General features: G+C 52.2%; 52 protein-coding genes (2 of these 52 running past the window's edge). 19 read left to right on the top strand and 33 right to left on the bottom strand.

The features are described 5' to 3' along the window. Window positions 1-664, bottom strand: the start of a protein-coding gene (locus ACFVYJ_RS05245) for a 2-isopropylmalate synthase (RefSeq protein WP_419413991.1). It extends 878 nt beyond the left edge of the window; only the first 664 of its 1542 coding nucleotides appear in the window; the start codon lies at window positions 662-664; its stop codon lies beyond the left edge, outside the window. Window positions 665-966: 302 nt separating this feature from the next. On the opposite strand from ACFVYJ_RS05245, the gene ACFVYJ_RS05240 reads away from it, so the two are divergent. Beyond that, window positions 967-2118 (top strand): MalY/PatB family protein, encoded by a 1152-nt coding sequence (locus tag ACFVYJ_RS05240; protein WP_419413990.1) that lies wholly within the window; start codon window positions 967-969, stop codon window positions 2116-2118. Here ACFVYJ_RS05240 and ACFVYJ_RS05235 read toward each other — a convergent pair. The 3 genes from ACFVYJ_RS05235 to efp form a co-directional block, all read right to left on the bottom strand. After that, window positions 2115-2519 (bottom strand): hypothetical protein, encoded by a 405-nt coding sequence (locus ACFVYJ_RS05235; protein ID WP_419413989.1) that lies wholly within the window; start codon window positions 2517-2519, stop codon window positions 2115-2117. The genes ACFVYJ_RS05240 and ACFVYJ_RS05235 overlap by 4 nt on opposite strands. A gap of 94 nt (window positions 2520-2613) precedes the next feature. Continuing rightward, complete coding sequence (gene epmA / locus ACFVYJ_RS05230; protein WP_419413988.1) at window positions 2614-3579, bottom strand: EF-P lysine aminoacylase EpmA; 966 nt, start codon at window positions 3577-3579, stop codon at window positions 2614-2616. 60 nt (window positions 3580-3639) lie between these two features. Next, window positions 3640-4203: an elongation factor P gene (gene efp, locus ACFVYJ_RS05225; protein WP_419413987.1), complete on the bottom strand. Its 564-nt coding sequence runs from the start codon at window positions 4201-4203 to the stop codon at window positions 3640-3642. Between the two features lie 123 nt (window positions 4204-4326). On the opposite strand from efp, the gene epmB reads away from it, so the two are divergent. Both epmB and ACFVYJ_RS05215 read left to right on the top strand, forming a co-directional pair. Continuing rightward, a complete protein-coding gene (gene epmB / locus ACFVYJ_RS05220) occupies window positions 4327-5346 on the top strand; it encodes an EF-P beta-lysylation protein EpmB (protein WP_419413986.1) in 1020 nt (339 codons plus the stop codon). Between the two features lie 250 nt (window positions 5347-5596). Next, window positions 5597-6040, top strand: a complete 444-nt coding sequence (locus ACFVYJ_RS05215; protein WP_419413985.1) for a DsrE family protein — start codon at window positions 5597-5599, stop codon at window positions 6038-6040. A gap of 188 nt (window positions 6041-6228) precedes the next feature. On the opposite strand, the gene ACFVYJ_RS05210 is transcribed toward ACFVYJ_RS05215, so the two are convergent. Next, on the bottom strand, window positions 6229-6546 hold the full coding sequence (locus tag ACFVYJ_RS05210; RefSeq protein WP_419413984.1) for a DUF1820 family protein: 318 nt from the start codon (window positions 6544-6546) through the stop codon (window positions 6229-6231). 231 nt (window positions 6547-6777) lie between these two features. On the opposite strand from ACFVYJ_RS05210, the gene miaB reads away from it, so the two are divergent. Genes miaB through lnt form a run of 5 tightly spaced genes read left to right on the top strand, consistent with a single transcriptional unit; the run spans window position 6778 to window position 11923 of the window. Continuing rightward, window positions 6778-8142 (top strand): tRNA (N6-isopentenyl adenosine(37)-C2)-methylthiotransferase MiaB, encoded by a 1365-nt coding sequence (gene miaB, locus ACFVYJ_RS05205; RefSeq protein ID WP_419413983.1) that lies wholly within the window; start codon window positions 6778-6780, stop codon window positions 8140-8142. A gap of 3 nt (window positions 8143-8145) precedes the next feature. Further along, on the top strand, window positions 8146-9126 hold the full coding sequence (locus tag ACFVYJ_RS05200; RefSeq protein WP_419413982.1) for a PhoH family protein: 981 nt from the start codon (window positions 8146-8148) through the stop codon (window positions 9124-9126). Further along, window positions 9123-9572 (top strand): rRNA maturation RNase YbeY, encoded by a 450-nt coding sequence (gene ybeY, locus ACFVYJ_RS05195; protein WP_419413981.1) that lies wholly within the window; start codon window positions 9123-9125, stop codon window positions 9570-9572. The genes ACFVYJ_RS05200 and ybeY overlap by 4 nt, the downstream gene beginning before the upstream one ends. 34 nt (window positions 9573-9606) lie before the next feature. Continuing rightward, window positions 9607-10443: an HlyC/CorC family transporter gene (locus ACFVYJ_RS05190; protein ID WP_419413980.1), complete on the top strand. Its 837-nt coding sequence runs from the start codon at window positions 9607-9609 to the stop codon at window positions 10441-10443. A 7-nt stretch (window positions 10444-10450) separates the two neighbouring features. Next, entirely contained in the window at window positions 10451-11923 is a 1473-nt protein-coding gene (gene lnt / locus ACFVYJ_RS05185; RefSeq protein ID WP_419413979.1) for an apolipoprotein N-acyltransferase, read from the top strand. On the opposite strand, the gene ACFVYJ_RS05180 is transcribed toward lnt, so the two are convergent. Next, entirely contained in the window at window positions 11904-12425 is a 522-nt protein-coding gene (locus tag ACFVYJ_RS05180) for a zinc ribbon-containing protein (protein WP_419413978.1), read from the bottom strand. The two genes, lnt and ACFVYJ_RS05180, sit on opposite strands and share 20 nt — an antisense overlap. Window positions 12426-12560: 135 nt before the next feature. Between ACFVYJ_RS05180 and leuS the strand changes: the two genes are divergently transcribed. The 4 genes from leuS (at window position 12561) to ACFVYJ_RS05160 (ending at window position 17103) form a co-directional block, all read left to right on the top strand. Next, window positions 12561-15155 carry a leucine--tRNA ligase gene (gene leuS, locus ACFVYJ_RS05175; protein WP_419413977.1) on the top strand — a complete coding sequence of 865 codons (2595 nt, stop codon included), beginning with the start codon at window positions 12561-12563 and terminating at the stop codon, window positions 15153-15155. A gap of 10 nt (window positions 15156-15165) precedes the next feature. Further along, entirely contained in the window at window positions 15166-15672 is a 507-nt protein-coding gene (locus ACFVYJ_RS05170; protein ID WP_419413976.1) for an LPS-assembly lipoprotein LptE, read from the top strand. 5 nt (window positions 15673-15677) lie between these two features. After that, window positions 15678-16706, top strand: coding sequence for a DNA polymerase III subunit delta (gene holA / locus ACFVYJ_RS05165; RefSeq protein WP_419413975.1), 1029 nt, complete (start codon window positions 15678-15680; stop codon window positions 16704-16706). A gap of 61 nt (window positions 16707-16767) precedes the next feature. Next, window positions 16768-17103: a c-type cytochrome gene (locus ACFVYJ_RS05160; RefSeq protein ID WP_419413974.1), complete on the top strand. Its 336-nt coding sequence runs from the start codon at window positions 16768-16770 to the stop codon at window positions 17101-17103. 81 nt (window positions 17104-17184) lie between these two features. Here ACFVYJ_RS05160 and ACFVYJ_RS05155 read toward each other — a convergent pair whose 3' ends face one another. From ACFVYJ_RS05155 to ACFVYJ_RS05085, 15 genes are all read right to left on the bottom strand, one after another. After that, a complete protein-coding gene (locus ACFVYJ_RS05155) occupies window positions 17185-17622 on the bottom strand; it encodes an OsmC family protein (RefSeq protein WP_419413973.1) in 438 nt (145 codons plus the stop codon). 154 nt (window positions 17623-17776) lie between these two features. Next, window positions 17777-20653: an HD domain-containing phosphohydrolase gene (locus ACFVYJ_RS05150; protein WP_419413972.1), complete on the bottom strand. Its 2877-nt coding sequence runs from the start codon at window positions 20651-20653 to the stop codon at window positions 17777-17779. 89 nt (window positions 20654-20742) lie between these two features. After that, window positions 20743-21735 (bottom strand): lipoyl synthase, encoded by a 993-nt coding sequence (lipA, locus tag ACFVYJ_RS05145; RefSeq protein WP_419413971.1) that lies wholly within the window; start codon window positions 21733-21735, stop codon window positions 20743-20745. Window positions 21736-21741: 6 nt separating this feature from the next. Then, complete coding sequence (lipB, locus tag ACFVYJ_RS05140; protein ID WP_419413970.1) at window positions 21742-22389, bottom strand: lipoyl(octanoyl) transferase LipB; 648 nt, start codon at window positions 22387-22389, stop codon at window positions 21742-21744. Further along, entirely contained in the window at window positions 22389-22667 is a 279-nt protein-coding gene (locus tag ACFVYJ_RS05135) for a YbeD family protein (RefSeq protein WP_419413969.1), read from the bottom strand. The genes lipB and ACFVYJ_RS05135 overlap by 1 nt, the downstream gene beginning before the upstream one ends. Before the next feature lie 3 nt (window positions 22668-22670). After that, window positions 22671-23543: a D-amino acid aminotransferase gene (locus ACFVYJ_RS05130; RefSeq protein ID WP_419413968.1), complete on the bottom strand. Its 873-nt coding sequence runs from the start codon at window positions 23541-23543 to the stop codon at window positions 22671-22673. 73 nt (window positions 23544-23616) lie between these two features. Next, on the bottom strand, window positions 23617-24765 hold the full coding sequence (locus ACFVYJ_RS05125; RefSeq protein WP_419413967.1) for a D-alanyl-D-alanine carboxypeptidase family protein: 1149 nt from the start codon (window positions 24763-24765) through the stop codon (window positions 23617-23619). Between the two features lie 79 nt (window positions 24766-24844). Beyond that, window positions 24845-25606, bottom strand: a complete 762-nt coding sequence (locus ACFVYJ_RS05120) for a septal ring lytic transglycosylase RlpA family protein (RefSeq protein ID WP_419413966.1) — start codon at window positions 25604-25606, stop codon at window positions 24845-24847. 100 nt (window positions 25607-25706) lie between these two features. Continuing rightward, on the bottom strand, window positions 25707-26732 hold the full coding sequence (gene mltB, locus ACFVYJ_RS05115; RefSeq protein WP_419413965.1) for a lytic murein transglycosylase B: 1026 nt from the start codon (window positions 26730-26732) through the stop codon (window positions 25707-25709). A 42-nt stretch (window positions 26733-26774) separates the two neighbouring features. Continuing rightward, complete coding sequence (rodA, locus tag ACFVYJ_RS05110; protein ID WP_419414116.1) at window positions 26775-27917, bottom strand: rod shape-determining protein RodA; 1143 nt, start codon at window positions 27915-27917, stop codon at window positions 26775-26777. After that, the gene (gene mrdA / locus ACFVYJ_RS05105) at window positions 27917-29806 is read right to left on the bottom strand and encodes a penicillin-binding protein 2 (protein ID WP_419413964.1); all 1890 of its coding nucleotides are present in this window, start codon (window positions 29804-29806) and stop codon (window positions 27917-27919) included. The genes rodA and mrdA overlap by 1 nt, the downstream gene beginning before the upstream one ends. 17 nt (window positions 29807-29823) lie before the next feature. Then, entirely contained in the window at window positions 29824-30291 is a 468-nt protein-coding gene (rlmH, locus tag ACFVYJ_RS05100; RefSeq protein WP_419413963.1) for a 23S rRNA (pseudouridine(1915)-N(3))-methyltransferase RlmH, read from the bottom strand. A gap of 7 nt (window positions 30292-30298) precedes the next feature. Beyond that, window positions 30299-30637 carry a ribosome silencing factor gene (rsfS, locus tag ACFVYJ_RS05095; RefSeq protein ID WP_419413962.1) on the bottom strand — a complete coding sequence of 113 codons (339 nt, stop codon included), beginning with the start codon at window positions 30635-30637 and terminating at the stop codon, window positions 30299-30301. Between the two features lie 9 nt (window positions 30638-30646). Next, window positions 30647-31300 carry a nicotinate-nucleotide adenylyltransferase gene (nadD, locus tag ACFVYJ_RS05090; protein ID WP_419413961.1) on the bottom strand — a complete coding sequence of 218 codons (654 nt, stop codon included), beginning with the start codon at window positions 31298-31300 and terminating at the stop codon, window positions 30647-30649. 6 nt (window positions 31301-31306) lie between these two features. After that, window positions 31307-32563: a glutamate-5-semialdehyde dehydrogenase gene (locus ACFVYJ_RS05085; RefSeq protein WP_463255009.1), complete on the bottom strand. Its 1257-nt coding sequence runs from the start codon at window positions 32561-32563 to the stop codon at window positions 31307-31309. A 134-nt stretch (window positions 32564-32697) separates the two neighbouring features. On the opposite strand from ACFVYJ_RS05085, the gene ACFVYJ_RS05080 reads away from it, so the two are divergent. After that, a complete protein-coding gene (locus tag ACFVYJ_RS05080) occupies window positions 32698-34287 on the top strand; it encodes a hypothetical protein (protein ID WP_419413959.1) in 1590 nt (529 codons plus the stop codon). On the opposite strand, the gene ACFVYJ_RS05075 is transcribed toward ACFVYJ_RS05080, so the two are convergent. Together ACFVYJ_RS05075 and ACFVYJ_RS05070 are read right to left on the bottom strand one after the other, a co-directional pair. Next, window positions 34284-35468 (bottom strand): GGDEF domain-containing protein, encoded by a 1185-nt coding sequence (locus ACFVYJ_RS05075; protein ID WP_419413958.1) that lies wholly within the window; start codon window positions 35466-35468, stop codon window positions 34284-34286. The two genes, ACFVYJ_RS05080 and ACFVYJ_RS05075, sit on opposite strands and share 4 nt — an antisense overlap. A gap of 86 nt (window positions 35469-35554) precedes the next feature. Continuing rightward, window positions 35555-38194: a bifunctional diguanylate cyclase/phosphodiesterase gene (locus ACFVYJ_RS05070; protein WP_419413957.1), complete on the bottom strand. Its 2640-nt coding sequence runs from the start codon at window positions 38192-38194 to the stop codon at window positions 35555-35557. A 449-nt stretch (window positions 38195-38643) separates the two neighbouring features. Here ACFVYJ_RS05070 and ACFVYJ_RS05065 point away from each other — a divergent pair, with 449 nt between their 5' ends. Next, window positions 38644-39441 carry a ComEA family DNA-binding protein gene (locus ACFVYJ_RS05065; RefSeq protein ID WP_463255006.1) on the top strand — a complete coding sequence of 266 codons (798 nt, stop codon included), beginning with the start codon at window positions 38644-38646 and terminating at the stop codon, window positions 39439-39441. Between the two features lie 21 nt (window positions 39442-39462). Here the strand turns inward: ACFVYJ_RS05065 and ACFVYJ_RS05060 are convergent, their stop codons facing one another. The 9 genes from ACFVYJ_RS05060 to ACFVYJ_RS05020 form a co-directional block, all read right to left on the bottom strand. Next, on the bottom strand, window positions 39463-40689 hold the full coding sequence (locus tag ACFVYJ_RS05060) for an MFS transporter (protein WP_419413955.1): 1227 nt from the start codon (window positions 40687-40689) through the stop codon (window positions 39463-39465). 55 nt (window positions 40690-40744) lie between these two features. Beyond that, entirely contained in the window at window positions 40745-42883 is a 2139-nt protein-coding gene (locus ACFVYJ_RS05055) for a TRAP transporter permease (RefSeq protein WP_419413954.1), read from the bottom strand. Window positions 42884-42973: 90 nt separating this feature from the next. After that, window positions 42974-44005 carry a TAXI family TRAP transporter solute-binding subunit gene (locus ACFVYJ_RS05050; protein ID WP_419413953.1) on the bottom strand — a complete coding sequence of 344 codons (1032 nt, stop codon included), beginning with the start codon at window positions 44003-44005 and terminating at the stop codon, window positions 42974-42976. Window positions 44006-44306: 301 nt separating this feature from the next. Continuing rightward, window positions 44307-45668, bottom strand: a complete 1362-nt coding sequence (locus tag ACFVYJ_RS05045) for a sigma-54-dependent transcriptional regulator (protein WP_419413952.1) — start codon at window positions 45666-45668, stop codon at window positions 44307-44309. Beyond that, window positions 45665-47818, bottom strand: coding sequence for a sensor histidine kinase (locus ACFVYJ_RS05040; protein ID WP_419413951.1), 2154 nt, complete (start codon window positions 47816-47818; stop codon window positions 45665-45667). The genes ACFVYJ_RS05045 and ACFVYJ_RS05040 overlap by 4 nt, the downstream gene beginning before the upstream one ends. A gap of 73 nt (window positions 47819-47891) precedes the next feature. Then, window positions 47892-49088: an ABC transporter permease gene (locus tag ACFVYJ_RS05035; protein WP_419413950.1), complete on the bottom strand. Its 1197-nt coding sequence runs from the start codon at window positions 49086-49088 to the stop codon at window positions 47892-47894. Beyond that, on the bottom strand, window positions 49075-50334 hold the full coding sequence (locus ACFVYJ_RS05030; RefSeq protein ID WP_419413949.1) for an ABC transporter permease: 1260 nt from the start codon (window positions 50332-50334) through the stop codon (window positions 49075-49077). The genes ACFVYJ_RS05035 and ACFVYJ_RS05030 overlap by 14 nt, the downstream gene beginning before the upstream one ends. After that, window positions 50285-50977, bottom strand: a complete 693-nt coding sequence (locus tag ACFVYJ_RS05025) for an ABC transporter ATP-binding protein (RefSeq protein WP_419413948.1) — start codon at window positions 50975-50977, stop codon at window positions 50285-50287. Before ACFVYJ_RS05025 ends, ACFVYJ_RS05030 begins: the two co-directional genes overlap by 50 nt. Next, complete coding sequence (locus ACFVYJ_RS05020; RefSeq protein WP_419413947.1) at window positions 50974-52098, bottom strand: efflux RND transporter periplasmic adaptor subunit; 1125 nt, start codon at window positions 52096-52098, stop codon at window positions 50974-50976. Before ACFVYJ_RS05020 ends, ACFVYJ_RS05025 begins: the two co-directional genes overlap by 4 nt. Before the next feature lie 134 nt (window positions 52099-52232). Here ACFVYJ_RS05020 and zntB point away from each other — a divergent pair, with 134 nt between their 5' ends. Then, complete coding sequence (gene zntB / locus ACFVYJ_RS05015) at window positions 52233-53207, top strand: zinc transporter ZntB (RefSeq protein WP_419413946.1); 975 nt, start codon at window positions 52233-52235, stop codon at window positions 53205-53207. A 13-nt stretch (window positions 53208-53220) separates the two neighbouring features. On the opposite strand, the gene ACFVYJ_RS05010 is transcribed toward zntB, so the two are convergent. Then, window positions 53221-53748: a MarR family winged helix-turn-helix transcriptional regulator gene (locus tag ACFVYJ_RS05010; RefSeq protein ID WP_419413945.1), complete on the bottom strand. Its 528-nt coding sequence runs from the start codon at window positions 53746-53748 to the stop codon at window positions 53221-53223. 263 nt (window positions 53749-54011) lie between these two features. On the opposite strand from ACFVYJ_RS05010, the gene ectA reads away from it, so the two are divergent. The 4 genes from ectA to ACFVYJ_RS04990 form a co-directional block, all read left to right on the top strand. Beyond that, on the top strand, window positions 54012-54503 hold the full coding sequence (ectA, locus tag ACFVYJ_RS05005) for a diaminobutyrate acetyltransferase (RefSeq protein WP_419413944.1): 492 nt from the start codon (window positions 54012-54014) through the stop codon (window positions 54501-54503). 37 nt (window positions 54504-54540) lie between these two features. After that, entirely contained in the window at window positions 54541-55824 is a 1284-nt protein-coding gene (gene ectB, locus ACFVYJ_RS05000) for a diaminobutyrate--2-oxoglutarate transaminase (RefSeq protein ID WP_419413943.1), read from the top strand. A gap of 14 nt (window positions 55825-55838) precedes the next feature. Then, window positions 55839-56234, top strand: coding sequence for an ectoine synthase (locus tag ACFVYJ_RS04995; protein ID WP_419413942.1), 396 nt, complete (start codon window positions 55839-55841; stop codon window positions 56232-56234). Between the two features lie 64 nt (window positions 56235-56298). Continuing rightward, on the top strand, window positions 56299-57671 hold the 5' portion of the coding sequence (locus ACFVYJ_RS04990) for an aspartate kinase (RefSeq protein ID WP_419413941.1). It continues 55 nt past the right edge of the window; the window shows 1373 of its 1428 coding nt (coding positions 1-1373); the start codon lies at window positions 56299-56301; its stop codon lies off the right edge, out of view.

The raw sequence follows: 57671 nt of genomic DNA, 5'->3' as shown, positions 1-57671 counted from the left end.
CACCAACAGCGGCCAGCGAATTCGCCACTGCCAGTCCCAGATCATTGTGACAATGCACCGAGAAGATCGCCTGATCTGAATTCGGAATGCGCTCGATCAGCTGACCTATGGTATGAGCAAACTCATCCGGCACCGCATAACCCACGGTATCCGGAATGTTAATTGTCCGAGCACCGGCAGCAATCACTTGTTCAATGATGCGGCACATGAAATCCAATTCTGAGCGACTGGCATCTTCCAACGAAAACTCAACATCATCAATCAAATTACGGGCACGTTTGACGGCATGTACCGCCTGCTCTACCACCTGATCCGGATTCATCTGTAGCTTGTACTGCATATGAATTGGTGAGGTCGCAATAAAGGTATGAATTCGACCGCTGGCAGCATTCTTCAACGCCTCCCCTGCCCGGTCGATATCGGCATCCAGAGCACGGGACAGTGAACAAACCGTACTGTCCTTAACTGCATCAGCAATCGTTTTTACCGATTCGAAATCACCCGGACTGGCTATGGCAAAACCCGCTTCAATTACATCTACCCGCATTTTTTCCAGCTGCTTGGCAATGCGCAGTTTTTCGTCACGGGTCATGGAAGCACCGGGACTCTGCTCACCGTCACGCAGGGTAGTGTCAAAAATAATCACTCGGTTATTGTTGCTCATCGGCAAGGCTCCAAATAAAAGATGCGCTCTATAAGTCTGAGTATCCGCGCACCTGAAAGGCTTTACAAACTACGGCCGAAACGGGGCAAAAAGGAAATGAATAACGCCCGGACCAGCGGATAAAAATCACCCGGCAAAGGGCACGAGTATAAGGTTTAGATGCAATCAAACCGTCAGAGTGCCAGACTATCTTTAACCGTAGCTGAGTTGGTGGTCAACTATAGCGACACGATAGGCTTTTGCAAGCATGACCACCGACAATGTTTTCTATCCGTCACCTAGCGAAATTCGATTCTAATTCTATGGAAAAGCTCTTTGACCACCGGGTCGACCGCCGCGGCACCTCCAGCCAAAAATGGGAGAAATATTCAGGCTCCGACATTCTGCCCATGTGGGTAGCGGATACCGACTTTGCAGCCCCGCCTGCCGTCGTTAGAGCACTGCATGAGCGTATCGATCATGGTGTTTTTGGTTACACCAACACCCCAACCGAGCTGAATGCGCTGATCATTGAACGAATGCAACGGCTTTATAACTGGCGTATTGAAGCGAACTGGATTGTCTGGTTGCCTGGGCTGGTCTGCGGCCTCAACCTGGCTTGCCGGGCGATAGGCGAAGCATCAGATCAGGTCATGTCTGCCACGCCTATTTATCCACCATTTATTTCAGCGCCCCGCTTATCAGGCCGGCAGGTACTTAAAGTCCCCATGCAGCAAGTTGATCGACGGATGTTACTGCTTGCCGATGACATCACCACAAGCCTGACACCCCAGAGTAAACTGCTGCTATTCTGCAACCCCCACAATCCCGGCGGAACGGTCTATCGGAAAGCCGAGCTGGAAGCGTTGGCAGAGAGAGTGTTGCAACACGACCTCTATGTCTGCTCTGATGAGATCCATTGTGATCTGGTGCTTGAGCCGGGCTTGCAACATATTCCCCTGGCCAGTCTTGGACCCGAAATTGCTGCCCGTACCATCACTCTGATGGCCCCCAGCAAAACCTACAATATCGCCGGGCTTGGCTGCTCCTTTGCCATTATCCCTAACCCTCAGCTTCGGCAACGGTTTATCAATGTTCGCAAAGGCATCGTGCCGGATGTCAATCTGCTGGGGTTCACTGCGACTGAGGCCGCCTATCGCCATGGAGATGAATGGAATCAATATCAGCTGCAGTATCTGCGCGAAAATCGTGATTATCTACTGACTGAGATCAACCAGATACCAGGACTGAGTTTGCTGCCAATTGAAGCAACTTATCTGGCCTGGATCGACGTATCCGCCGCCAAGCTAACCAACCCAGCGCATTTTTTTGAACAAGCTGGCGTTGGCATGTCACCCGGGCGAGACTTTGGCGATAGTCGGTTTATGCGTCTGAACTTCGGTTGCACCCGGGACATGCTCGAAGAAGCAGTGCGCCGTATCCGCGCAGCACTGGTGAATGAACTCCCCGCTTAGGGTTGTTTTTTGACCAAAGACAGTGGGCAGTCTTTGTCTTGCTCATGGTCACTTGCGTCAGAGTGAGCAGCATCGAGTTGTTTTTGTTGTGCCAGATTAAGGGTGAGAAAATCCATCCGGTTAGTCCCAATCGCATCCCTCACCACCACTGCGACTATCTCGGCGATACTGACATCACACCCGGTATCCAGGAAGTGCTTATGGTAAGTCAGGGTGATTTTGGCCCAGGCTTCCGGGCGAAACTGGCAGATAAAAGTATCCTTGAAGTATTTTTGCGCATCCGAAAAACACTCATCCACTAAAGACGAGGCATCCCCCAGCTCTGGTGCCATTAGCTGTAGACAAAAACAGGTTTGCTGACGAAGTTGTTCCAGTTCCGGCATCCAATCCTCCCATTGCATTAGGATGTAACCAGGCACCCTGCATACAATTTATACCTTTCTCAGACAGATTAGCCGGTTTTATGTTCACTGTCCTTCCAGGTAGCGTGCCCATTCAGGCTCGATTGAAATCAAAACTCAGAACCTCTGACAGTTCATCTGCCTCCATCAACAGCATCAACAACCGATCCAGCCCCAATGCGACACCAGCACAATCTGGCAAGCCCGCTTCCAACGCCTGCACCAGATTAATATCCAGCGGCCGTTGCGGCAGATCCCGTTGCGCACGATACTGCTGATCCGCCTGAAAACGACGTTTTTGTTCCGCTGGGTCAGTCAGTTCATGGTAGCCATTCGCCAACTCCACACCCTGTACAAACAGTTCGAACCGTGCGGCCACAGGCTTGCCCTGCCGCCCTGGGCGTACTCTTGCCAGCGCGGCCTGAGCAGCCGGATACTCATAAATAAACACCGCTGGAAAATGCGCTAAACGGGGCTCAATAATATGGCTGAACAGCAGATCCATCCAGGTTGCAGGATCATCATCATCCAGCTGGATATCCACATGCTGACAGGTGATCTGTTTCAACTCTGTCGCGGTCAATTCGGTCGGATCAATCCCCAGGTGCTGCTGAAACACATCCACATAGGTAAACCGTTCAACCCGGAAAAAACCCAACAGCGGTGCCAGCAAAGCCTCCACTTCATCCATCAGGTCCATATCGGTAAAACCCGGCCGGTACCACTCCAACATGGTGAATTCCGGATTATGACGCCTTCCAAACTCACCGTTACGAAACGCTTTGCAGATCTGATAAATGGGGCCACTCCCGGCAGCCAACAGCCGCTTCATGGCATATTCTGGCGAGGTTTGCAGATAGAGTGACTGCGTTTGCCCCCCCGCAGGCTGATAGCGTGTAGCAATACTATCGATATGAGGATCACTCACGGCATGGTGCGACATCAATGGCGTTTCAACTTCCAACACACTGCGGCGGGCAAAAAACTTACGAATACGGGATAGTAGTTCAGCCCGCTGCTGCATGGCGGCAATGGAAGCACTGGGTTGCCAATCTGGCATCAATTTTCTCCGAAAATAAAAACGGCAGCCGAAGCTGCCGTTTATCAACAACTGTTGCCGTTATGCGCGGGATACATAATCACCTGTACGGGTATCAATTTTCAGCACTTCGCCTTCATTGATAAACAGTGGCACACGAACCACAGCACCAGTACTCAGTGTGGCCGGTTTAGAACCGCCCTGAGCAGTGTCGCCTTTCAACCCTGGATCCGTTTCAACGACTTGTAGTTCAACAAAATTTGGCGGTGTCACAGAAATAGGATTGCCATTAAACAATGTCACCATAACCGTATCCTGCTCTTTCAGCCACAGTTTAGTGTCGCCAACTGCAGTGGCATCTGCCCCGACCTGTTCAAAGGTGGTCGGGTCCATGAAATACCACAGCTCACCATCAAAGTACGAATACTCCATATCCGTGTCCATCACGTCTGCGGTTTCAACACTTTCATTAGACTTAAAAGTACGCTCCCAAATCCGGCCGCTGAGCAGATTACGTAATTTCACCCGGGTAAATGCCTGGCCTTTGCCGGGTTTTACAAACTCAACGTCGACCATGGAGCAGGGGTCGCCATCGATCATGACTTTCATGCCATTTTTAAACTGGTTGGTAGAAACACTTGCCATAATATTCTCGGTACTTAAGTAAATGGGATGAGGCCTGCAAGTGGCCGCCACCGGAAAATTGACAGACATTCTACTTAAAAGCAGAATGCGAGCAACTTTTAGCCACCCCTTTTCCAGGCATTCATGAGCGCACCCATCTCTTTTGTCTCCAATGAGATTACGCCAAGCTGGCAAGAATTGCTCAGTCAATGCGTGGAAGACCCGGCGCAGCTGCTGTCACTACTGCATTTAGACAACGCGCTACTGCCCGCCGCGAAAGCTGCCAGCGAGCTGTTTCCCCTGCGTGTGCCAATGCCGTATCTGGCCCGCATAGAGCGAGGCAATCCACAGGACCCACTCTTGCTGCAAGTGTTGCCACTGCACTCAGAACTAATAACGGTATCCGGTTACAGCGCAGATCCACTGGGTGAGCAAGACGCCAACCCCGTACCTGGATTGATCCATAAATATAAAGGCCGGGTGCTGCTGATCCTGACGGGCGCCTGTGCCATCAATTGCCGCTACTGTTTTCGCCGTCACTTCCCGTATCAGGAAAACCGGCTTGGTCCGCAGCAATGGCAAAACATTATTGAGTATATTGCAGCTGACAACTCCATTCGAGAAGTGATCTTTTCCGGGGGCGACCCGCTGGCAACCCCGGATCAGCGTTTTTTCAGACTGCTGGATGACTTAGAACAAATTCCCCACCTGCAGCGGTTACGCATACACAGTCGTTTGCCGATTATGATCCCACAACGGATTAACGCCAACTTTTGTCAGCGCCTGCAACAAAGCCGATTGCAAACCGTCATGGTGATTCATGCGAATCATGCCAACGAACTTGATGAAGCTGTCGCCGAAGCACTGACAGCCCTGAAAAATGCCAATGTCATGCTGCTGAACCAGTCGGTATTACTGAAGGGCATCAACGACAGTGTGGCCGCGCTACAAGCGCTCTGCGAACGAGTATTTGCATTGGGTGTACTGCCCTACTATCTGTTTATCCTCGACCGGGTCAGCGGTGCGGCGCACTTTGCAATCAGCGATGACCAAGCGCGCAGACTGTTTAGCCAGTTACAGCAAGTACTGCCGGGATATTTGGTGCCAAGGCTGGCGAAAGAGATCGCAGGCCAGCCGTCTAAAACTCTGTTAGCACCGCTATAGTTACACACTTCCTCAGCACCGGTATCTGCTTTCACACTCGGTATGCTCACCTACAGCTGTTTATGCGGTACCACAAGTTCAGCGTAACCATCTCACTGCCTAAAACTTCATGCAGCTTTTATAGTGAGAGAAATTCATTGTCCTGCCGCAGCTGACTGGACTTCTGCTACCGCCCGCCTAAGGTGAAGTTACATGAGTTGGAAGCCATACCGACTCAGAGTTCACCCTCAACTTTAGGGAGGGCGTTGTCATGAACCCCCTGTCTCGTTTTACCCTCACTATACTGATTGCCCTATTTTGCCTGGCCAGTCAGCCACAGCTAAATGCCGAACCCACAGCAACACCCATCAAGGTCGTCTACCACATAGATGATGCCAGCGTAGGCCGTTTTGCACTGGCCATTGCTGCCGATCAGTTACAAACCAACCCGCAGATGCAAATTGCCATGGTGACCTATGCCGCCGGCGTCGACTTCCTGCTGCAAGATGCCAAAGACAGCAAAGGCCGGCCTTATGCCCCCGCAGTCCAGGCACTGCTGGAACAAGGCGTTGAGTTCAAAGTCTGCGCTGCTACCCTTAAGTTCAGAGATATCGCCAGGGACAGCGTGCTTACAGGCATGCAATTTGTTCCTGCTGGCACCTATGAAGTTATCCGCCTGCAAGCAGAAGAGGGCTATGTCTATCTAAAACCCTGACACACGTATCAAGTGCCTGGCTGATCAGCAACCAATCCAGCGGTGTCATTATGGGGTATTCGCAATGCAGATCCGCCAATGCAACTTACAGCTTGCCAATCATAGTGCTGGCCACAGTCAGATTGCCGTGAACTGTTTACCGTAATCAGCAGCATAGCTGTGCCGACCTGGCGGGGTATGACGCTGCATTACCTTTTAGGCGGCATCACTGGAAAAGCGGTGATATTACCCTTAGCCTCACTGATTTTCGCCACCCCTTCATGCTCAACCTGATCAATACGAATCACCGCATGGTTAGGGATATAAGAGCGTTGCACATCGGCAAACTGGCTTTTAAGTTTCTCTTCAGCGGGATCGACCAGCAGCTCTGAGTGATTACCAAACACAAACCCTTCCAGTTCAAGAAACCCCCACAGGTCACTCTGGTATACATGCCGAACATAGAGTTCATACACCTGGTCCTGATTCACAAACATAACCCGGTAGAGTCGTTTATCTTTGGCCATAAATACTGGCAGCTCCCTAATAACTGATTCAGCTGATTCGTGTCTGGCAGATATAGTGGCTAATGCGTCGATTTCAAGCGATTGAAGCCACTGACACCGGTATTTTGGCAAAGGTTTATATAAACTGATTCAGCTGTTCATTATCTGGTCGCTTGAGTATAATTTGCGGTTCGTTTTTCCCCGCCAGTCACCTGGCGGCATTATGATTGACCCAACACCAACAGGATTCCAATGGCCAAGAAGCTGTTCATCAAAACCCACGGCTGCCAGATGAATGAGTACGACTCTTCCCGCATGGCAGACTTGCTCGGTGAAAGCCACCAACTCGAGCTGACCGACAACGCTGACGAAGCCGATGTGCTGCTGCTCAACACCTGCTCTATCCGCGAAAAGGCACAAGAAAAGGTGTTTCATCAGCTGGGGCGCTGGCGCAAGCTGAAAGAGAAGAATCCTGAACTAAAAATTGGCGTTGGCGGCTGTGTTGCCAGTCAAGAAGGCACCAACATTCTTGATCGCGCACCCTATGTCGATATGATTTTTGGTCCGCAAACCCTGCATCGCTTGCCGGAAATGATTAACCAAAGCGAACATGGCGGCGTTGGCATTGTCGATGTTTCCTTCCCGGAGATCGAAAAATTCGATCACCTGCCAGCCCCGCGTGTCGAAGGCGCTGAAGCCTTTGTCTCTGTCATGGAAGGCTGCTCCAAGTACTGCACCTTCTGCGTCGTGCCATATACCCGCGGCGAAGAGGTCAGCCGCCCGCTGGATGATGTGATTACTGAATGCGTTGAACTGGCTGAACAGGGCGTGCGTGAAATAAACCTGCTGGGGCAAAATGTAAATGCTTACTATGGCGCTACCCACGACGGTGACACCGCAGACCTGGCTGAATTAATCCGCACTGTGGCAGGCATTCAGGGTATCGACCGCATCCGCTTCACCACCAGCCACCCGGTAGAGTTCAGCGACAGCCTGATTCAGGCCTACGCCGATGTGCCTGAACTAGTTAACTTTCTGCACCTGCCGGTACAGAGTGGCTCTGACCGTATTCTGATGGCCATGAAACGCGGGCATACCGCACTGGAGTATAAATCCCGGATCCGAAAACTCCGTCAGATCAGGCCAGATATCTGCATCTCTTCTGATTTTATTGTCGGCTTCCCCAACGAGAGCGATGCCGACTTTGAAGCCACCATGAACCTGATTCAGGATATCGATTTCGATAACAGTTACAGCTTTATCTACAGCCGCCGGCCGGGCACTCCCGCAGCCGACCTACCAGACAACATCGATGATGAAACCAAAAAACAACGCCTGAAAATCCTGCAGACTCGCATCAATCAACAGGCAGCACATATCAGTCGCCGCATGGTAGGTTCAGTGCAGCGAATCCTGGTGAACGGTTATTCGAAAAAAGATCCGGGCCAGTTATCCGGACGCACCGAAAATAACCGCGTAGTCAACTTCCGTTGCGACAATCCCGATCTCATCGGGCATTTTGCCGATGTCAAAATCGCTGCGGCCTACGCCAACTCGTTGCTGGGTGAACTTATCAGTTCAGAGCTGGACAATAACTTCCAACAGAAGGCCGGATAATCCTTGAGCCACCTACACTCAACCCAATTGACCCTGACGCCCGATGACAGTCGCTGTCTGGCGCTGCTGTGCGGGCCATTCAACGAATACCTTAAGCTGATTGAACAACGCCTTGGTATTGAAATTCGCAATCATGGCCACGATTTCCAGTTACTGGGTGAACAACCCAGGGTCGCTGCGGGTAAAACGTTACTGGTGCAGCTGTATCAACAGCTCCAGCAAGGCGACAGCATTGGGCCTGAGCAGATTCACCTGCAACTGCAGCAGACCGGTATCGAAGCACCTGTAGCCACCGAGACTGAGCATGGCAGCGTCGTTATCCACACCAAGAAAACACTGATCCGCCCGCGAGGCGAGAACCAGACCGGTTATGTACGCTCTATTCGCACTCAGGATATCAACTTCGGGATTGGGCCGGCAGGCACCGGCAAGACCTATCTGGCGGTCGCCTGCGCGGTTGATGCTCTGGAACGTGAAGAGGTTGCCCGCATTCTCCTGGTACGCCCAGCGGTGGAAGCCGGTGAAAAACTGGGCTTTCTGCCAGGAGACCTGAGCCAGAAAGTCGACCCTTATCTGCGTCCTCTGTATGACGCACTTTACGAAATGCTGGGTTTTGAACGGGTTGGCAAACTGATCGAGCGCAATATTATTGAAGTCGCGCCACTGGCCTATATGCGTGGCCGAACCCTGAACAATGCTTTTGTTATTCTGGATGAAAGTCAGAACACCACCCGGGAGCAGATGAAAATGTTTCTGACCCGTATTGGATTTGGTTCGACTGCCGTCATCACCGGCGATGTCACCCAGATAGATCTCCCCAAAGGCACCCGCTCCGGACTATTGCATGCCAGCGAAGTATTAAAAGGCGTTGAAGGCATCGGTTTTACTCGCTTTACCGCCAATGACGTCGTACGCCATCCACTGGTGCAGCATATCGTGCGGGCCTATGACCGGTTCGAAAAACAGGAGCAGTCCTCCTCATGAGCACCCATACCGAGGTGCAGTATCAGATCGACGAGACAGGCCTGCCCACCCCTGAACAGTTGGCGCAATGGGTGAATGCCGCACTGGCAGAACGTCACGAAGGCGGTGAGCTGTGTATACGTATCGTTGATAAGACTGAAAGTCAGCACCTCAACAGTACCTACCGCCATAAAGATAAACCCACCAATGTTCTATCATTCCCATTTGAAGTCCCCGAAGGTATCCCGTTGGATATTCTCGGCGACCTGGTGATTTGTGCCGATGTCGTGGCAGAAGAAGCCGCCGAGCAGGGCAAAGCGTCTAAGGATCACTGGGCACATATGGTGATACATGGGTGCTTGCATCTGCTTGGATTCGACCATATAAATGAAACAGAGGCCGAAGAGATGGAGGCGCTGGAGCGCCAGATCTTGGCTGGCCTTAACATTGCCGATCCATATCGGTAACCGATTTACCTACAGAGAGGAAACCATAATTCGCATGAGCGATGATCGATCGGGACAACCCCGAAGCTGGCTAAGCCGGCTGACCCACGCGTTTTCCGATGAACCCCGTAGTCGTGAAGACCTGCTGACAGACCTGCGGCAGGCCAGCGATGACAACCTGCTGGATACCGAAGCATTAACCATTATCGAAGGCGCCATGCAGGTGTCTGACATGCAGGTTCGGGATGTCATGCTCCCTCGCTCACAAATGGTAGTAGTGGATGCCAACCAGACACCACGCGAATTCCTCCCTGTCATTATTTCCAGTGCCCACTCCCGTTTCCCGGTCATTGGAGAAAATCCTGATGAGATTACCGGGGTTTTGCTGGCTAAAGATCTGCTACCCATGATTCTGGAAGGCGATCCCGAACAGTTTGATCTGCAAAGTAAACTGCGCCCGGCCACGTTTATTCCCGAATCCAAACGCCTTAATGTGTTGCTGAAAGAGTTCCGTGTTACCCGCAATCATATGGCGATTGTAATGGACGAATATGGCTGTGTTTCGGGCCTGATTACCATCGAAGATGTATTGGAACAGATCGTCGGCGAAATCGAAGACGAACATGACGAAGATGATGATGATGGTCAGATCAAACCTTTCCAGGAAAACGCCTATATCGTCAAAGCCCTGACCCCGATAGAAGATTTCAACAGCTACTTTGACACCGGCTTGCCAGATGACCAGTTTGATACCATTGGCGGCTTGGTCACCCAACACTTCAGCCGACTGCCGAAAAAAGACGAAAGCGTTGAAGTCGATGGCTTCATTTTTAAAGTACTGTCCGCCGATAACCGGCGCATCCGCCTGCTTCAGGTCAGCCGTTGTAACTGAGTCAATTATGCCGCTTCGCATCCTCATCTGTCTGCTTGGCGGCTTGCTCACCACCCTGGCGTTAGCACCCTTATCCTGGGTCTGGCTGGCCCCCTTGGCCCCTCTCTGCCTGTACTGGGCACTGCGCGATACCTCACCAAAGCAAGCAGCACTGCTCGGCTGGCTGTATGGCTGTGCATTTTTTGGTAGTGGGGTGTCCTGGGTATTTGTCAGTATCTACGAACATAGCCAGACACCACTGCTGATCGCCTGTTTGCTGACACTGCTTTTCGTGACCTCCCTGGCGCTGTTATTCGCCATTCAGGGCTATATCTGGCGGCGCTGGTTCAGTCGCCACGTTGCCGCTTTTGGTTTTATCGGCTGCTGGTTACTGCTCGAGTGGCTGCGCAGCTGGTTATTTACCGGCTTCCCATGGCTATATCTTGGCTATGCGACGCTGGACACACCCTTGGCGGGATGGCTGCCACTGGGCGGTGTATGGCTGGCAAGCCTGATGATCACATTCATGGGCATGGGTATCGGTCTGGCCTGCCTGCAACGCCAACCGGCCTGGTTACTCCTGAGTATCCTGCCCTTTACCAGCGTACTGCTGCCAAAGCAGTGGACCGAAACTGCCCCTGAAACCCTGCGGCTGGCATTAGTACAACCCAACATCCCACAAAATGATAAATGGCAGCCAGCCAATCGAGACTGGATCCTGCAACGGTATATCAAGCTTAGTCAATCCCAGACTGACCAGCAGTTAATTGTCTGGCCGGAAACCGCTATACCCGCATTTTTCAGCCAAGTGGTCGAGCCACTCGCGCCATTGCTGAACCACCTGGATGAACATGCCGTTACCCTGCTCAGTGGCATGCCTACCATGAGCCCGGACCCCACGCAGCCCAGAGGCTACCGGGTACATAACAGCCTGGTGTTACTCACAGGCAACACCGGCACCTATCACAAACAGCGCCTGGTACCCTTCGGTGAGTACCTGCCGCTGGAAAACTGGCTGCGTGGCTTAATCAGTTTCTTTAACCTGCCCATGTCCAGTTTTGCTCTGCCACAACAATCGCAGACCACTCTACAGGTGCAGGGCATGAAACTCAGCGCTGCAATCTGTTATGAAATTGCGTACCCAGGACTGGTACGAGAGATGAGCCGCCAGGCAGACTTCCTGCTTACCGTGTCCAACGATAGCTGGTTTGGTAACTCCATCGCCCCGGCACAACACTTACAGATCGCCCGGGCACGGGCAGCGGAAAACGGCCGTTGGCTGATTCGCGGCACCAATAACGGCATTACCGCCTTGGTTAACCCGGCAGGCAAAGTCATTGCACAGCTACCGCAATTTGAAATGGGGGTACTGCGGGGCGAGGTACAGAAAATGCGCGGCCAGACCCCTTACCAGTGGCTTGGCGATTGGCCGCTGCTAGCAATGATTGTCTTGCTGCTGATGGTAAGTATACGCCGTCCGGCTATTCGCCAGGGCGACTGAAAAACCGCTCACCACATTTGCCACAAGGCTGCAGCTTGCCTGTCTTGACCAATATCTGCTCAGCGCCACAACCCAGGCAATGCAGCGTACCCGCGGTCGCCAGTTCACCTGCCATATACTGCTCATCTGCGTGCCCAATGCGTTCGCGCAACTCTTCATGAGCAACCCGGGTCTGATCCGCCACTTTAGTCAGCAATCCGGCCAGGGTGCCCTCCAATGCATCAAGATCAAACTTTAACCATGCCGCAATGCCACGCCCGGTTTCATGGGCGTAAAATCCCATGGTTTTCAGGTCCCGCTGTAAATAAGCCGTCAGCAAAGACAACTCATCCTTGGTCATCTCCTCGGCGGCCAGCTCCAGCTCCGCCGCCTCACGGATCTGCTCTTGCAGCACATCCCACGACTGAACCTCTGCCTGTTCCAGCGTACGAGTCAGACGTTGCAATACACGATCATAATCTTTTGCCGACAATTGGCTGTTTTTGTTGGTTTTATTGTCCATAAATAGACTCCACACCGGGATCGGCTCTGTTGGCTGTGATGTATATATTGTATCCTATGCCAGATTTTTCGATTCAACATTTGATCGGCGTCAGCCAGATGCCGGTTTGCAGCCCCAGGCCTGACGACAAGCGTAATGAACGAACACTACAGCCCCTCTGATATTGAAGCCCAAATCCAGACTTATTGGGAAGAACAAGACAGTTTCACCTGCACCGAAGATCCGGATCGCGAGAAATTCTACTGTCTATCCATGTTCCCCTACCCCAGCGGCCGACTGCACATGGGGCACGTGCGCAATTACACCATTGGCGACGTAGTCTCCCGCTACCAGCGAATGCAGGGGAAGAATGTACTGCAACCCATGGGCTGGGACGCATTTGGTCTACCCGCTGAAAATGCCGCCATGAAAAACAAGGTCGCGCCGGCCAAATGGACCTATGAAAACGTTAGCTACATGCGTGACCAGCTCAAGCAGCTTGGCTTTGGTTACGACTGGAACCGTGAACTGGCCACCTGCCACCCGGAATACTACCGCTGGGAGCAATGGTTCTTTACCCGGCTGATGAAAAAAGGCCTGGTTTACAAAAAAGAAGCCGAAGTAAACTGGGATCCGGTAGATCAGACTGTATTGGCCAACGAACAGGTCATTGATGGCTGCGGCTGGCGTTCAGGGGCACCTGTCGAACGCAAAAAAATTCCGCAGTGGTTCCTGAAAATCACTGATTATGCAGAACAACTGCTCGCCGATCTGGATCAGCTGGATCAATGGCCTGAGCAAGTTCGCACCATGCAGAAAAACTGGATTGGTCGCTCCGAAGGCGTTGACCTGGTATTCCACGTCGCAGATTTTGGCGATTTAGATGTCTTTACCACCCGCCCCGATACCCTGATGGGGGTGACCTATGTTGCCGTTGCCAGCCAACACCCGCTGGCACTGAAAGCTGCCGCAAATAACGCAGAGCTGGCAGCATTTATAGAAGAGTGCCGCCATACCAAAGTTGCCGAAGCAGATCTGGCGACCATGGAGAAAAAAGGTATGCCCCTGGGCATCGAAGCGGTCCATCCTCTGACCGGTGAAACAGTCCCGGTCTGGACCGCCAACTTTGTCCTGATGGATTACGGTTCCGGTGCGGTTATGTCAGTACCCGCCCATGACCAGCGTGACTGGGAGTTTGCCCACAAATACAGCCTGCCAGTTAAACAGGTCATTCGTCCGACTGACGACCGCGTTATCAATATCGACCAAGAAGCCTTCACCGACAAAGGCGTGCTGGTCAATTCCGGCGACTATGACGACCTTGAATTTGATGTTGCTTTTAAAGCGATTGCCACAGACCTGGAAGCCAAACGCAAAGGTCGCGTGACTGTCAATTTCCGGCTGCGTGACTGGGGCGTATCCCGCCAACGCTATTGGGGCACCCCTATTCCGGTTATCAACTGCGCTGACTGCGGCTCTGTACCAGTGCCGGAAGACCAATTGCCCGTCGTGTTACCGGAAGAGGTTGAGTTTGACGGTTCAGGCTCGCCTATCAAAAAAATGGCTTCGTTTATCGAGACCAACTGCCCTGAATGCGGCGGTACAGCTGAGCGGGAAACCGACACCTTCGATACCTTTATGGAATCGTCCTGGTATTACGCACGATACGCCTGCCGTGGTACAGAAAACGCCATGCTCGACCCGGATAAAGCCAACTACTGGCTGCCGGTCGATCAATACATTGGCGGTATCGAACACGCCATTCTGCACCTGCTTTATTCACGCTTTTTCCACAAACTGATGCGCGATGAGGGGCTGGTCAACAGCGATGAACCATTCCAGCGTTTGCTGTGCCAAGGCATGGTACTGGCAGAAACCTTCTACCGGGAAAACACCAACGGTAGCCAGGACTGGATTGCACCGACCGATGTTGAAGTAGAGACCGACGATAAAGGCCGCCTGATCAGTGCCCGCCACAAAACTGACGGCGAGCCAGTACTGTCTGCTGGCATGTCGAAAATGTCGAAATCGAAAAATAACGGTATTGACCCACAGGTAATGATTGACCGCTATGGTGCCGACACGGTGCGCTTATTTATGATGTTTGCTGCGCCACCGGAACAATCACTGGAGTGGTCCGACAGTGGCGTAGAGGGCGCGCACCGCTTCTTGCGCCGCTTGTGGAAGCAGGCATTTGATCATCTGGCCACAGGCGCACCGGTAACACCGCTGAACATTCCTTCAGACCTGACTGAGACACAACAGGATCTGCGCCGTAAAGTGCATGAAACTATCCAGAAAGTGTCAGACGATGTAGAACGCCGCCAGACATTCAATACCGCCATTGCAGCGGTGATGGAACTGTCCAATAGCATCGGCCGATTTGTCGATGTCAGCGAACAGGGGCGCGCCGTAACTCAGGAAGCGCTGGAAGCCGCAATTAAACTGCTGTCACCGATTGTGCCGCATATCAGCCAACAGCTCTGGCAAGAACTGGGACACTCCAGTAATCTGCTACAAAGCAGCTGGCCCGAAGTGGATGAAAGCGCACTGGTACGCTCCACATTGGAAATGGTCGTTCAAGTCAACGGTAAGGTACGCAGCAAAATTTCGGTTGCCGCCGATGCCGACCAGGACGTGGTGTTGCATACCGCTCTAGCGGATAGCAACGTACAGAAGCATATCGGTGATAAGGCTATCCGCAAGAAAATTGTAGTGCCGGGTCGCCTGGTGAATATTGTTGTCGGTTAAGGAGCAACAAATGAAAATCCGCATGTTTTCCCGTCCTCTGTGCCTACTACTGATAGCCGGCATGGTAAGCCTGATAAGCGCCTGTGGATTTCATTTGCGTGGTGCGCAGGACGTGCCGGCAGATAAACAAAGCGTTACCCTGCAGGTAATGTCTGCCTCATCAGAGCTACTAGAGAGCCTGCGTGATAATCTGCGTTATAACGACATTGAACAGCGTACCGGCGCACCCTACCGTATCGTGCTGCTTTCCAGCCGTTACAAGCGCCGTGCGGTGAGCTTGTCCAACGGCTCCGAAGTCGACGAATATGAACTGTCACTGCTCGTCACTTTTCATATCGCCGACAGTGAAGGCAACCCTTTGACCGAAGATATTCGCCTGCAACAGGAGCGGGTGTATACCTACAACCGTAATGCGGCGGCCGCCAGTTCTGAGCAGGAAAGACTGTTCAAACAAGAACTGCACGAGTCTGTCGCGCAAAGCATCCTGCGCCGTTATCTTGCCAGCGGCAACCAGTAACCCGCATGAAAATTCGCCCTGATCAGCTCACCGGCCAGTTAAAAAAACAGACTGCGCCGGTATACCTGCTGACCGGTGACGAACCCCTGCTACGGGAAGAAGCACTGGACCAACTGCGCCAACATCTGCAGCAACAAGGCTTTAGCGAACGTGAAGTCATGCATATTGATGGCAGTTTCAGTGTCGATGCGCTGCTGCAAAGCACCAGCAACCTGTCGCTGTTTGCCGAGCAGAAAATTATCGAATTACGCTTTGCCAGCCACAAACCCAATAAGCAGGCCAGCGAGGTACTCTGCCGCTATCTTGAAGATCCTCCACAGGACAATGTACTGCTGATCACCGCAGACAAGCTGGATGGTGCGGGCAAAAAAAGCGCCTGGTTTAAAGCCATTGATAAACAGGGAGTCATTGTTGAGATCTGGCCTGTAGACCTGGCACAGCTACCGAATTGGCTCCAGCAACGCGCCGCCAAGTTGGGACTGCAACTGGAACAGGACGCGGTACAATTACTGTGCGACCGGATTGAAGGCAACTTACTGGCCGCTGATCAGGAGTTGCACAAACTCAGTCTATTATTCGGCCAGCAACCGATCAGTGCCGATATCATCACAGATGCGGTATCTGACAGCTCCCGCTACGATATCTACGGCCTGACCGACACCATGCTACGGGGTGACGCCAGCCGCAGCTTAAAAATTCTCAACGTTTTACAACAGGATGGCACTGAGCTGCCGGTAGTATTATGGGCGGTCAGTCGAGAAATCCGCGCCTTGAGCGCAGTAAAACAGGCACAGCAGCACGGCCAGAACTTTGATACCGTCTGCCAGCGAGAAAAGATCTGGGGAGCCCGCAAAGGGTTGATCCGCCAGGCACTGCGGCGGGTCACCGATCAATCACTCGAACAATCCCTCGCCCAGGCAGCCATCATTGATCGCATCATAAAAGGCTTGCACCGCGGCGATGGCTGGCTCGAAATCAGCCGTATCTGCATGACACTGGCAGGTAAACCGTTGGCACTCAGTCACAACCTCTGAGTCCGTTACTGGCTGCAAGTCGACGACGATGCTACCATCCAGAAAAAAAAAGAATCCTCGTATGTTAAGAATCAACCTGGGGCTGCTCTGCGGGACGCTGCTTTTTCTCGGCGGCTGCGGCACTGATGATCCGCGCAAAATGACTTCCGGCGAAGAGCTGTACCAGTATTATTGCCAATCCTGTCATGCCAAAGGCAACCCCGGTGCACATTTCGAATTAAGTCGCACCCACCCGCCATTACAGTCGCACCAAGTGTTACTGCTGTTCCGCTATGGCTACCGCGCGGGAGATGAAGTTCACCAGATGCCCCAGTTCGACCTGCTCAATGATCAGCAGAGCAACGCGCTGACTGAGTATGTTGTAAAGCTGCTGCATCAGCCCAATACATCAGACTGAAGTAACCTCAGTATTAACACCTGACATCAACCGTATTATCTCTGGCTATCAGATACTACAAAACCCTTAACGCTAACGGTACTAAATCAGCCGGTTTTCCAGCTTAGTGGCACCCGTCAGATTGGCATGTAACGGACAGCGATGGCAGACCTTATCCAAAAACGCCTGTTTCTCCTCAACTGACAACTCCGCATCAATCTGCGCCTCGATTAGGATTCGGGTAAACCCCACCGGGGCCTCAGGTGAACGTCCCATCAACCCATCCATATCAATATCACCAGAAACCTTAACCTCAATGCTATGCAGCTTTATCCGATCCTGGTGCGCCACAATCTTAGCCACAGTGCCGATACAGCCGGTCATGGCAAACAGGAAATATTCCAGCGGGGTAGGCCCCTGATCCTGACCACCACCGTGTTTAGGTTGGTCAATCAACACCTGGTGCTGCCGAATAACAGCTGGCATCTGCCAACCCTGTTCAAGTCTCGACTGAACTTCAAGCTGTTTAGTATTGGCCATAACCATCCCTTATTAAATAAGCTATACCTAATATTATACAAGCCTGGGCAGTGATGACTTGATGCAGAACAGGTTTTTGGCACATTAAAAAGGAGCCCAATGGCTCCTTTTTAATGCACTGCAATTTCAGCCGCGAATCACTCCGGCCCCCAAATCAGTCGCCCGCCGCAATTTTAAGAACCTTCGCTTTGTCCACGGGAGTGATCTGATGTGGTTTCATAAAGTTATCCGCGTACTGCTGATACACCTCTTCAGTCACAAACAGGGTAAACAGCTCACCATCGATATGCTGGTCACGGGCCATAAATGCCATGATGCGCAGTGACTCTTCCAGTGTTTTGCTTTCCTTGTAAGGCCGGTCAGCAGCGGTCAGCGCCTCGAAAATATCAGCCAGCGCCATAATCTTTTCAGGAACACTCAGATGACCCGCTTTGAGGCCTCGCGGATAACCGCTTCCGTCCATTTTTTCATGATGATTACCAGCGATATCCGGGACTTTTTTCAGGCTTGCCGGCAACGGCAATGAGGACAACATACAGATGGTCTGAACAATATGATCATTGATCTTGAAGCGCTCTTCCGTCGTCAGGGTACCGCGCTGAATGCCTAGATTGTAGAGTTCACCAAGGTTGAATGCCTGCTCCGGCAGCGCCATATCAAACCCCCAAATATTCTCCGGATTATCACGTTCAACCGGCGGTCGCTTACCACTCCAGGGCACAATATGATCTACCCGGTCTGCCAGTAGGGTCTCCGTCACTGGCAATGTCAAAGCCTCACCGGATGGCAGACGACTCATTTCATCGCGGGACAAGCCCAAACGGCTATCAAAGTGACGCTGCCATGTGCGCTGCCCTATCTGCTGCAACTGCTCGATATCCTCAGGCTGCATAAATTCGCCTCCAAGGTTGGCTGCTGCCACAAAAGCAAACTCGTGCTGTAACGTCTGCTGTAGCTGCTCCCGCTCAGCGGCGAGTACTTCCGCATCGCCTCCTGCCTGAAGCCCCTTAAGGTAAGCTATATCAGCATCCCGCCATAGCACCTCAAAGCGGGTACGCACCTCATGTATGCGGTTATAAATCGTTTCCAGTTTGGTTGCTTTATCCACCACATATTCCGGACTGGTGATTTTACCGCAGTCATGCAACATGGCCGCTATGCGGAATTCATAGCGCTCCTCTTCATCCATACTGAAATCGGTAAAGGGCTGCTGCTGGCTGTTTTCCGCAGCATCCAGTAGCAAGCTGGCAAGCTCGGGCACCCGCTGACAATGCCCTCCGGTATAAGGTGATTTGGCATCAATCGTATCGGCCAACAATTTGATAATGGCGTCGATCAGATTACGCTGAACCTCAACCTGGCGCCGGGTTTCTATGGCCGTAGCGGCTGAACCGGACATCTCGGTAATAAACCGGCGGTGTGAGCGCTCATACTGCGCTGCCAGGTCTGGCATCTTCAAGCCCAGCACTCCTACTGGCTGGCCTTCACGATCCAGCAGCGCCGTGGTCAATATGTTGTTTTTCTCATCGCCAAACATTGCCCGCACGCAGGAACGAAGGCCTTCTGGATTACAATTTTCACAAGTCAGCTGTGGCTGAGCATCAGGCAGGTCCGCCTGACTAGCCAATGTCAGGGTACAGGCCTCTTCATCCAGCAGGTAAATAACCCCACCGTTGGCTGTAGTGCTCTCTTTCAGGTGAAAAGTCACCTGCTCCAGCATGCGGTCCAGATTTTTTTCCCGGGCTAAAGTACGGCTAATCTTCTGGAAATGCACGATGGTGCCGGCCATATGTGACAACACCCGACTGAGTTCATTAACCTCAGCAATATGCGACTGGGTGCTCGCTGGCTGACTGAAATCAAAAGAGGCAAAATTCTCTATTTCACGCGACAGTCGACCAAAGGGCTGGAATATTTTGCGACCCAGCAAAGAGGCTAAGAGTAACAACACCAGAATAATCAGACCGGTCCAACGCAGCTGCAGCCACGCTCCCGACTTAGCATCCGCCAGCAACTCTTCCGCGGGTATTGCGATCATCAGTTTTAGTTCGGATCCCGCCAGGGTTGCCAGTGGCACCCATAATCCATACCACTCTCCCCCGGCCATCTGTAAATACTTAATAGTATCCGCTGGCAACGCTGCTGCCGAAGCCAAACGATGTAACACAGGCTGGGTTAACTCTTTGGTATGTGCCAGGCGCAGAGAACCTTCCACCGTGGTATGCACCAGCTGAGAAAGGTCCGGGTAAGCGATAATGCTTCCCTTATCATTCACTACCGCCAGCTCAGTACCGTCAGTCAACCGGAGTTTACCGAGGAACATTGACAAGTCCTCTACGGAGGCATCCAGACCGATTACCGTACCCGTTCCCGGATCCTGTTTCGCCAATGTCAGGCCGATTTCACCGGAGGTAAAAAATACATAAGGGTGGGTCAGGATAGTTTGTTGAGCATCGGACTGACTGGCTTGCTGAAACCATGCCCGGGAACGGGGATCAAATGCATAATCGGCTTGAGACGCAGACTCAAGTAACGTCAGATATTGGTCGTAAAAATGCCACTGGCCCTGAGCATCTTTAGCCGGGCTGCGTTCTACACTTTGCACCATATAGGCAGCATTGTCCGGTGCCATGACACTACTGGCAATTTTCTGGTTACGCAAAGAGCGGACCAGAAAGAAACTGCCATCGGGATAACCGGCATAGACTGAGCTGACAACCGGATGCGTCCGCAATACTTCAACCAGCAATGCCAAACTCTGGTTCCGTTGTGTCAGGGTTTCCGCCCCAGCCAAAGGGTCATGAATTAACAGGCTCAGAGTTGAATCAAGTGGACTGATCACCCTCAGCATCTGGAGGTCTATATTTTCACCCAGTTGCTGGGCCGATTTTGCTGAAGCCTGCAGCAGTAACGAGCGACTGCTGTAATAGGAATTCCCCACCAACATCAGGCTGACCAATAGAGTACTGACAATCAATACACCACTGAGCACCGTCTGTAATGACAGTTCAAAGGATCTCTTGTCAGCCATATGCCTCCCTGACAGCCTACCGCACCGGCTCAAGGGACCCGGTGCTTTCCTTCATAACATGTTCCGGCTTAGCGCCACAGCTTGTGATGCTAACTGACAGATTCGCCTTTTGCCTGCAGATCAGCATGGTACGAAGACCTTACTAACGGCCCACAAGCAGCGTGCTTAAAGCCCAGCTCTTTGGCAATACGACTGAATTCGTCAAACTCATCCGGAGTCACAAAACGCTCTACTTTGAGGTGATCACGGCTTGGCTGCAGATACTGGCCTATGGTCAGCATATCCACATCATGGGCACGCAGGTCTTTCATCACCTGAATGATCTCTTCATTGGTTTCACCAATGCCTACCATCAAGCCAGACTTGGTACGCACATCAGGGTTACGCGCTTTGTACTGTTTCAGCAGATCCAGCGACCACTGGTAATCAGAACCGGGACGCACTGCCTGATAAAGACGGGGCACGGTTTCCATATTGTGGTTAAACACATCCGGTGGCGTCTCAGTAAGAATATCCACGGCGATATCCATACGACCCCGGAAGTCCGGCACCAAGATTTCCATCTGAATAGTGGGCACACGGCTGCGGGTTTCAGTGATGCAACTGGCAAAATGCGCAGCGCCACCATCACGCAGGTCATCACGGTCGACAGAGGTAACGACCACATACTTCAGTTCCATGTCGGCAATCGCTTCTGCCAGCTCCCGCGGCTCATTCTCAGCCAGTGGATTGGGGCGCCCATGCGCCACATCGCAGAATGGGCAGCGACGGGTACATATATCACCCATAATCATGAAGGTTGCGGTGCCATGGCTAAAACATTCACCCAAATTTGGGCAACTAGCTTCTTCACATACTGAAGCCAGTTTATGCTTACGCAACTTGTCCTTGATGCTCTGCACCTTGGCATTCGATCCCATTCGCACACGCAGCCAGTCTGGCTTGCGGGGCATATCTTCCTTGGCGGTGGGAATCACTTTAACGGGGATGCGGTCTACCTTATCGGCACCGCGAAGTTTAACGCCCTGTTCCACTCGACGCGGCGAGTTGGAGGCGGCTTGTTTTTCACTAATTTCGGACATGTATTATTAATCCAGCTCGGTTGTTCGGGACACTTCGCTATACCCGATACGTCTTGTTAAACAGTCCAGCAGCCGTTCTGTTGCGACTGTCTGATCTAGGTTATCTACATGGTGACTTAGCTGTGTCATGTTCATTCCGGCATAACCACAGGGGTTGATACGCAGGAACGGCGTTAAATCCATATCTAGATTTAACGCCAGACCATGAAACGAACAGCCACGGCGTACCCGTAGACCCAACGACGCTATCTTGCTCCCATCAACATACACTCCCGGCGCATCCGGCCTGGCGTATGCTTCGACCTGGTAGGTCTCTAGCATGTCGATAATTGCCTGCTCCATATGGCTGACAATCTCTCGCACACCGATTTTTTTTCGTTTTAAATTGATCATCAGGTAGACCACTGCCTGGCCCGGCCCGTGATAAGTCACCTGACCACCACGATCTACCTGTACCACAGGAATCTCTCCCGGCTGCAGCAGGTGCTCTTCTTTACCAGCCTGGCCCTGAGTGAAAACCGGTGTATGCTGCACCGCCCAGATTTCATCAATCGCCGTGTCATCACGGGTGTTGGTGAAGGCCTGCATTTTCTGCCAGACTGGCTCGTAAGACTGTAACCCTAACTGCCGGATCAGAAGCTGTGATTTAAGCATCAGATTACCATGTGTACCCGGTCAGAGGCTATCAGCGCTTCATGCAGCGCCTTAAGCTGATCTACCCCGGTGGCGGTAATATTAAACCGCACTGATCGGAAGCGACCATTCCGGCTATCCTGAATGGTCACAGTTTCCATATCAAAATCAGCCACATGCAACTGCACAATCTCAATAACAAAGCCCCGTAAATCGCCCTTATTACTGCCCACTACCTTAATCGGGTAGTTGTCACAGGGAAATTCAATTTTGGGTGCATCCTGAGGTGTTTCTGACATACTTCAGCTTACCTGTGTTTCACCGGACATCAGTCGGTGCTGATAATCCGTAAAGAGTTCAAACATACGTGCCCATAGCGGGCCTTTATTGCCATCGCCTATTGTAACACCGTCCACAGCCACCACCGGAATAATCCCCCGGGTGGAGCTACTGATCCATACCTCATCTGCCGCCAGTAGCTGAGCATAGTCAACATCCACTTCCTGATACTGAATGGCATTGGCATCTGCCAATTGCAGCACCAGCTCGCGCGTGATGCCACCGAGAATCTCAGAGCTACGCTTAGGCGTATAGAGGACGCCACGTTTAACCAGAAACAGGTTGCAACTTGATCCCTCGGTCAGCAGACCATTGCGCGACAAAAGGGCTTCATCAGCCCCCTGATCCTTAGCCTGATGCAGCACCAGAATATTGGGTAGCAGGCAGGTGGATTTAATATCACAACGGTGCCAACGCAAATCCTCAGTGACAACGGCACGAATCGGAGTCACCTGTTCAGGACCGGCTAACCAGATATCTTTAATTTCCGCACAGCAGGCAAACACCGTGGCTTGCATATCCTCAGCATATGCATGACTGCGACGCCCCATATCTCCCCGGGTCACCTGCAGGTATACCTGCAGATTACCACCACCATTAAGTTCCACCAGGCGATTCAGCACGGTTTCCCAGTCCAGCGATGCATTGATACGTACCGCCCTTAAACTGTGATTCAGACGATCAATATGTTCCTGCAGACGAAAGCCCACCCCCTGATAAAACGGGATCACCTCATATACGCTGTCACCGAACAAAAAGCCCCGGTCAAACACCGATATTTTTGCTTCTGATTCAGGCAGGTAATTACCGTTAAGATATACAGTAGTCATGGTCATAAACAGAAATGCCCACATCCTCTAAGATGCGGGCACTCCAGCCAATTTAAAGTCCTGTTATGTAAGTTCGGGATTACCCGATCAAGCTGGTCACAAATAACAGTATGGCATGCCAGATACGTTTCATCAGGCCACCTTCGTTGACTGAGTTCAACGCAACTAAAGGCACTTCGGCAACGGCTTCACCCTCGAGCGTCACCCGTACCTTGCCGTAAACCTGCCCCTGCTCAACCGGTGCTTTAATAACACGGTCGATATCCATAGTAGCTTCCAGCTTATCGGCCTGACCGCGGGGAATGGTCACAAACAGTGGCTGGTCTATGCCGATATTGACCTGATTCTGCGCGCCGGACCACACCTTAGCGGTATTCAATACCTTGTCAGCATCATAAAGTTTATGGGTACGATAATAGCGAAACGCATACGACAGCAGCTTTTGGCTCTCCCGCGCGCGGGCTTCCTCATCACTGGTGCCCATAACCACCGTAATCAGCCGCATACCATCACGTTCTGCTGATGCCACCAGGCAATACCCTGCCTCTTCAGTGTGGCCGGTTTTCAGACCATCCACCGTTTTATCGCGCCACAGCAGCTTATTCCGGTTAGGCTGTTTGATGTTGTTATACGTGAAATATTTCTCAGAATAGATGCTGTAATGCTGCGGGAACTGCCGAATGATCGCCTTAGCCAGAATGGCCAGGTCCTGCGCCGAGGCATAATGGTTTTCCGCTGGCAAACCAGTAGCATTCATAAAGTAGCTGTTTTCCATACCCAACAATGTGGCGTGCTGGTTCATCAAATCAGCAAATGCTGACTCACTGCCCGCGATATGTTCAGCGACTGCGACAGAGGCATCATTGCCGGACTGAATCACAATACCTTTAATCAGATCACCCAACCGCACCTGGGTGCCTTCGCGAATAAACATCCGGGATCCGGCGGTTCGCCAGGCCTTTTCACTGACCAATACCAGATCATCTTCGCTGACGTTACCCTTGTTCAGTTCATATTCCAGGATATAGGCCGTCATCATTTTGGTCAGACTGGCAGGAGGAAATGGCTTACCTTGGTCTTTCGCTGCAATTATTTTCCCGGTATCCGCATCCATCACCAAATAAGCGCGGGCGGCAATCTGCGGCTCCGCTGGAATCAATGCCGCCTGGGCGGGCAGAGTTAGAAAAAGAACTAACGAAAACAGAAACAAAGAACACTTGCTACGCATGATCATCCAGTCTGTGAATAGTGAATAAAAAAAACCGCCGAATCCTTCGGCATATTTTCGGGCCACTCTACTTAACCCCTCAGGGGAAGTCCACCAACAGCGGGCTGCTAAAGCCCAGCCGCAGCAAGCGTTCCTTAAGCTCCAGCAACGAGGTGCCCGCAGCTAAAGGTCCGAGATGCACCCGATATAACCTTTGGTTACCGCGCAATACTGAGCGGGTCTGCACTGCAAGCTCTGACAACTCTTTACGCAGCAGAGTTTCAGCCCGTATCGCATTAGTTTGACTACCATAAGCGGCCACCTGCAGGTAACGTCCGACCACACCTTCCGGTTGGCGCGAGGCTACAGGTGCGCTAGCCATTGGTGACTGAGTAATCTGCCCGGTTTTTTGCCAGGCAGCCGGATCTATAGCTTCCACGCGCACCCGGCCTGTTCCGGTTCGCAAAATATCCAGTTTTGAAGCCGCCGCATAAGACAGGTCAATCAGGCGGTTATCATGAAACGGCCCCCGGTCATTTACCCGGACAATGACCTGACGGTTATTGGCCAAATTAGTGACCCGCAAATAGGTGGGTAAAGGCAGGCTTTTATGCGCCGCTGTCATGCCATACATGTCATAGACTTCGCCATTAGATGTGGCATGGCCATGAAATTTTCGCCCGTACCAGGACGCGGTGCCCTCGGCGCGATAACCAAGCGCATTGGACATCACCCAGTATTTTTTGCCAAACACCTCATAGGGGCTTTTATTACCGCCCCGACTTTTGGGTTCAACCCTGGGTACCGCATCCGGTATATGGGAAACATCCACCGGTGCCGAGGGTGCCGCATCATGCTTCATCGAATACCGACCACTATTTGGCCCCGATGAGCAGGCCACTAAAAGCCATAGGGGCAACAATACAATTAGAAACCGGATTGGGCGCTTCAGCATAATATGTTCAGCCTGCCTGACTGGCCTGATAAGCCGCTTTGATCTGCTCACTCAAGCGGTAAACCGCCATGGCATAGAGTCGGCTATGATTGTAGCGAGTAATAACGTAAAAATTGTGCAAACCAAACCAGTACTCTTCACTGGTATTAAGCTCCATTTTCATCAGTGTTGCTGGGGAATTTTCATCAAATTTCAACGGCGCAGAAGCGCCTTTTTCCCGCCACTGGCTTAGGGTCAGACTGGGTTTCAGGCTCTGGTTAAACCACTCATCCTGAGCCGGCTGATTGAATACCACCGGTGCTAGCACTGGCTCACTACTGCGCCATTTATGCTCAGCAAAATAGTTGGCTACACTGCCAATCGCATCGACCCGGTTATTCCAGATATCCCGTTTGCCATCGCCATCAAAATCCACGGCATACGCACGAAAACTGGAAGGAATAAACTGGCCATACCCCATGGCCCCGGCATAAGAGCCCTTCAGTGCAGCAAAGTCGATCTGTTCTTCTTGCACCATACGCAGATACTCGGTGAGCTGACCCTGAAAGAAGCTACCACGTTTCGGATAATCAAACCCCAGCGTAGCCAATGCATCCAGCACCCGGTAACTGCCAGTAATTCGGCCGTAACGGGTTTCAACACCGATAATAGCGACAATAATTTCCTCCGGCACACCATAGGTAGCAGCGGCCCGGGCCAGAGCGGCCTGGTTTTCATGCCAGAAGGCAACACCCTGATCCACCCGCTTCGGCTTCACAAAGATATTACTGTACTGTTCCCAGTTCAGGCGTTTCTCTGCCGGTCGGCTCATCGCTTTAATAATCGAGTCCTGACGCTTGGCCTGGGACAATACCTGTCGCAAATACGCTTCAGTAAAGCCTTCAGCCTTCATGGATTCAATCCAGCTCTGGGCTTCAGGGTGGTCCGCATAATTTTGCTGGCGATCCGGGGCCGTGGCCGTTGCAGAACAGCCCGTCAGCAACAAAACCAGACTCATGACAGACAATAGAAAATCCTTATTTCTTTTGCTCACGTTCCTTTTCTCCCGGACGTTTCAGCGTGCAGCTGACAGGTCCTACTTTTTCAACATGGTGCGATGATTATGAATGGACATCAGAATACCAAAACCCGCCATCAGTGTGACCAGGGAGGTTCCGCCATAGCTGATTAATGGCAATGGCACCCCAACCACGGGTAACAGGCCACTGACCATTCCGATATTGACAAACACATAGACAAAAAAGGTCAAAATAATACTGCCAGACATTAAACGGCCAAAACTGTTCGGTGCCTGGGACGCCATTATCAGCCCCCGGGCGATAATCAATAGATACAGCGTCAGCAGAATCAAGACACCGATCAGCCCCAACTCTTCCGCTACCACGGCAATAATAAAGTCGGTATGTGATTCGGGCAAAAAATCTAACTGCGACTGCGTGCCGCCGAGCCAGCCTTTACCATAAATACCACCGGAGCCAATTGCTGTTTTAGATTGAATGATATTCCAGCCAGCACCCAAAGGGTCACTTTCAGGATCCAGAAAAGTCAGCACCCGCTGCCGCTGATAGTCTTTCATCACTGCCCAGAGCGCTGGCAATGCTGCACCCAGCACACCCAATGCGGCAAAAATAAAACGCCAACGAATCCCCGACAGTAACAACACAAATACCCCGGAAGCGGCAATCAACAATGAAGTGCCCAAATCAGGCTGCTTCATGATCAGTGCGGTGGGCAAGCCAATCAACACCAGGGAGACGATGACATGTTTAATGCTGGGGGGGAGTGGTCTGGATGACAGGTAATAAGCCACCGTCAGCGGCAACACCAGTTTCATGATTTCTGATGGCTGAAAACGAAAACCCGGCAGCGCCAACCACCGCTGCGCGCCTTTGGCGCCAACACCAAATAGCAGCACCGCGACTAATAAGCCAACCCCGATAACAAATAACCAGGGAGCCCAGCTACCTAGAAAACGCGGCGTTAATTGGGCCAGAAAGATAAGCACAAAGAAACCCGCCCCCATCCGCAGAGCCTGCCGGGTGACATACGCCATATCCTGGCCAGAGGCACTATAAAGCACAAACAGCCCAAAGCCACACAGCATAAACAATAACAGTAGCAACCAGGCATCCAGGTGCGTATGGCTCCACCACCCTGGCTGACGGCTAAGATAGGTGCGCGATTCAGGTAAATAGCGTTCAAATTCGCGCCCGACCATCACTCTTCCTCCTGAATACGCGGGTCAGTACCTAACAGATAGGCATCCATAATTTGACGGGCGATCGGTGCCGCAGTAGTCGAGCCACCACCACCGTTTTCGACAATCACAGAGATAGCAATTTGCGGTTTTTCCAGCGGCGCAAAAGCAACAAACAAAGCATGGTCCCGATGAATCTCTGCCAGCTTCTCGGCATCATATTCTTCATCCTGCTTAATCCCCACCACCTGAGCGGTACCGGTTTTACCCGCAAATTGATAAGGTGCATCCGCGCCTACTCGACGCGCTGTACCAGTGGGACCTTGCACAACATCATGCATACCTTTGATGATGGTATCCCAGTACTTGGGGTGATTCAGCATCACATCATCTGGCTTCGGTTTCATCGAACTCAGATCCGGCGCTACCAGCTGAATGCCCTCGTCTGTCTGCTCTCGGTAAGCTTTCAGCATATGCGGCTGCAACCAACGTCCACGGTTAGCAATCACCGCCGTAGCAGTCGCCAGCTGCAAGGGTGTAGCCACCAAAAAACCCTGCCCAATACTGAGGTTAAGTGAGTCTCCGGTATACCAGGATGCCTGTCGACTGAGTTTTTTCCATTCCCGAGAAGGCAAAATTGCAGCCAGCGCCTCAGGCAGGTCCAGACTGGACACCTGGCCAAAACCAAACATACCCAGGTACTTGGACATGGGATCAACGCCCATTTTATGCGCCACACTGTAAAACCATGTATCACAGGACTGGGCGATCGCCTCATTCATATTCACCTTACCGTGACCATATTTTTTCCAGTCACGGTACTTACGTCCACCGGTTGTCAATGTGTACCAGCCAGGATCAAAAATACTGTAATTAGGACTCACCACGCCGGTATCAATCGCCGACAGCGCAATAATCGGCTTAACGGTAGAGCCTGGCGGATAGCGACCGCGCAGCGCGCGATTAAACAACGGCAGGTCACTAGATTCCCGCAGGCCGTTATAATCTTTTGTCGATATACCCGTGACAAACAGGTTAGGGTCATAACCCGGAGTGGACACCAGGCTCAAAATACCGCCGGTTTTGGTATCAATCGCCACCACAGCAGCGCGTCGGCCCTGGAGCAGGTGTTCGGTGATCTGTTGCAAGCGCAGGTCGAGATGCAGCACCAGGTCCCTGCCCGGCTTAGGATCAGTTCGTTCTAACACCCGCATAACCCGGCCACGGGCATTGGTTTCCACTTTTTGAAAGCCCACTTCACCGTGTAGCTCACTTTCGTAGAAACGCTCTACCCCCAGCTTACCGATATAATGTGTCGCGGAATAATTGGTAGCATCAACCCGCTGCAGCTCCTGCTCATTGATGCGTCCGACATAACCCAACGCATGCACTAATGAGGAGCCATCAGGGTAATAGCGAATCAATTCTGCCTCGACCCTCACCCCAGGCAGCCGATGGTAATTAACCGAAATGCTAGCAATTTCATCATCGGTCAGGCGAAACCGCAGGGGCACAGACTCAAAGGGGCGGCGACGTTGCTTAAGGCGGGTTTCAAAGCGCTCAATTTCACGCTCGGTGATGGGAATAATCTTTTGCAAAGCAGCCAGAGTCTGAGCCAGGTCCGTCACTTCCTCTTTCAGGATTGTCACACTGTAACTGGGGCGGTTATCAGCCAGCAAGGTGCCGTTACGATCATAGATCAGGCCCCGGGTAGGCGATACTGGCTGCAGTTGTACCCGATTATCATCCGACATCGCCACATAGCGATCATGCTGTATTACCTGCAGATAATAGAGTCGACCGACCAGTACTGTCATCAGCACAAGCACGACGGCAAAGGCGAGAAACGCCCGTACCTTGAAGGTATGGCTTTCCCGACTATAGTCTTTCAGACGCTCATGCCCAGACATAAAGGCGTGTCTAACTCCTATTTATGGTACGGATGTCCCTGCAAAATCGTCCAGGCTCGGTACAGCTGTTCCGCCAGCATGACCCGCACCAGCGGATGGGGCAACGTTAGTGCAGAAAGCGACCATTTCTGATCAGCTAACGCGCTGCAGCGCGGATCCAGGCCATCCGGCCCACCCACCAGCAGGCTGATATTACTGCCGCTCATGCGCCAGCCATCAAGCTTTTCTGACAGCTGCGCGGTAGACCAGTTGCGGCCATGAACTTCCAGCGCCACAACCCGGTCAGCTTTACCAATGGCCGCCAGCATCTGATCCCCTTCCTGGCGGATTGCCCGGCTTGGGTCAGCACTTTTGCCGCGATAACCCAACGGCAACTCAACCAGCTCAAGCGTCATATCTGACGGCAGGCGCTTAGCGTACTCCTGATAACCGGCATTTACCCAGTCCGGCATTTTTCCGCCCACCGCTATGATGCGTATTTTCATTGCAGGTTCATTCGGTGACGGCGGTTTCTACACCCCAGAGGCGTTCCAGGTCATAAAAACTGCGGGCATCTGGCATCATAACGTGCACCACCACATCCCCCAGGTCGACCAAAATCCAGTCGCCCGCTTCCTGGCCTTCTGTGCCCAGCGGCATGAGACCTGCTTGCTTGACCTGAATTACGACTTCCTCCGCCACCGAAGCGGCATGGCGACGGGAGGTGCCACTGGCAATGATCATGTAATCGGTCACTGTCGAGCGGCCTCTTACATCCAGTAATACAATTTCTTTGGCCTTCATATCTTCCAGTGCGTTTTGCACTAGGGCAATTGTCTGTTCAGTCTGCATCTGCTCGTTTCAGTTAGTTAAACCATATAAATGGTGAGATTGTATGTAATGCCAGACTGGGTCCGGCAACAGGTAACGTGGTGAAACACCGCTATTGATGGCTGTACGCACCTGCGTGGCCGAAATACCCAGCGGGGTCAGTTGATGAAATAAAATCCGGCCAGCCGGTGCCTGCCACAGCTGTTCTGGTGCCTCAGCCCTATGTTTCCGGCTGAAATCAGCCAATGCCGATGCAGCATCCGGCTGATAACCCGGCCGGGCCACCACCAGCAGATGGCAATACTGTATAAACGCCTGCCACTCATGCCAGTCCGGCAATGTATGGTATGCATCCATACCCATAATCATGCAGATAGGCACAGTCACACCCAACTCCTGTCGCAGGCCTTGCAGGGTATACAGGGTATAGCTGTCCTGGGCAGAGCGGATTTCACGGTCATCTGCCACCAGCGCTGGCTCATCCGCCACCGCCAGTTGTAGCATTTCAAGCCGCTGCTGCGCGGTACACCCCGGCACCCCACGATGCACCGGAGAGCGGGACGGCACCAGATGTATAGCCGGCACATCCAACCACTGCTGCAATTCCAACGCCGTTCTCAGGTGGCCATTATGCACCGGATCAAAGGTACCACCCATAAAAACGTAAGGTTGATGTGGCTGCATCACTAGTTACTGACGAATATGACCGTCACCAAGGACGATATATTTTTCAGAGGTGAGCCCCAGCAGCCCCACCGGACCACGAGCATGTATTTTATCTGTTGAGATACCGATTTCGGCACCCAGACCATACTCAAATCCGTCGGCAAAGCGGGTGGAAGCATTGACCATCACCGAGCTTGAATCGACTTCACGCAAAAAGATCCGTGAGCGGCTGTAACTTTCGGTAATGATACTATCCGTATGATGCGATCCATACTGATTGATATGACGAATTGCGGCCTGCATGTCATCTACAACCTTGATGGACAATACAGGTGCCAAATATTCTGTATGCCAATCCTCTTCTGTCGCCGATTTCACGAAGGGCAGGATCGCTTTAACTTGCTCACAGCCGCGCAGTTCAACACCCACCGCCTGATAACGCTCGGCCAGTTCCGGCAACACTTCAGCCGCAATAGCCGTATTGACCAGCAGAGTTTCCATTGTATTGCAGGTACCGTAACGGTGAGTTTTCGCATTCAGTGCCACATTGATGGCTTTGCCTTTATCTGCCTGGTCATCGATATACACATGACAGATACCATCGAGGTGTTTAATCACTGGCACTCGGGCTTCATTGCTGACTCGTTCAATCAAGCCCTTGCCGCCACGCGGCACAATTACGTCGACAAACTCCGGCAGGGTAATCAATTTACCTACCGCAGCACGGTCAGTGGTTTCCACTACCTGCACAGCAGTACCGGGCAAACCTGCCTGATCCAGTCCGGTGCGGATACAGGCAGCAATAGCCTGATTGGAATGTATGGCTTCAGATCCGCCACGCAAAATTGTCGCATTACCTGACTTCAAACAGAGGCTAGCCGCTTCAACCGTTACATTAGGCCGAGACTCATAAATAATACCGATAACGCCCAGCGGCACCCGCATCTTACCCACTTGGATACCACTAGGCAGGTATTTGAGATCAGCAATCGCCCCTACTGGATCTGGCAGAGTAGCGACCTGACGCAAGCCTTCAATCATAGCGTCGATACGCGCCGGAGTTAGCTCCAACCGGTCCAGCATGGCATCATCTAACCCACTGTCACGGCCAGCAGCCAGATCCTTAGCATTGGCCAAGGCCAAAGCCTCTCGACTGGCATCCAGCGCTTCCGCCATGGCCAACAACGCCTTGTTTTTCTGCTGGGTATCGGCACGGGCTACCAGACGGGCGGCATCACGTGCGGCCTGGCCCAGTTCTGTCATGTACTGTTCTACGTTCATACTGCTCATCTCATTCGTGAAGCAGGCATTATAACGCTGCTGGGACCCCGGGTCATGGGGCGGTGATAATTCCTGTTCACCGATATGGAATTGAACTGTTATCATGCCAACCTGAACGACTCAGGATTTCTCCCGTGGCCAGAGACCGCAGCTTAAAACAGATCAAGACCCGCTACCTGCTTTTGATGGTTGTCGCCGTTGTATTGCTTGCCGGTCTATTGCTGAGCACAGTATACCTGCACCTATCCAGTCAACGGCTGGCCCGGGTAGACACATTACAGCTGGGACAAAGCCTGGCCAGCCAGACGGCCATCATGAGTCGGCCTCTACTGCTGGCCAATGACCGCATCAGTATCAATTACCTTGCCAACCAGATTATTCAACTGGATTACGTCACTGGCCTAGAGCTGAAAAATCCCGATCTGATGGTCGTTGCCCGCGCCGGTAACGCCACAGACCTCAAACTGGAAGCCCCGCTAGGCGGTGAACGTCCCCTTGGCACCCTGACACTTTGGTTAAACCCGGCACCCACGCTGAGCCTGATTCGACAACCACTGATCCAGGCAGCGTTTCTGGCCTGCACAATCATTTTCATTACACTATTCAGCCTGTGGTACAGCCTAAGACATCGGGAAACTGCCGATGTGCGCACTAAAGCCACACCTGAGCCACCCGACTTTGCCGCGTTTTTGCAGCAACAGACTGCAGAAGAGTTACCCCTGACAAACAACAGCGAGCCAGTTACCGGAATAGATGCAGAACTCGAAATCCCGCCGGAGGCACCTCAGCCTGAAGCCGTTGCAGATCCTGAACCAGTAGCCACCGACCGCGACGCACCTGAAGATGACACCCAGGAGCTGGTAGCTCTGCTGAAACCCGCTCGTAACGCCATCAACCACATGCCACGATTTGAGCATCACCCGCACGACCTGCCCGAGTTTAATAACAACAGCGAAACCCACTTTGAGTTACAGGAACAAGAGGTAGCAACGCATCCGGTTGCAGCCACCGAAGCAGCAACCAAGCGGGAAAATCCGCTAATGAAACACCTGCAGCAGCGGCAGGAGGTGCAACTCAACCTGTATCCATTTGAGCATGAGCTTGAGTTAATGCTGGCCGCCGAAAATGCCTGCTACATTGTGTATATTGATACCGTCACCCACGGTTCGGACAACACAGAGCCAGAACTGCGCCAGCAACTGCTGCAAGTCTACCAACAGTTAGCACTGCAGGTCGCCGGCATCTATCAAGGTGAAGCAGAGAAACTGACCTCAGGGGATGTCATTATCCGCTTCAATAATGCTCAGCAGAGTGATGAGCACGGTATCAATGCAGTGTGCTCTGCCATGCTGTTTACCCTGCTTTACCGCCTGTACAACCAAAGCCGGATTCGCCAATTCCAGCCGGTTCTGAATCTACAGACTGCACTGGCACGGGGCCACCACAACAAGCAAAGTTTATTACTAGAAGAAGCAAGGTTCCTGACCCGCACCATTCAAAGCAATGCGCTAATCAGTCACACTGCGCTGACAGAAGCCCCCAAACTCAAGCAAGCATTGTTGCAGGATGCCGATATCAGGCGGGAAGATGAAGACAAGGTGATCATGCATAAGCTACAACCACGTCACCAGGACTTATTACAGAAGCAAGCCAACCATCTAATTAGCAAATTCTTTAATGCGCTTATGCAGACAGAGTCAACCACGAAACAGACACCAGATTAACCCTGCCGGAACTGACGATAGCGACGCCGGACACTATACATGCGCAGATCAGCAACCTTGAGCAAAGTTTCCAAATCCAAGCCATCATCGGGAAACATTGCCCCCCCCACCGAACAGCTAATCAACAGATCATTGCGATGTAATAGCTCATAATCTGGCGTCATGACATCATGCAACTGTTCAGCCAGCTTTCGGGCTGCTGCCAATGCGTCACGTTGCTGAACCAGCAGCACAAACTCATCACCCCCGGTACGGGCCAAAAAATCACCCTCTGCCAGATAGGACTTAAGCCGGTTAGCAATATCCAGCAACACCCGGTCACCTATACTGGGGCCAAGTAACTCATTGATCCGGCGAAAATTATCTACATCCACTGCCAAAACAGACAGAGGCTTATCCTGACTATTGGCCTGACTTAATAACTTACTACCCTGTTCAAACAGTGCCCTGCGATTCGGGCTGCCGGTCAAATCGCAGATCATCGTCACCTGCAGCGCAGGCAGATGCATCTCAGCTGTATCCAGCGATTCAAGCACGGGTTTAACCGCCCGGCGACGGGCAGTAAATAGTAGAACAACCACCGCGAGAATTGCCAGTACCCCACAGAGCAGAACAACAACCTGAAAAATACGATTTTCAATTGCAGCAAACTGCTGATTACGCGCGCGATCAACATGCTGGCGCAGCAGATCAAGCGCAGCCGAGACACCGTTGCTGTCCATTTTCATCTGTAGATCAGCACCGGGCACAGCCTCACCGACATCAACTGCCTGCCGGATAAGCTCCAAATTGCCCTGGAAAGCATCCAGCGTTTGCCTGATAAGCGATAGCGCCACCCGCTCTTCCTGAGCCAAAGCGAAATTCTGATATGCCGATAGCGTTTCGCGAGCAGCCTCAATGTTGTGTTGAGCGAGGGTATAAAACTGACTGTCTCGGTGGAGCATATAATCTTTGAAGTGATTAACTAACCCGCCGTAACCCAATAGCCCTTGAAGTTGAAACACCGCCAGTTCCTTGGCTGCGGTTTCCTGTTCGTAGCTCTGCCATTTATGCTTTAAGTCGATCATCAGGGACACACCCCCAGCCAACATTAAAGCCAACACTAAAAGCAGTAGCCTTGTCACCGCAGTCACCCGTTTATCTGCACGGGTTTTTAACCAACGGCTATCCATGGCATTCATCAGGATTCCTCTGACACTTTTACCTTCCGTAGTAAACCAGTCTAGAAGTAGCCGCTATTGATTGCTAGCTTTTACAAACACCGCTTTCAAACAGCTGTTTCCGGTTCTATTTGCCTGTTTAACAGCGCGACAGCATCATCCAAAGGCACCGGCTTACTGAAAAAATAGCCCTGGCCAATATCACAGCGATACTGACGCAGCATCTCCAGCTGCGTTTCATCTTCAATGCCTTCAGCCACCACTTTTAAGTCCAGCGCATGCGCCATGGCAATAATAGTGCGCGCCAGTGTCGCATCCCCTGCGTGGTTGGCCATATCCCGCACAAAGGCACGATCAACCTTCAGGCAACTGACAGGAAAGCGCGTAAGGTAACTGAGGGAGCTATAACCGGTACCGAAGTCATCGATGGTCAGTGAGGTACCGAGGTTAAGCAAACGCTCCAACCTTGGTAATAGAGACTCAACATTATCGGCCAACAGACTTTCAGTAATTTCGAGCTCTAATTGATCAGGCTGTATTGGCGTTTGCTCAAGCACCTGGCGCACAAGATCGACAATTTCATCCTGCGCTAACTGACGCAATGACAGGTTGACTGCCATATTCAGCTTGCTGTCCGATGCCGCCTGTAACAGCACCAGATCATTACAAGCCTGCTTCAGAGCGAACTCACCCAGTTCGTTGATCAACCCTGCTTCTTCGGCGGCATGAATAAACTCATCTGGCCCCACCGGGCCCAGATCCGCACTCTGCCATCGCATCAGCGCTTCAAACCCGAGTATCTCGCCTGTCTGAATTGAGTTTTTACACTGGTAAACCATGTAAATTTCACCACGATCAAGCGCCCTGCGCAGCAGATTTTCCACATCGCTTCTGCGCTTCATGCCATATTCCAGTTCAGAGGTAAAAAAACTATAGCGTTTGCGTCCCTGTTTCTTGGATTCGTACAACGCAATATCGGCGAACTTAATCAAACCGGTCACATCATTGTTGTCATCGGGGTAACAGGCAATACCAATACTGACAGACACAAATAATTGCTTACCCTCTATTTCAACCGGAGTCTCCACATCGCGAAGAATTTTATCGGCCAGCTGATTGACTTCAATTTTGTCCTGATAGGTGGTGTAAACCATAAATTCATCACCACTGACATGGCAGACATATGCCCTGTCGCTACAGACACTTTTCAGCCGATCAGCCACCAATTGCAACAGCTGATCACCCAGCAAGTGACCAAATGTATCATTCACCACTTTGAAGTTATCGATATCCAGATAGAGCACCGCTACCCGGTGTTCATGCTGCCAGGCATCCTGCAGTGCCCGCGCCAAATCCTGATTACCTCGTAAGCGGTTGGGGAGTCCGGTCAGCGAATCAAAATTGGCTTGTCGATAGAGCTGAGCTTCAGCTTCTTTCCTGTTGGTGATGTCATTGACGACGGTGACATAATGCGTCATCTCTCCGGCAGCATTACTGATGCCGCTGATAGAAAAAGCGTACCAGTTACCGTTATATTCGGTCTGACGCTCTGCAAACCATTTTCCGGTTTCACTGACTTCTTTACCGATAAACACCAGATCTGCTTTCAGTTCACTGTAGGGCGCGAAATTGATCATTTCCCGGCCAGTCACCTGCCGGTGTAACCCAGACCCTTCATGTTCCAGGTCGAAATGACTGTTGGCATACTCGATCTGCCAATTGGCATTAGTGATCACAATACTACTGGGACTTTGCTCAACTGCTTGTGACAGTTTTTCCACATTACCTTCGGCCTCCACTTTTGCCGCGGTGACCTGACGACTGATGCGACTGGAGGCCCAATACGCCACCCCACCCACCAGCATAAACAGTAAAAAAATGCCGGTAACTGGCCGCATCTGGCTCGCCCAAACAGGAATCAGAGCCATCACCGGCTGGCCTTGCAACAGCAAAACCTGGTAGTCCGGTAATACATTGACCTGCAGTAATAGTCGCTGCCCGCCAATTTTCTGTTGCAGCCCCTGATCGGGTTGCGCAGCTTCTAGTTGCGCTTCAACAGCTTGCAATGTTTCAGCAGGCAAACGCCGTCGAAACAGCCCAGCAACCAGCCCATTATCCAACGGGTAGGAAAGATGGATCAGCCCCTCTCGCCCCACCAGCCAAAACTTGGAATTTGGGGAAATTGATAACTGATTGAGCAGGCCAAAATCCTCCTCTAAGCGGAAAAACACCACTACAATAGCTTCCACAAGCTTGGTTCCAGATAACTGCGGAATAAACAGTGGCATTAGTGGCGGATCAAGCAGACCTGACCGCTGCATAGCGCCTAATTGAGGTTTTTTATCCAATCTGGCCAGGTCAAACTGCCAGCGATTTTCACTGGAAAGCGGGGGTATCTGAGTGCGACTTGCCGTAACCAACACCTCGCCAGACGTATCCAATAACGCTAAACCGTCAATCATTTCAGAGCGCCCCAGCAGCTCATCCATAACGGTTTTTACCTGAGGCAGTTGCGCCTTATTACCCGGGTCTGCATCGTCCAGCGCCCGCGAAACTAGCCGAGCCTGTTGCGATAAGAAATCCAGCATCCGCTCCTGCAACATATCGGTTTGCTGGTTAAGCCGCGACAACTGGGTATTTTTTACATCCTGCCAGACAACGACTGCAAAAACCGTCAAGCCGACCAACAATAAACCACCAAAAAACAGAATCAGTATACGTAGAGGGTTGGCTTCACTATGCGCCATAATACTTCCTTGCTAGGGTAATTAACGCTTTATCAATACTAGGCGATTTCCCAGATAGTAACGTTGTTTCAGCTGAACCACATTTATTGTTCACCTATTCAATAGTAGAACAATTACGCCTTATGCAGCAGTTTTAATAAAACACCAAAGACGACTACAGATCAAACATTAACCAATTGAGGGAATCAAACAAAATCCATGTTTTTATTGAAAATATTTCATATAACGAGCATGCCCCAAAACCGCCCGTACACTCCGGACCTCTTCCCGCTAACACGCTGAATTTGATGCTTATTCACTGATATCAAAAGAGTGCACATGCCCGATCATTTTGATGCATTTGCACCTCTTTAATGCGCCTATAAAAAATACGGTTTATCTGGTTGAATCTGCCAATAACCGCCACTTAGAATCCGCGCTCACTCAATAAAAAATGCAGGAGCAACGAAGTGATTGCATCGACTTTAATGCAACAAAGTACCCCTGATATCAGTCTGAACGGCAGCGCCAGTTACCGTATTGAAGAGCAGCAAGTCATCATCACCATTCCGACGCTATCCAACAATCGCGACAATCTGTCCATCAGTGGCACCCTGGCGGTCGAATTGTGGGCACTGCCATATGCATACCAGGGCGGCGACTTCTCCGGTACAGCATTGGCAGCTACTGAGATTGGCGAAGTGCTGGACCAGCATTTCCTGACTACCTGCGAATACTGTCTGAACTTTACCGCGCCACCACCAGGTAGCTGGACACTTTGTCTGATGCTGCGTGAATGGAATGGCGAGAGTTTTGTAACCTGTGACTACATCAACTTTGATCTGCCATATGTGGTTGAAAACAAAACGCCTGTTAGCCGCAGTGAAGATGGCAAGATTATCGATGTCGACTTTACCAGCCGTAAACTTGCTCCAGCTCAGGCTGAAAACACAAAAGTTGAAGTTGCAGTAGAAGTTAAAGCGGAAAGCCCAGCTAAGGTCGAAGCCAAACCAAAAACGAAAGTCGCGCCAAAAGCAAAAGCCGTAAAACCTAAGGCCAAGTCTGCGACTAAGGCAGCCGTGCCTGAAAAAAGCGTTTCTATCAATGATGCGTCGTTGCAGGAGCTCGAGCAGGTTAAAGGCCTGAGCAAAAAACTGGCAGCTACCATCTACAATAGCCGCCCGTACAAAAAACTCGAAGATCTGCTGGCACTGAAAGGCATGGGTCCAAAATTGCTGAAACAACTGCAGAAATATCTGTCGCTGTAATAACACTCAGGCCGGGCAGCTTTACCTGTCTGGCCTGTGCTTATTGCTGCAGATACCGCCGCCAATCAACCACAGCAGCCCTAACAACTGCATCAACGCACAAACCCCAAACGCAGTCTGATACGCCACCAGTGGTAGTGCATCCGCCGTCCCCCAAAAGCCTGCAATCAGTCCGATACCCCACTGCATCAGAAACGCCCCCAGAAAAATCATCAGATTAAGTGACGTATTGACTCGCCCCAGCTGCTGCCGGGGAAAATGCTGCGACAGCACTGCAAACATCAGGGTACCTGAGGTACCAAAGAAGCCCAGTGCACACCACACCCAGCCTGGAGTCCTGCTAGCGGTGGAGAAGATCAGCAGTTGCAGCACTAGAAATATGACCATGCCAGCGGCACAGATCTGGTTGGGACTGAGTCCGCGATGCTGTAAACGATCGGCCAGCCAACCAAGACTGAAAAAACCACAGCACATACCCAGCGCCACCAAAAACAGCTGCTGAGAAAGCATCGCAGCGGACAGGCCCTCTATATCTCTTAACCAGAGGCCCAGCCATAAGCCCTGAATCGCCGCAAAAGCAGACTGCGCCAGCATACTGGCCGGTGCTCGGCGGTAAAATGCCGGCTGAGTAATGATCTGCCAGGTACCACACAACTGTTGCCGCAGCGTTTCTCCATGCGGAATGACCGTATGACGTGGCACCAACCAGTACACCAGCAAACTCACCAGTAAACATGCGCCCGCCAACCCCCAGAATAAAATGCGCCAGTCATACAGGTCGACTATCAACGCTACCGGCCGGGTAGCGGCCAACGCACCTAAACCCCCAGCGGTGAGTTGTAAACCATTCACCAACGGCAAACGCTGCACACTAAACCAGTGACTGTAGGTTTTAAATGCAGCCATCAGACAGGCTGATACCCCCAGCCCAATCAAACCGCGGCCCAGCATCAACTGCAAAATGCCTTGGGCAGTGGCAAACATGATGGCCCCAGCCGCAGCCAACAGCAGTAACAGCGCCAGCACCTGACGTGGTTCATAACGGTCCAGCAAGATACCCAAAGGTAATTGAAACGCCGCAAAACAGATCAGGTATGTCCCACTGACTAAACCAATTTCGCCCGCAGTCATGCTGATATCCACCAACAACTCAGGTGCAATAACCGCATTCACCATGCGAAACAGGTAGGAGAGGAAATACCCCAAACCAAAAGGCAGGAACAAGCGCCAGAGCAATGATGCGCCCATTCCTGTTGGTTCGTTACTTGACCATGCAGGTCGCGGCACCTGTAGCTTCACCCTGTCAGGCAGTTGCCGGCTCAGCCTGACGCCGGCTGTACCAGAACAATACAATAAAGACAGCTGCGCCAACCAATTTCAACACCAATGGCAGGTCAGGCCATAACAAGACCACCCCAGTCAGAAGGGCCAGCAAACGAAACAGCCAGTTAATCGGCCCCTCGAGATAACCTTCCATAGCCCCGGCCAGCGCATAAATACCGAGTACACCAAACACAAATACCGTCAGCATCTCTGTCAGCGTGCCACCAATCAGGCCGGTATAGGCAAAGAGCAACGGTACAATGTACAGCCCCTTGGCAATTTTCCAGGCCGTAACACCGGTAGCCATTGGCGGGGTTTTAGCAATGGCTGCAGCCGCAAACGCCGTGAGGCAAACCGGCGGAGTGACATTACTGTCCTGGGACAACCAAAAGATAATCATATGGGCTGACAACAGCGCCATCGACAATACAGCCGGGTCCAACGCCTGCTCCAGCAGAGTCGACTTAAAGTCGCCAGGGATCATCGACAGTAAAACTTCAGCATCGCCGCGCGCCATCGGCTCTGCTAATTTAGTAGCAGCCGCCGGATCAGCCAGCATGAAGATACTGCGCGCTGCTTCAGGTAAACCGCCATCCATCATCAACTGCAATAGATGAGCTTCACTGATCAGACCATACAAAGCGGGTGCGGACAGGGTACCCAAGACAATGTAAGAGGCCGTCACCGGCAACCCCATCCCCAGCACTAGTGATGCCAGCGCCACCAAAATAATGGTAATCAGTAGGCTACCACCCGCCCAGGAGCTGACCATCAATGAGAAGGTATTACCTACCCCTGTAGTGGCAATCACATTAACTATCAGGCCAATGGATATCAGCAACACGGCAGTAGTCGCCATATTTTTTGCCCCTTGCGCCAAGGCATCCAAAATATCCCGAAAGCCCATAGGCTGGCTGGAAAGCCATGAAGCAGCAATCACCGACAGGATACTCAAGCCGGCCGCATAAGTGGGGGTAAAGCCGTAAATCAATAACGCCACCAAGACCACCAGCGGCAGCAGATAGTGCCAACCCTCCTTAAACACCACCCCTAGCGGCGGTACATTATCCTCAACCGCATGCGCATGACTGCGTTTGGCTTCAATACGAACAAAGAAACCCACGGACAGGAAATACATCAACGCCGGTAGCGCCGCATAGGCAATAATTTCCAGATAGGGGATTTGTGTATAGGACGCCATAATAAACGCCCCGGCCCCCATCACCGGCGGCATCAACTGACCACCTGTTGATGCCGCAGCTTCGACCCCGGCAGCAAATTTCGCCGGGAAACCCGCCTTACGCATCAGCGGAATAGTGATTACCCCGGTTGATACGGTATTCGCGACCGAGGACCCGGATACGGACCCCATCAGGCCGGAGCCAAACACCGCAACGAAACCCGGTCCACCGACCATACGGCCCGCGGCACTTCGCGACAGCTGGACGATAAAGTCACCGGCACCGGATTTCACCAAAAAAGCTCCGAACAAAATAAACATAAACACAAACGTCCAGGAGATACGGGCGATAGAACCAAACATGCCCTCACCGCTGAAGTAGCTGCGGAATAGCAGAGTCTCCAGACTCAGTCCCGGAAAATTAAACACACCACCCAGATATTTACCCCACCAGAACACATAGGTCAGCGCGACCAGAATTAACACGGGGATAAACCAGCCAGTGGTTCTGCGGGTCAGTTCAAGCGCAACCCCGATTGCCAGAAAGGCAGCAAACCAGTCACTGCCAATAAAATGCACTCCTCGTTCATAGAGTGAATTCTCGAACAAGATCAGGTAAGCCGCTGTGGCCACCGCCACCAGCCCCACCAAGACATCAAGCAGCAGCAACCCTTTAGCATGCACGGCCCCGCGCTTCATCGGTACCATCAAAGCACACAGCAGGCCAAAACCACCAAAATGAATCGCCGAAACCCAGAGTTCAGACATGGTACCCAGGGTATTGAAGTAAATGTGCGACAGCGCCAGCGCAATACCCAGCCAATAGATCGCTTTACCAACCAACCCTTCAGCGCCGCGTTGGGTCAGCTCGAGTTGCTTGAGTTGTTCCAGGGTTTCCTGATCCGTCGCCATAGATTTATCGGATGCATCTCTGGTCATAACAGCACCTGCCAGATTGCCAGCCGGCAATGCCGGCTAGCGATTGGATTACAAAGACGGCCTGAACCTATTCAGACCGATTGATGGCACTTACTCAGCCACCAGGTGAGGAGGGATAGTCAGGCCCTGCTCGCGATAGTAACGCGCAGCACCCGGATGCAAAGGCACCGGCAGTCCAGCAATGGCTTTCTCAATCCCCATCGCTTTGGTGGCCTTATGAATACCATTCAAAAATGGCAAGTTTTCATAGATGTTTTTGGTCAGCAGATAGACATCTTCTTCCGGAATATCAGCCCGTACCGACAAGAAGTTCGGTTGTGCAATGGTGTTAATGACTTTGCTCTGGCCAGGATAGGTATTCGCCGGAATCACAAAACGGGTCCACAGCTCATAACGACCATTCGCCTGCTTCATCTGCTCATCGGTAAAATCCAGTACCGTCATATCGCTGCCCAGTGCAGCAAAGGCACGGGTAATCGCACTCACAGGCACACCTGCCGGAATATTTATACCTTCCACAGTGCCATTCTGCAGTGCATCCGCACTGGGACCGTAGCCCATATAGGCAAGATCGAATTTATCGGCATCCATCCCCAGTCCCTTGAGGATCTGACGACCAGAACCCTCGGTACCAGAATTACGCTTACCAATAGAAAACTTTTTGCCCTCGATCGCCGCCAGGTCAGAAACAGTCCCGGTTTTGACATGGCTGCTACGCACTGCAAAATGCTCCACGTTCTGCCATAACATGGAAACTGAACGCAGCTGTTTCTGCGGACCACTCTCCTGCACCTTGCCTTCGCCATTCCAGGCCCAGGCACCATACAGCCCCTGCATAATGGCAAATTGGGCTTCATTTTCTCGTAGGAGTTTAACGTTCTCACCCGAGCCTGCAGAACTTATTGCCGACAGCGAGAAGTTATGTGCTGGTTCCAGTTTTACTTTTGACAGGGTGGCCAGTGCCACACCCACTGGATAGTAGGTACCACCCGTGGAGGCGGTAGCCAGAATATAAGAACGTTTGTCCGCTGCCTGTGCAGGCAGAGCGCTCAGGCTTAACGCTGAGCCAAGTGTCAGAGCCAGGCCCAGACCTTTGATAAAACGGCGTTTGGTCGCTTGCATGGTGAGTGTCCTCTAGCGATTGTTATTGTTAGCAAAAGATTTCACGTACCTTTGGTTTAGCAAGCCTAGGGCCAACTGCCAAAAAATATTACAAGCGATTGATTTATATAAATTAAATATCTATATGGCGGCATAATCACCAGGCATGATCAGCAAAATATTGCCGATAAACTGGATTTAGATAAGCAAGATATTGCTGATAAGTGCTCAAGTAAGCGGAAAATTCGCTGCGCAGCACCCTATTTTTAGGCCAAAAATTCAGATAATCCCCCAGCGCCATCCCGTATCGGCAATTTCCCGCCTAGGACAGGAAGTCACTGCGGTTAATGCCATATTTATGCATTTTCTGGTTCAGAGTACGCCTGGGCAGATCCAGCGCATCCATCACCTGCTGAATATTACCCCGGTATTGCTGCAATGCCTGACGGATCACATGAGCCTCAAAGTTCTGCACCTGCAACAGTAACGGCAGCTCCCCGCTGGCGATATCACTCTGTTCTGAAGCCGTCGGCTGTAGTAGCTCAGTGAGATTGCACTGCGGGTCCATGCCAAAGCGTAGCGCTATATTACGCAACTCACGTACGTTGCCTGGCCAGGCATAATGTTGCAGCGTGCGCATCTCCTGAACACTGCATGGCTGATAATCTTGCTGCTGTTGTTGGGCACCCTGACGGGCATAAAACTCAAACAGTAACGGAATATCTTCTGTCCGTTCTCTCAAAGGCGGAATATACAGCTGGCCCAGATTTAGGCGGTAATAGAGATCTTGCCGAAACGCCTCATCCCCTTTCAGCTCTGTTTTGGTCGCGGCCACCACCCTGAGATTAAGTGACCTGGCGCGATTGTCGCCCAGGCGCTCGATACTACCCTGCTCCAGGGTACGAAGTACCTTGACCTGCAAATTAAGGGGCATGCTTTCAATCTCATCCATAAACAGCGTGCCACCCGCTGAAAATTCGAATTTACCAATGCGCCTTTTACTGGCACCGGTAAAGGCCCCCACTTCATATCCGAACAACTCACTCTCAAACAGACTTTCCGGGATAGCACCGCAGTTCAGAGGAACAAAAGGTTGTTCAGCACGGGGGCCAAATTCATGCAGGCACTGTGCGACCAGCTCCTTACCGGTACCGGTTTCACCATAGATGATCAGGTTAGTGTCGAGTTTGGCCAGCCGCAGAATTTCCCGCCGCAGCCGGTCCATTGCTGGTGACAAGCCAATCAGCCGGTCTTCAATACTGGCGTTGTGATGAAGGCGCTGTAACAGCCGCTGATTTTCCAGGGTAAGGCGGCGTTTTTCACAAGCCCGGTGCAGGGTTTCCACCAGCCGCTCGGGGTCAAAAGGTTTCTCAATAAAGTCATAGGCCCCTTCGCGCATGGCGGTGATGGCCATATCCACACTGCCGTGGCCTGTTACCAGAATAATTGGCAGCTCAGGTACCTGTTGCAGTGCCAGCTGCAGTAACTCTTGCCCGTCCATCTGCGGCATACGCACATCGGTGACCAAAATCCCGTCATAATCCGGATTCAGTACTGCCAGCGCAGCGTTGGCATTATCAAACTGGGTCACTGTAAAACCCGCCAATTCAAGCCACTGAGCCGTGGTCTGACGCACCGACGTTTCATCATCCACCAGAATGACCCGACCTCTTTGCTCTATCACCGTAGTGTTTCCTGTATTGATTCTGTGGTATCACGTTCAGCCAAAGGCAGACAAACCCGAAACAATGCGCCGCCACCAGCCTGGTTTTCCGCCCGTATCTGACCGCCAAAATCCATCACTATGCTGTAACTGATAGCCAGTCCCAAACCAAGGCCCTCGCCGACATCTTTGGTGGTAAAAAACGGATCGAACAGGTGCAGGCGGCTCTGCTCAGTAAAGCCCGGCCCCGTATCAGATACAGCAAAACAGGCCTGTTCAGCCTCTTGCCACACGTTAAGCTGCAACTGTTTCTTGGCACTGTGCCGCATCGCATCCAAAGCATTACGTAGCAAATTGATCAGCACCTGCTCAAGCCGCGGCTGATCCGCTTGCACCAGCGGCAGCGTTTGGTACTCCAACTGCAACTCAACTGCTTGTTCAGCAAGTTCATCTGAGAACATTGGCAATACCTGCTCAAAACAGCTAACCAGAGCCACGGGGGTCAAGCTCTGCGGACGTTTATGAGCAAACGTTTTCAACTGCCCGGTTATCAATGCCATTCGTTCAGTCATCTGTACTACTTGCTCTAGTGCCTTTTCTGCTGCTTCACGCTGCTCCCGCTGCAGCAACAAACGGCTACTGAACACTGACGTGCGAATTGCAGTAAGCGGCTGATTCAATTCATGAGCAATGGCTGCTGCCATAGTCCCCAATGCGGCCAGTTTTGATTGCTGAATCAACTCAGCCTGTGCTTCATGCAACGCCTGGGTACGCGCCTGGACACGTTGCTCCAGCACTTCATTCGCCTGCAGCAACGCCTGTTCGGCGCGCTTACGTTTACTGATATCCACCAACGTCACAAGATAGCCGTCACTTTCGCTCCAGGTGATTGGATTTATAGAAATAATTGCCGGAAACTGACTACCATCCAAGCGCTGCGCCACGGTTTCCAGCAGGTTAATCGGTGTAAAGGTAACAGGGTCAGCCAACTGTCCAGCGAGTGCTTGCAACTCAGCAGCAGATTGATCACTCGCTAACAGCTGCTCAATTGAGACCGCCATCAGTTGCGCCGCATCCACTGCAAAATACTGTTGTGCTCGGGGATTACTGAACAGGATAGCCCCGGTCTGATTAACCACCATCAAACCCGCCTGAGTATTCCTGATCACGGCCCGTTGCTGGGCTTCATTGGTTAAACGTAGTTCACGGGCCACTTGATGAGAACGCAACTTCAATTGGCGCTCACGGACAAACAGTAAAAACAGGATCAACGCCAGGCCACCGCCGACAATAAAGGCCGTAATCGAACGCAATTGCCGATAGACCGGTGTGAGATCAGTGAGGAAGTGCACCTGCCACTGCAAATCATCCAGCAATACCGACTGCACCAGATAGCTTTGTTGACGGCCAGCTGAGCGCAACACCGGCTGCGTTTTACCCAACAGCCAATCTGCATCCCAGTACCAGTTCGATGAGCCGGTTTGCTGCGAACCATTTCGTGCAGCCGTTAACTGCGCTCCCCGTAACCCTTCCAGGCTCGACAAAAACAGCTGCCCCTGCTGGTCACTGACGGCTAAATAATCCCGGCTGGTGCTCCAGTTGTCCTGCAGTTGGCGCAAGTCCACACCGACCACAGCAACACCCAGCAACTTGCCGGCAGCATAGACCGGCGCGGAAAGATAATAGAGCGGTATCTGTTTACCGGCAGCGAAATATCCGCCATATTCGCCATTTAAGGCACCTTGAAAGAAGGGTTGTTCATGCCCGGAACTCGGCAATGTACGCTGATTACTGCGCCAATCACTACTGGCCACAACGTGACCCTGAATATTCAGCACCCCCCAGTTAAGGGTGCCCGCCACCTGATTAGCCTGTTCTAAGGACTGACGTACCACAGGCAGCAGTTCAGGATCAGCGGTTTGCAATAACTGACGGACATTTTGATTCTGGGACAGCACAAAAGGCATGGGGGCAAAGCGATTTAGGTCACGGCGAATAGCACTGATATGCACCAACAGCCGGTTTTCTCCGTGTAAACGGATATCCTGCAGCAGGTTAGCCCGACTGACCAGCATGAGCTGCCAGCCGGCAACCAGGGTTAACGCCAGTACCAGCAGCAGCAACCCAACATGACTTATTGATTTCGAAAGCACAGCAGTTTTCACGGGCATATTATTCCGCTCAGAGGCCTCCATCAATACCTGCAAAACCACACAATATCCAGCGCTATTGCAGGCTCACCCGTTATTCTGCCTGCAATGCCAGCACAGGACTAAGTCGGGCCGCCTGCCGCGCTGGCAACACGCCTGCCAACAACCCAACCACCACCGACAACAGCAGCGCCAGGCTCAAATACACCAGGTCCACCGTCACCGGTAGCGCGGGCAGCAGTACGACCAGCGCAGTCAACAGCAGCATCGCTAGCAGCAAACCGACAATCCCCCCCAGCAATGCCAACAGTACCGCTTCGGCAAGAAAGAGACGCAAAATCTGCGCAGAGGTGGCCCCCAATGCTCTCAGTAAACCCACTTCTGCACGGCGCTCCCGGACAGTGGTGACCATAATAGTCGTGATACCGATAGCACCCACCAGTAATGAGATTCCGCCCAAGCCTGCCACTGCCGCCGCGAGTATGCCAAGAATACGATCCATGCTGGCCAGCATCTGGTCCTGTGTTATCAGTGAAAAATCTTCCCTGCCATGGCGTTCAATTAAACGCTGCCGGATCAGCTCAGTTAAAGTCTCAGTTTGAATGCCCGCGCGATAGGTAACATCAATTTCCATGAGGCCCGCCCGGTTAAACAGTGTCAACGCTCTATCGACCGGTATATATACGATGTCATCCAGGTCAAACCCCAGCATCTGACCTTTCTCTGCCATCACACCACGCACACGATAGCGTTCCCCCCCCACCCTGACGAACTGGCCCAGCGGACTCTCACCGGCAAACAGTTCACGCCAGACCTTATGCCCCAATACGGCATAGGGCTGTGACGCCGCGCCTGCCTCATCCGCCAAAAACCGCCCCAGCAATAGTGGAAACCGCCAGGCCACCGCCATATCGCCACCTACGCCAAGTATATCGGTATGTCGTACCCGGCGGCCAAACTCAATCGCTCCGGCTCCCTGCACCAGCGGAACCACATGCTCTACATACGGAAGATAACGCAGACTGGCGGCATCCGACAGGCTTAAAGGCCGGGTACTGGACAATAACCCTCCCACACCCCCAGTTTGGGTTTTGCCCGGATTAATGGCCACAATACGACTGCCAAACTGAGAAAAATTTTCCAATACATAGAGGCGAATCCCCTGCCCCAGCGTGGTCAGCAGCACCACCGCGGCAATGCCAATGGCGATACCCAGCACAGTTAGCAGGGTGCGTAAACGACTGGTCAGCATGGCCCGTAGGGTCAGGTGAATAAAATCACTGCTTCGCATCCGGCACCTCACCTCTTAATGCCAGCACCGGGGCCATCTTCGCCGCACGTCGCGCAGGCAGCCAGGCAAACAAAAGCGCAACGCCGAGCGCGACACCCAGCGCACCCAGCAACGCCCAAAGCGGCACCGCAACCGGAAACTGCGGCCAGATACTATGTGCCAGCCAGAGCACCAGATACCCCACCAGCACCCCCAGCAACGCCCCCAGCAAAGACAATAGCAGTGCCTCACTGAGAAACAGCCAGTGCACCTGCCGCTCACCCGCACCCAGCGCTTTGAGCAGGCCAATTTCACGGGTTCGCTGACTGACACTAATCAGGGTGATATTCATAATCAAAATGCCCGCCACTATCAGGCTAATGGCGGCAATGGTCGCGACACTCAGGGTTAACAGATGGAGTATCTTGTTAAAAACACCCAGCACGGCATCCTGGGTGACTACGGTGACATCGAGTTCTCCACCATGACGCTGTTGCAGAGTGGTTTCCAGTCGCTGACGCACGGTATCAATCTGCGCCGGATGCTGCACTTGAACAAATAACCGGAACAAACCTTCAGTATCAAAAATTTGCATTGCACTGGCGACAGGGATCAAAACCGCTTCACGCATATCAGTGCCCAGAGAGACTCCCTCTTCCTGCAAGATACCCTGAACCCGCATACGATAACTGCCAACACGCAACCAAGTTCCCAACGGGTTCCCGGTAGGTAGCAGCTCCCGGCGCACTTCCGTGCCAATGACTGCCAACGGTGCGGCCTGAGCCAGAGGCAACATAGGTAACGCCTGCCCGGTTTGAGTATTAAGGCCACGGATAGTAAAAAAGCTGGCACTGGTTCCGACAACGATTAACTCACGGTTGCGGCCGCCACTGTGTACCGGTGTTAGACCCACCACCAGCGGTGCCACAGCTTTCACACCCGGCAGGCGGCGTAAAACGTCAGCATCCTCGAGTGTTAGGTCACGAGTGCCTTCGCCGGTCAACGGCGGTAATCCACCGGTGGTTTCTTTACGACCGGGAAGGACAATTAGCACATCGTTCCCCAGCAGCGAAAATTCCTGCAACACAAAGCGGCGGGCACCCTCGCCAAGGCCGGTCAATAACAGCACGGCGCAGACCCCCACACTGGTGGCAAGCAATATCATCAGAGTGCGAAACCACTGCCTTCGCAACAGCCGCAGATTAAACAGCAGCAGGTCAGGCAGGCGCACCAGAGTGCTCCAGGCTGTCACTGACCAACTGACCATCCCGCATCCATAAGCGGCGTTTTGCACGCTCCCCAATGGCCGGGTCATGAGTCACCACCAACAGGGTAATGCCTTCCTCGTTGAGTTCTTCCAGCAGTGCGATCACTTCCCCCCCGGCGTGAGTATCGAGGTTACCGGTAGGTTCGTCAGCCAGCAGTAGTGCAGGTTTACGGATGACTGCTCTGGCGATAGCCACCCGTTGCCGTTGCCCCCCGGACAACTGATGCGGCAGGTGTTCTGCATGTTTATCCAAACCCAGTCGCTGTAACAGTGTATCCACCTGGGGGCGGCGCTCAGCGGGAGCAGTGCCATTCAGCACCAACGGCAGTTCAATATTTTCCCGGGCTGTCATCCGATCAATCAGATGATAGGCCTGGAATACAAAACCGACCTGGCTGTTACGACATCCCGCGCGCCGTTCCTCGGTGAGTTGGTACATCGCCTCGTCGTTCAACCAATACTCTCCGCTGTCCGGTTGATCCAGCAGACCCAGCATATTTAACAAAGTGGATTTCCCGGAACCGGACGGGCCCATCACCGACAGGTATTCACCCGCTGCAACATCAAGACAAAAATGATCCAGAGCGGTCACCGTTTCGCCGCCCAGACGGTATTGCTTACACAGGTTATCCAGCCGTATCACTCCGCCACCACTCTGGCGCCAGCTTCAGCTCCAACGGTATCCAACCGGCTCAAAATACGGTCGCCATCCCTCAGTCCAGACACAACTTCAACCCAGCTCCAATTACGCAGACCGGTTTGCACCTCAACTGACGCTAACCGCGACGCGTCCGGATTAAACCGCAGTACCCGATCACCCTCCAGTAACGTATCGGTAGGTACCCTCAGCACCGTGTCATGCCGCGCCAGAATCACTTCGATATCAGCACTATACCCAACCAGAAGTACTGCCCCAGCGGGTGGCTGAACAAACAGCACATCCACATCGACGGTACGTGCCTGTTTTTCCAATTCCGACACATAGGGCGCTATACGACTGATATAACCGGCAAAACTCTGGCCACGGAAGGCATCCAAAGTAATTCTGGCCGGCTGGTCAACCTTAAGACTGGCAGCCTCAACTTCATCAATCGGCGCTCGTACATAAAGACAACTGTCATCAATCAAGTCAACCGCCGGCGGGGTTGCCACTCCCGGCGGTGAAGGCGTAGTGTACTCGCCGGGTTCGCCATTGATCTCCGCCACAATACCGGCATAAGGCGCCCGTAACTGCATCTCATCCAGTAGCACCTGGGTCCGCGCTAGAATCACCTTGGCCCGGGCGACCTGAGCAGTTGCCAGTTGACATGCCAGCGCTTGCACCCGGGCATCTGTGGCCAGACGATCAAGCTGTTCATCCGATAGTAATTTCTGTCCCGCCAGCCCCTGCGCACGGGTTTGCTCACGTTTAGCCAGCGCCGCACTCTGGCAGCGTTGCTGGCGTTCAAGCTGAGCTAACTGGACCTCTACATCAGCCTGTTGCAGGTTTACCTGCTGCTCTCGATCATATAGCTGAAGCAATAACTGTCCCGGTTTAACCCGGTCGCCCTCCGCCACCAATAGCTGCTCCACCCGGCCACCCCGTGGCAGTGCCAACCGGGAACGGTGACATGCCCGAATACTGCCCGCCCGGCTGTTAGCGGCAATCTGCTCTACCACCCCTGTCGACACCCGATGCAAGGGAACCAACACTGGCTCTTCCTGGCTGGCATACCAGACCACTGCCGCTAATACGATTACCATCACGACTACAACTTGTTTCATCGGTTCTCCCCACCGATATGCTTTCGTAATAAACATAGACTGTATTATGCTCAGGCAAGGCGGCTAACGGATGGTTTTGTCACCTTTTACGCGTCATAACCGGGTCAACACACCTGCAGAGTGAGGAAGAAGCCATGAGTAATCAGGGGCTGGTGTATGGATACAAGCTAGATGGTCAAGGCGGAGGTACCGCCATATCCTGGTCGGAAATTGAGCAATGGCAACCGGACCAAGGCCCGATCTGGCTGCACTTTGATTACACCGACAGCAACGCCCAACAGTGGATTCGGGAAGCAAGCGGTCTCGACAGTCTGGTGGCAGATGCGTTACTTAGTGAAGAGAGCCGACCGCGAGCCAGCCAATTGGATAACAACAGCCTGTTACTGGCTCTGCGCGGTGTCAATTTAAGCCCCGGTTCGAATCCTGAGGATATGATAGGCATTCGCATCTGGTGTGATGGTAAACGTATCATCAGTACCCGCAAGCGGCGAATGCTATCTGCACAGGATCTGGTGAATGCTCTGGAAAGCGGAACCGGCCCCTGTGACGTTGGCGATTTTATCACCCAACTCACCTACCGCCTGATCAACCGCATGCAAAACACCATTCAGGATACCGAAGACCATGTGGATGAAATCGAAGATCGGGTGCTCACCGGGCAAGGCGAAGCACTGCGCAGTCAGGTATCCGGGTTGCGCCGACAGGTTATAGCCCTGCGCCGCTATCTGGCACCGCAACGGGAAGCAATGATGCAACTGCAGACCCTGCGTATTAACTGGCTGACCGACCAGCACCGACAAAGCCTGCGGGAAGTCACGGACCATCTGATTCGCTATCTGGAAGATCTGGACTCGGTACGGGATCGGGCAGCGGTATCACAGGAAGAGCTGGGCAACCAACTGTCTGAACAGATGAACAGCCGCATGTATGTGCTATCACTGGTGGCAGCGGTGTTTCTGCCATTAGGTTTTCTAACTGGGATGTTAGGGGTGAATATCGGCGGCATTCCCGGTACCGAGAGTAGCGCCGCTTTCTGGTGGTTCAGCGCAGTATTGCTGATTTTGGTCATACTGCAGCTATGGTATTTCCGACGTAAAGGCTGGGTGTAAACCCAGCCGCCGGTCAGGAGTGGTCGTTCTTGGATTCGTCCTGAATATAACTCGGTTGCACCGGCTCAAGGTGCCGGTCAAGCTGACCAATATCCAGCATGGGTGCTGCGTCAATGTGATGGGCGTCCAGCATAAAAGCAACACGTTCAAGAGCCGCAATCACCATCGACTGCTCCCAGCCCTGCATATCGTCAAAGCGACGGATAAACATATCCTGCTGGGTGGTGGGTGCGCCTTTCATCATCTCCATGCCCTGATCTGTCAGAAAAACCCAAACCTTGCGCTTATCTTCTTTACCCCGTTCACGAGCAATCAGCTGCTTTTTCTCAAGCCGGTCCAGAATACTGGTCACCGTTGCCTGTGCCAGTGCCATCTCTTTGGCTAACTCACCTGTCGATAAGTGGTTTTTCTGCCGCAGAGTCTGCATCACCATCAGTTGTGGCAGGGTGAGCCCCGTACAACGACTGATATGTTTTTCCTGCATGTCGGTAGAGCGAATAATCTGGCGTAATAACACCAGTGCATCCTGACTTTTATCCATCGCTTGTCTAACTATCTCGGACTCATTGGACCCCGATTTTACCGCGACATTCATACTAAGTAAGCCATTCATCGCCTGTTTCACCCAATTATTAACTTAGTGTTACTAAGTAAAATTATATCTATTTTGTTCAAAAAAAAGGCAATATATCAATTTTTTGCCCTAAAAAGCACCTTTTATGGGTAAAAAAGTACCAAAATTTGCGAAATTATTTTCAATCCGTATAATTCACATCCATCGCATTACGAAATATTAGATATACGATGAATAACACCACTGTGCGTTTACGTAAGCCAAACGCCAAAGACGGCTATGCCGTACACCAATTAATCAGCCAGTGTCCGCCACTGGACCAGAATTCGGTTTACTGCAATTTATTGCAGTGCTCTGACTTGAGCGATAGCTGTATTTTGGCCGAAAGCGACACTGGCGTAATTGCGGGCTTTATTTCCGGCTACCGTCCGCCCGCACGCCCTGACACCCTTTTTATCTGGCAGGTTGCTCTGCATCCAGATTGGCGGGGGCAAGGCATTGCACTGAAGATGCTGACTGAACTGTTCGCATCACAAAGTAATGCAACGGCGCTGGAAACCACCATTTCACCGGGGAACGTCGCATCTGAAACGCTATTTGCTCGTTTTTTTGAGCAACAACAGATGCAAGTCGTTAAACACACCCTTTTTTCATCGGCAGAACACTTCGCCGGCAAGCATGATGACGAAGTGCTCTACCGTGGTTCCAAGGCAACTGCCTGAGCCACCAAACCATGGATAGAAACCACAGGTAATGATTATGAATACGTTTGAACAGTATGAATCCGAAGTCCGCAGTTACTGCCGCTCTTTTCCGGTTGTTTTCAGCAAAGCCAAGGGTGCCAGCCTGTTCACCGAAAGCGGCCAGGAGTACATCGATTTTCTGGCTGGTGCAGGTACCCTGAACTATGGACACAACCATCCAGAGCTGAAACAAGCGCTGCTGGAATACATTGAATCTGACGGTTTGACCCACGGCCTGGATATGCACTCCTGTGCCAAAGAGGCCCTGATCACGACACTGCAGGAAGTGATCCTGCAACCACGTGGTCTTAATAACTATGTTATTCAGTTCACCGGCCCAACCGGCACCAATGCGGTTGAAGCGGCTCTGAAACTGGCACGCAAACATACCGGCCGTGAAGCTGTCATCGCCTTTACCAATGGTTTCCACGGCGTATCCGGTGCCGCGCTTAGCTGCACAGGTAACCAGCATCACCGTGGCGGTGCCGGGACATCTCTGCACAATGTCGTACGTATGCCTTACGCCGGTTACTTCGGCGATCAGGTAGACACCCTGGATATGATGGATAAACTGCTGCAGGACCCAAGCAGCGGTATCGATCATCCAGCAGCCGTCATTCTTGAAGTCATTCAGGGTGAAGGTGGTCTGAACGTTGCGTCGCCTGAATGGTTACGCAAGCTGCGTAAGTTGTGCGATAAGCATGACATGCTGCTGATTATTGATGACATTCAGGCTGGCTGCGGTCGTTCTGGCGACTTCTTCAGCTTTGAAGCATCAGGCGTTAAACCAGACATTATTACTCTGTCCAAGTCCCTCAGCGGTTTCGGCTTGCCTCTGGCAGTGACTGTATTCCGTAAAGAGCTGGATATCTGGAAACCCGGCGAACATAACGGCACCTTCCGCGGCAACAACCACGCATTTATTACCGCCAGTAAAGCACTGCGTACTTTCTGGGAAACCAAAGAGTTTTCTGAAGAGATCAAACAGAAAGGCGAATTCGTACGTCAGCGCATGCGTAAGATTTGTGACCGTTTTGGCCCATCATCGCTACACGTTAAAGGCCGTTGCATGATGAGCGGCATCGAATGCCCCGATGGTGAACTGGCAGATGACGTTGTCGCTGAGTCCTTTAAACGCGGCCTGGTGATCGAAACCTGCGGCAACCGTGATCAGATAGTGAAGTGCTTTGCACCGCTGACCATCAGCCAAGACGACCTAAGCAAAGGCATGGACATTCTGGAACAGGCCTTTGCTGCTGCCAAGTCCAATGCTGCTAAATCCGATGCCGCTGCATCCTGAGGAAAAGAGAAACGATGATTGTTCGCAAATTATCCGAAGCACGCCAGTCTGATCGTCGCGTTCGTTCAGACAACTGGGAAAGCACCCGTCTACTGCTGAAAAATGATCAGATGGGCTTTTCCTTCCACATCACGACGATCTTTGCCGGTACTGAAACCCATATCTGGTATCAGAACCACCTGGAATCGGTGTACTGCATCAGTGGTAAAGGTGAAGTGGAAACGCTGACCGATGGCAAGATTCACACCATTGAACCAGGCACCATCTACATTCTGGACAAGAACGACGAGCACCTGCTGCGCGCGTCCGAAGAGATGGAGCTGGCCTGCGTGTTCAATCCGCCTTTGAATGGTAAAGAAGTTCACGACGAAAGTGGCGTTTACCCACTGGAAGCCGACACCGTTTCTTAAGGCATTTGTAACACCGTATTAAATACAGAATAAAAGGCGGCACGCGATGCCGCCGGGGATCAACATGTTAAGCGTAGAGAAAATTGGCGGCACTTCAATGAGCCGTCACATCGACGTACTCAACAATATCTGGCTGTATCAAAAAAACGGTTCTGTTTATAACCGAATATTTGTTGTGTCCGCATACAGCGGCGTGACCGACCTGCTGCTGGAACATAAAAAATCCGGCGCCTCCGGTGTTTACAGTTGTTTCGCTGAAGCCGAGCAGGAAGACGCCTGGTACCAGCAACTGCTGGAAGCACGCGACAAACTGCTGCAGATCAACCATCAGATGTTCACTGGTGCCGAGCTAAAGCAGGCTAACGACTTTATCGAACACCGGATAGAAGGCGCTGCCGGCTGCATGCAAAGCCTGCATAACCTTTGTTCCTACGGCCATTTCCAGCTGGAAAGCCAGTTGGAAACTGTGCGTGAAATGCTCGCCTCGATTGGTGAGGCACACAGTGCATTCAACTCTGTACTGCTGCTGAAGCAACACGGCATTAACGCCCGCATGGTCGACCTGACCGGCTGGAACCTGGAATCACCACTACTCTTTGATGACATGATTCGTCAGTCTTTTGCTGACCTTGATCCATCTCAGGAGATGCTGATCGCTACCGGTTATACCCACTGCCAGGAACGGCTGATGAAGACCTTTGACCGTGGCTACAGCGAAATGACCTTCTCGCGAATATCCACCGCACTGAATGCGGACGAAGCGATTATTCATAAAGAGTTCCACCTCAGCAGCGCCGATCCACGCATTGTCGGGGAAGACAAAGTCGTGACTCTGGGCATGAGTAACTTTGATGTTGCCGACCAGCTGTCTAACCTCGGTATGGAAGCGATCCACCCCAAGGCAGCCCGTGGTCTGCGCCAGGCAGGTATTCCGTTACGCATCAAGAATACATTTGAGCCAGAACATGGCGGTACCCTGATCAGTCAGAATTACTGCAACCCTCGTCCCTGCGTTGAGATCATTGCCGGTCGACGAGATGTCTTCGGCATCGAAGTTTTCGATCAGGAGATGCTGGGCAATCCAGAATACGATATTGGCATCACCGGCCTGCTGCGCCGACTGAAGATGGATCTGGTTAACAAAGAGGCCGATGCCAATAGCATCACCTTCTATGTTGCCGGCAACCGCAAGATGATCAACCGTATCGTGCGCCTGATCGAAGAAGACTACCCCTCGGCCGAAGTCAATGTGCACAACATTGCCCTAATCTCGGCGATTGGTTCCGACATCAAAGTAAAAGGTATGCTGGCCCGCACAGTGGGCGCGCTATCGAAAGCAGATATCAGCATCCTGGCCTTGCATCAGACCCTACGTCAGGTAGAGATGCAGTGTGTAGTGGCAGAAAGCGACTATGAACCTGCGATTCGCGCGCTGCA

This window comes from Pontibacter sp. JAM-7, from assembly GCF_048548695.2.
Taxonomy (GTDB): domain Bacteria; phylum Pseudomonadota; class Gammaproteobacteria; order Pseudomonadales; family Balneatricaceae; genus Neptuniibacter.
This window is presented reverse-complemented; position numbering and strand designations above follow the sequence as displayed.

What these genes read in the sequence shown, in the direction of transcription:
- ACFVYJ_RS05240 (WP_419413990.1), top strand. Translation starts at nt 967, where the DNA reads ATGGAAAAGCTCTTTGACCACCGGGTCGACCGCCGCGGCACCTCCAGC.
- ACFVYJ_RS05235 (WP_419413989.1), bottom strand. Translation starts at nt 2,519, where the DNA reads ATGCAATGGGAGGATTGGATGCCGGAACTGGAACAACTTCGTCAGCAA.
- epmA (WP_419413988.1), bottom strand. Translation starts at nt 3,579, where the DNA reads ATGCCAGATTGGCAACCCAGTGCTTCCATTGCCGCCATGCAGCAGCGG.
- efp (WP_419413987.1), bottom strand. Translation starts at nt 4,203, where the DNA reads ATGGCAAGTGTTTCTACCAACCAGTTTAAAAATGGCATGAAAGTCATG.
- epmB (WP_419413986.1), top strand. Translation starts at nt 4,327, where the DNA reads ATGAGCGCACCCATCTCTTTTGTCTCCAATGAGATTACGCCAAGCTGG.
- ACFVYJ_RS05215 (WP_419413985.1), top strand. Translation starts at nt 5,597, where the DNA reads ATGAACCCCCTGTCTCGTTTTACCCTCACTATACTGATTGCCCTATTT.
- ACFVYJ_RS05210 (WP_419413984.1), bottom strand. Translation starts at nt 6,546, where the DNA reads ATGGCCAAAGATAAACGACTCTACCGGGTTATGTTTGTGAATCAGGAC.
- miaB (WP_419413983.1), top strand. Translation starts at nt 6,778, where the DNA reads ATGGCCAAGAAGCTGTTCATCAAAACCCACGGCTGCCAGATGAATGAG.
- ybeY (WP_419413981.1), top strand. Translation starts at nt 9,123, where the DNA reads ATGAGCACCCATACCGAGGTGCAGTATCAGATCGACGAGACAGGCCTG.
- ACFVYJ_RS05190 (WP_419413980.1), top strand. Translation starts at nt 9,607, where the DNA reads ATGAGCGATGATCGATCGGGACAACCCCGAAGCTGGCTAAGCCGGCTG.
- lnt (WP_419413979.1), top strand. Translation starts at nt 10,451, where the DNA reads ATGCCGCTTCGCATCCTCATCTGTCTGCTTGGCGGCTTGCTCACCACC.
- ACFVYJ_RS05180 (WP_419413978.1), bottom strand. Translation starts at nt 12,425, where the DNA reads ATGGACAATAAAACCAACAAAAACAGCCAATTGTCGGCAAAAGATTAT.
- leuS (WP_419413977.1), top strand. Translation starts at nt 12,561, where the DNA reads ATGAACGAACACTACAGCCCCTCTGATATTGAAGCCCAAATCCAGACT.
- ACFVYJ_RS05170 (WP_419413976.1), top strand. Translation starts at nt 15,166, where the DNA reads ATGAAAATCCGCATGTTTTCCCGTCCTCTGTGCCTACTACTGATAGCC.
- holA (WP_419413975.1), top strand. Translation starts at nt 15,678, where the DNA reads ATGAAAATTCGCCCTGATCAGCTCACCGGCCAGTTAAAAAAACAGACT.
- ACFVYJ_RS05160 (WP_419413974.1), top strand. Translation starts at nt 16,768, where the DNA reads ATGTTAAGAATCAACCTGGGGCTGCTCTGCGGGACGCTGCTTTTTCTC.
- ACFVYJ_RS05155 (WP_419413973.1), bottom strand. Translation starts at nt 17,622, where the DNA reads ATGGCCAATACTAAACAGCTTGAAGTTCAGTCGAGACTTGAACAGGGT.
- ACFVYJ_RS05150 (WP_419413972.1), bottom strand. Translation starts at nt 20,653, where the DNA reads ATGGCTGACAAGAGATCCTTTGAACTGTCATTACAGACGGTGCTCAGT.
- lipA (WP_419413971.1), bottom strand. Translation starts at nt 21,735, where the DNA reads ATGTCCGAAATTAGTGAAAAACAAGCCGCCTCCAACTCGCCGCGTCGA.
- lipB (WP_419413970.1), bottom strand. Translation starts at nt 22,389, where the DNA reads ATGCTTAAATCACAGCTTCTGATCCGGCAGTTAGGGTTACAGTCTTAC.
- ACFVYJ_RS05135 (WP_419413969.1), bottom strand. Translation starts at nt 22,667, where the DNA reads ATGTCAGAAACACCTCAGGATGCACCCAAAATTGAATTTCCCTGTGAC.
- ACFVYJ_RS05130 (WP_419413968.1), bottom strand. Translation starts at nt 23,543, where the DNA reads ATGACCATGACTACTGTATATCTTAACGGTAATTACCTGCCTGAATCA.
- ACFVYJ_RS05125 (WP_419413967.1), bottom strand. Translation starts at nt 24,765, where the DNA reads ATGCGTAGCAAGTGTTCTTTGTTTCTGTTTTCGTTAGTTCTTTTTCTA.
- ACFVYJ_RS05120 (WP_419413966.1), bottom strand. Translation starts at nt 25,606, where the DNA reads ATGAAGCATGATGCGGCACCCTCGGCACCGGTGGATGTTTCCCATATA.
- rodA (WP_419414116.1), bottom strand. Translation starts at nt 27,917, where the DNA reads ATGGTCGGGCGCGAATTTGAACGCTATTTACCTGAATCGCGCACCTAT.
- mrdA (WP_419413964.1), bottom strand. Translation starts at nt 29,806, where the DNA reads ATGTCTGGGCATGAGCGTCTGAAAGACTATAGTCGGGAAAGCCATACC.
- rlmH (WP_419413963.1), bottom strand. Translation starts at nt 30,291, where the DNA reads ATGAAAATACGCATCATAGCGGTGGGCGGAAAAATGCCGGACTGGGTA.
- rsfS (WP_419413962.1), bottom strand. Translation starts at nt 30,637, where the DNA reads ATGCAGACTGAACAGACAATTGCCCTAGTGCAAAACGCACTGGAAGAT.
- nadD (WP_419413961.1), bottom strand. Translation starts at nt 31,300, where the DNA reads ATGCAGCCACATCAACCTTACGTTTTTATGGGTGGTACCTTTGATCCG.
- ACFVYJ_RS05085 (WP_463255009.1), bottom strand. Translation starts at nt 32,563, where the DNA reads ATGAACGTAGAACAGTACATGACAGAACTGGGCCAGGCCGCACGTGAT.
- ACFVYJ_RS05075 (WP_419413958.1), bottom strand. Translation starts at nt 35,468, where the DNA reads ATGAATGCCATGGATAGCCGTTGGTTAAAAACCCGTGCAGATAAACGG.
- ACFVYJ_RS05070 (WP_419413957.1), bottom strand. Translation starts at nt 38,194, where the DNA reads ATGGCGCATAGTGAAGCCAACCCTCTACGTATACTGATTCTGTTTTTT.
- ACFVYJ_RS05060 (WP_419413955.1), bottom strand. Translation starts at nt 40,689, where the DNA reads ATGGGCGCATCATTGCTCTGGCGCTTGTTCCTGCCTTTTGGTTTGGGG.
- ACFVYJ_RS05055 (WP_419413954.1), bottom strand. Translation starts at nt 42,883, where the DNA reads ATGACCAGAGATGCATCCGATAAATCTATGGCGACGGATCAGGAAACC.
- ACFVYJ_RS05050 (WP_419413953.1), bottom strand. Translation starts at nt 44,005, where the DNA reads ATGCAAGCGACCAAACGCCGTTTTATCAAAGGTCTGGGCCTGGCTCTG.
- ACFVYJ_RS05040 (WP_419413951.1), bottom strand. Translation starts at nt 47,818, where the DNA reads ATGCCCGTGAAAACTGCTGTGCTTTCGAAATCAATAAGTCATGTTGGG.
- ACFVYJ_RS05035 (WP_419413950.1), bottom strand. Translation starts at nt 49,088, where the DNA reads ATGCGAAGCAGTGATTTTATTCACCTGACCCTACGGGCCATGCTGACC.
- ACFVYJ_RS05030 (WP_419413949.1), bottom strand. Translation starts at nt 50,334, where the DNA reads ATGGTCAGTTGGTCAGTGACAGCCTGGAGCACTCTGGTGCGCCTGCCT.
- ACFVYJ_RS05020 (WP_419413947.1), bottom strand. Translation starts at nt 52,098, where the DNA reads ATGAAACAAGTTGTAGTCGTGATGGTAATCGTATTAGCGGCAGTGGTC.
- zntB (WP_419413946.1), top strand. Translation starts at nt 52,233, where the DNA reads ATGAGTAATCAGGGGCTGGTGTATGGATACAAGCTAGATGGTCAAGGC.
- ACFVYJ_RS05010 (WP_419413945.1), bottom strand. Translation starts at nt 53,748, where the DNA reads ATGGATAAAAGTCAGGATGCACTGGTGTTATTACGCCAGATTATTCGC.
- ectA (WP_419413944.1), top strand. Translation starts at nt 54,012, where the DNA reads ATGAATAACACCACTGTGCGTTTACGTAAGCCAAACGCCAAAGACGGC.
- ectB (WP_419413943.1), top strand. Translation starts at nt 54,541, where the DNA reads ATGAATACGTTTGAACAGTATGAATCCGAAGTCCGCAGTTACTGCCGC.
- ACFVYJ_RS04995 (WP_419413942.1), top strand. Translation starts at nt 55,839, where the DNA reads ATGATTGTTCGCAAATTATCCGAAGCACGCCAGTCTGATCGTCGCGTT.